The 57,041-nt window shown below is 58.8% G+C and carries 50 protein-coding genes and 4 pseudogenes (2 of these 54 running past the window's edge); 27 read left to right on the forward strand and 27 right to left on the reverse strand.

Going from position 1 to position 57,041, the window contains the following annotated elements; all coding sequences use genetic code 11:
* Together E8E91_RS26890 and E8E91_RS26895 are read right to left on the reverse strand one after the other, a co-directional pair.
* A protein-coding gene (locus E8E91_RS26890; RefSeq protein ID WP_280380126.1) for an AAA family ATPase crosses the window boundary here: on the reverse strand, positions 1-906 show its 5' portion. Its footprint begins 879 nt before the window's first position; the window shows 906 of its 1,785 coding nt (coding positions 1-906); its start codon is at positions 904-906; its stop codon lies beyond the left edge, outside the window.
* 330 nt (positions 907-1,236) lie between these two features.
* Positions 1,237-3,216, reverse strand: coding sequence for an ATP-binding protein (locus E8E91_RS26895; RefSeq protein WP_280380128.1), 1,980 nt, complete (start codon positions 3,214-3,216; stop codon positions 1,237-1,239).
* A 184-nt stretch (positions 3,217-3,400) separates the two neighbouring features.
* Between E8E91_RS26895 and E8E91_RS26900 the strand changes: the two genes are divergently transcribed.
* The 7 genes from E8E91_RS26900 to E8E91_RS26930 all read left to right on the forward strand — a co-directional run bounded on the left by E8E91_RS26900 (position 3,401) and on the right by E8E91_RS26930 (position 9,300).
* Entirely contained in the window at positions 3,401-3,724 is a 324-nt protein-coding gene (locus tag E8E91_RS26900; RefSeq protein ID WP_280380130.1) for a Dabb family protein, read from the forward strand.
* Between the two features lie 170 nt (positions 3,725-3,894).
* A complete protein-coding gene (locus E8E91_RS26905; RefSeq protein WP_280380131.1) occupies positions 3,895-4,347 on the forward strand; it encodes a nuclear transport factor 2 family protein in 453 nt (150 codons plus the stop codon).
* A gap of 10 nt (positions 4,348-4,357) precedes the next feature.
* Positions 4,358-5,236 carry an MBL fold metallo-hydrolase gene (locus E8E91_RS26910; RefSeq protein WP_280380133.1) on the forward strand — a complete coding sequence of 293 codons (879 nt, stop codon included), beginning with the start codon at positions 4,358-4,360 and terminating at the stop codon, positions 5,234-5,236.
* A 33-nt stretch (positions 5,237-5,269) separates the two neighbouring features.
* Positions 5,270-5,686: a nuclear transport factor 2 family protein gene (locus E8E91_RS26915; RefSeq protein ID WP_280380135.1), complete on the forward strand. Its 417-nt coding sequence runs from the start codon at positions 5,270-5,272 to the stop codon at positions 5,684-5,686.
* Positions 5,683-6,438: an SDR family oxidoreductase gene (locus tag E8E91_RS26920; protein WP_280380137.1), complete on the forward strand. Its 756-nt coding sequence runs from the start codon at positions 5,683-5,685 to the stop codon at positions 6,436-6,438. The genes E8E91_RS26915 and E8E91_RS26920 overlap by 4 nt, the downstream gene beginning before the upstream one ends.
* Positions 6,439-6,456: 18 nt before the next feature.
* Complete coding sequence (locus E8E91_RS26925; protein ID WP_280380138.1) at positions 6,457-7,626, forward strand: serine hydrolase domain-containing protein; 1,170 nt, start codon at positions 6,457-6,459, stop codon at positions 7,624-7,626.
* A gap of 9 nt (positions 7,627-7,635) precedes the next feature.
* The gene (locus E8E91_RS26930) at positions 7,636-9,300 is read left to right on the forward strand and encodes a GMC family oxidoreductase N-terminal domain-containing protein (RefSeq protein ID WP_280380140.1); all 1,665 of its coding nucleotides are present in this window, start codon (positions 7,636-7,638) and stop codon (positions 9,298-9,300) included.
* A gap of 198 nt (positions 9,301-9,498) precedes the next feature.
* Here E8E91_RS26930 and E8E91_RS26935 read toward each other — a convergent pair whose 3' ends face one another.
* The 17 genes from E8E91_RS26935 to E8E91_RS27015 form a co-directional block, all read right to left on the reverse strand.
* On the reverse strand, positions 9,499-10,794 hold the full coding sequence (locus E8E91_RS26935; RefSeq protein WP_280380142.1) for an NAD(P)/FAD-dependent oxidoreductase: 1,296 nt from the start codon (positions 10,792-10,794) through the stop codon (positions 9,499-9,501).
* 56 nt (positions 10,795-10,850) lie between these two features.
* The gene (locus E8E91_RS26940; protein WP_280380143.1) at positions 10,851-11,228 is read right to left on the reverse strand and encodes a nuclear transport factor 2 family protein; all 378 of its coding nucleotides are present in this window, start codon (positions 11,226-11,228) and stop codon (positions 10,851-10,853) included.
* Positions 11,229-11,239: 11 nt separating this feature from the next.
* Positions 11,240-11,443: a hypothetical protein gene (locus tag E8E91_RS26945; protein ID WP_280380145.1), complete on the reverse strand. Its 204-nt coding sequence runs from the start codon at positions 11,441-11,443 to the stop codon at positions 11,240-11,242.
* Positions 11,444-11,447: 4 nt separating this feature from the next.
* Positions 11,448-13,034, reverse strand: a complete 1,587-nt coding sequence (locus E8E91_RS26950; RefSeq protein WP_280380148.1) for an NAD(P)/FAD-dependent oxidoreductase — start codon at positions 13,032-13,034, stop codon at positions 11,448-11,450.
* 133 nt (positions 13,035-13,167) lie between these two features.
* Positions 13,168-15,930 (reverse strand): LuxR C-terminal-related transcriptional regulator, encoded by a 2,763-nt coding sequence (locus E8E91_RS26955; RefSeq protein WP_280380149.1) that lies wholly within the window; start codon positions 15,928-15,930, stop codon positions 13,168-13,170.
* A gap of 110 nt (positions 15,931-16,040) precedes the next feature.
* Complete coding sequence (locus E8E91_RS26960; RefSeq protein WP_280380151.1) at positions 16,041-16,847, reverse strand: N-acyl homoserine lactonase family protein; 807 nt, start codon at positions 16,845-16,847, stop codon at positions 16,041-16,043.
* 51 nt (positions 16,848-16,898) lie between these two features.
* Positions 16,899-17,285, reverse strand: a complete 387-nt coding sequence (locus tag E8E91_RS26965) for a carboxymuconolactone decarboxylase family protein (protein WP_280380153.1) — start codon at positions 17,283-17,285, stop codon at positions 16,899-16,901.
* Between the two features lie 12 nt (positions 17,286-17,297).
* The gene (locus E8E91_RS26970; protein WP_280380155.1) at positions 17,298-18,209 is read right to left on the reverse strand and encodes an NAD(P)-dependent oxidoreductase; all 912 of its coding nucleotides are present in this window, start codon (positions 18,207-18,209) and stop codon (positions 17,298-17,300) included.
* A 43-nt stretch (positions 18,210-18,252) separates the two neighbouring features.
* The gene (locus E8E91_RS26975; protein ID WP_280380157.1) at positions 18,253-18,897 is read right to left on the reverse strand and encodes a dienelactone hydrolase family protein; all 645 of its coding nucleotides are present in this window, start codon (positions 18,895-18,897) and stop codon (positions 18,253-18,255) included.
* Positions 18,898-18,905: 8 nt separating this feature from the next.
* The gene (locus E8E91_RS26980) at positions 18,906-19,862 is read right to left on the reverse strand and encodes a VOC family protein (RefSeq protein ID WP_280380159.1); all 957 of its coding nucleotides are present in this window, start codon (positions 19,860-19,862) and stop codon (positions 18,906-18,908) included.
* Positions 19,863-19,903: 41 nt separating this feature from the next.
* On the reverse strand, positions 19,904-20,959 hold the full coding sequence (locus E8E91_RS26985) for a maleylacetate reductase (protein ID WP_280380160.1): 1,056 nt from the start codon (positions 20,957-20,959) through the stop codon (positions 19,904-19,906).
* A 117-nt stretch (positions 20,960-21,076) separates the two neighbouring features.
* Positions 21,077-22,150, reverse strand: a complete 1,074-nt coding sequence (locus E8E91_RS26990; protein ID WP_280380161.1) for an alpha/beta hydrolase — start codon at positions 22,148-22,150, stop codon at positions 21,077-21,079.
* Positions 22,151-22,163: 13 nt separating this feature from the next.
* On the reverse strand, positions 22,164-22,613 hold the full coding sequence (gene azu / locus E8E91_RS26995) for an azurin (RefSeq protein WP_280380163.1): 450 nt from the start codon (positions 22,611-22,613) through the stop codon (positions 22,164-22,166).
* A gap of 14 nt (positions 22,614-22,627) precedes the next feature.
* Positions 22,628-22,966: a cytochrome c gene (locus E8E91_RS27000; protein ID WP_280380165.1), complete on the reverse strand. Its 339-nt coding sequence runs from the start codon at positions 22,964-22,966 to the stop codon at positions 22,628-22,630.
* A complete protein-coding gene (locus tag E8E91_RS27005; RefSeq protein WP_280380167.1) occupies positions 22,963-24,636 on the reverse strand; it encodes an FAD-binding oxidoreductase in 1,674 nt (557 codons plus the stop codon). The genes E8E91_RS27000 and E8E91_RS27005 overlap by 4 nt, the downstream gene beginning before the upstream one ends.
* Before the next feature lie 44 nt (positions 24,637-24,680).
* Entirely contained in the window at positions 24,681-25,271 is a 591-nt protein-coding gene (locus tag E8E91_RS27010) for a hypothetical protein (RefSeq protein WP_280380168.1), read from the reverse strand.
* A gap of 155 nt (positions 25,272-25,426) precedes the next feature.
* Positions 25,427-26,407 carry an AraC family transcriptional regulator gene (locus E8E91_RS27015; protein WP_280380170.1) on the reverse strand — a complete coding sequence of 327 codons (981 nt, stop codon included), beginning with the start codon at positions 26,405-26,407 and terminating at the stop codon, positions 25,427-25,429.
* A gap of 84 nt (positions 26,408-26,491) precedes the next feature.
* On the opposite strand from E8E91_RS27015, the gene E8E91_RS27020 reads away from it, so the two are divergent.
* Positions 26,492-27,610: an aromatic ring-hydroxylating dioxygenase subunit alpha gene (locus E8E91_RS27020; RefSeq protein WP_280380172.1), complete on the forward strand. Its 1,119-nt coding sequence runs from the start codon at positions 26,492-26,494 to the stop codon at positions 27,608-27,610.
* 111 nt (positions 27,611-27,721) lie between these two features.
* Here the strand turns inward: E8E91_RS27020 and E8E91_RS27025 are convergent, their stop codons facing one another.
* Entirely contained in the window at positions 27,722-28,135 is a 414-nt protein-coding gene (locus tag E8E91_RS27025) for a nuclear transport factor 2 family protein (RefSeq protein WP_280380173.1), read from the reverse strand.
* Positions 28,136-28,368: 233 nt separating this feature from the next.
* Between E8E91_RS27025 and E8E91_RS27030 the strand changes: the two genes are divergently transcribed.
* The 4 genes from E8E91_RS27030 to E8E91_RS27045 all read left to right on the forward strand — a co-directional run bounded on the left by E8E91_RS27030 (position 28,369) and on the right by E8E91_RS27045 (position 34,504).
* Positions 28,369-29,955, forward strand: coding sequence for a DUF1302 family protein (locus E8E91_RS27030; RefSeq protein WP_280380175.1), 1,587 nt, complete (start codon positions 28,369-28,371; stop codon positions 29,953-29,955).
* A 167-nt stretch (positions 29,956-30,122) separates the two neighbouring features.
* Positions 30,123-31,397, forward strand: coding sequence for an aminomethyl transferase family protein (locus E8E91_RS27035; RefSeq protein ID WP_280380177.1), 1,275 nt, complete (start codon positions 30,123-30,125; stop codon positions 31,395-31,397).
* A gap of 70 nt (positions 31,398-31,467) precedes the next feature.
* Positions 31,468-32,637 (forward strand): MFS transporter, encoded by a 1,170-nt coding sequence (locus E8E91_RS27040; protein WP_280380179.1) that lies wholly within the window; start codon positions 31,468-31,470, stop codon positions 32,635-32,637.
* Positions 32,638-32,938: 301 nt separating this feature from the next.
* Positions 32,939-34,504 carry a methyl-accepting chemotaxis protein gene (locus E8E91_RS27045; protein ID WP_280380181.1) on the forward strand — a complete coding sequence of 522 codons (1,566 nt, stop codon included), beginning with the start codon at positions 32,939-32,941 and terminating at the stop codon, positions 34,502-34,504.
* Positions 34,505-34,791: 287 nt separating this feature from the next.
* On the opposite strand, the gene E8E91_RS27050 is transcribed toward E8E91_RS27045, so the two are convergent.
* On the reverse strand, positions 34,792-35,688 hold the full coding sequence (locus E8E91_RS27050; RefSeq protein ID WP_280380183.1) for a dioxygenase: 897 nt from the start codon (positions 35,686-35,688) through the stop codon (positions 34,792-34,794).
* A 399-nt stretch (positions 35,689-36,087) separates the two neighbouring features.
* Between E8E91_RS27050 and E8E91_RS27055 the strand changes: the two genes are divergently transcribed.
* The 8 genes from E8E91_RS27055 to folD all read left to right on the forward strand — a co-directional run bounded on the left by E8E91_RS27055 (position 36,088) and on the right by folD (position 46,287).
* Entirely contained in the window at positions 36,088-37,431 is a 1,344-nt protein-coding gene (locus E8E91_RS27055; RefSeq protein ID WP_280380185.1) for a DUF1329 domain-containing protein, read from the forward strand.
* Positions 37,432-37,502: 71 nt separating this feature from the next.
* Entirely contained in the window at positions 37,503-38,591 is a 1,089-nt protein-coding gene (locus E8E91_RS27060) for a YCF48-related protein (protein ID WP_280380186.1), read from the forward strand.
* Positions 38,588-41,017 carry an MMPL family transporter gene (locus tag E8E91_RS27065; RefSeq protein WP_280380188.1) on the forward strand — a complete coding sequence of 810 codons (2,430 nt, stop codon included), beginning with the start codon at positions 38,588-38,590 and terminating at the stop codon, positions 41,015-41,017. The genes E8E91_RS27060 and E8E91_RS27065 overlap by 4 nt, the downstream gene beginning before the upstream one ends.
* Complete coding sequence (locus E8E91_RS27070; RefSeq protein ID WP_280380190.1) at positions 41,014-41,772, forward strand: glucose 1-dehydrogenase; 759 nt, start codon at positions 41,014-41,016, stop codon at positions 41,770-41,772. The genes E8E91_RS27065 and E8E91_RS27070 overlap by 4 nt, the downstream gene beginning before the upstream one ends.
* A gap of 54 nt (positions 41,773-41,826) precedes the next feature.
* Positions 41,827-42,573, forward strand: a complete 747-nt coding sequence (locus E8E91_RS27075; RefSeq protein WP_280380191.1) for a hypothetical protein — start codon at positions 41,827-41,829, stop codon at positions 42,571-42,573.
* Between the two features lie 595 nt (positions 42,574-43,168).
* The gene (gene purU / locus E8E91_RS27080) at positions 43,169-44,038 is read left to right on the forward strand and encodes a formyltetrahydrofolate deformylase (RefSeq protein WP_280380193.1); all 870 of its coding nucleotides are present in this window, start codon (positions 43,169-43,171) and stop codon (positions 44,036-44,038) included.
* Positions 44,039-44,076: 38 nt separating this feature from the next.
* Complete coding sequence (locus E8E91_RS27085) at positions 44,077-45,336, forward strand: aminomethyl transferase family protein (RefSeq protein ID WP_280380195.1); 1,260 nt, start codon at positions 44,077-44,079, stop codon at positions 45,334-45,336.
* Between the two features lie 42 nt (positions 45,337-45,378).
* Positions 45,379-46,287, forward strand: coding sequence for a bifunctional methylenetetrahydrofolate dehydrogenase/methenyltetrahydrofolate cyclohydrolase FolD (gene folD, locus E8E91_RS27090; protein ID WP_280380196.1), 909 nt, complete (start codon positions 45,379-45,381; stop codon positions 46,285-46,287).
* A gap of 99 nt (positions 46,288-46,386) precedes the next feature.
* On the opposite strand, the gene E8E91_RS27095 is transcribed toward folD, so the two are convergent.
* Both E8E91_RS27095 and E8E91_RS27100 read right to left on the reverse strand, forming a co-directional pair.
* Positions 46,387-47,337, reverse strand: a complete 951-nt coding sequence (locus tag E8E91_RS27095; RefSeq protein WP_280380198.1) for a PDR/VanB family oxidoreductase — start codon at positions 47,335-47,337, stop codon at positions 46,387-46,389.
* Positions 47,337-48,398 carry an aromatic ring-hydroxylating dioxygenase subunit alpha gene (locus E8E91_RS27100; protein WP_280380200.1) on the reverse strand — a complete coding sequence of 354 codons (1,062 nt, stop codon included), beginning with the start codon at positions 48,396-48,398 and terminating at the stop codon, positions 47,337-47,339. Before E8E91_RS27100 ends, E8E91_RS27095 begins: the two co-directional genes overlap by 1 nt.
* Positions 48,399-48,608: 210 nt before the next feature.
* Between E8E91_RS27100 and E8E91_RS27105 the strand changes: the two genes are divergently transcribed.
* A complete protein-coding gene (locus E8E91_RS27105) occupies positions 48,609-49,310 on the forward strand; it encodes a GntR family transcriptional regulator (protein ID WP_280380201.1) in 702 nt (233 codons plus the stop codon).
* 126 nt (positions 49,311-49,436) lie between these two features.
* Positions 49,437-49,685: pseudogene (locus E8E91_RS27110) on the forward strand (IS5/IS1182 family transposase); the annotation flags it as partial.
* 413 nt (positions 49,686-50,098) lie between these two features.
* On the opposite strand, the pseudogene E8E91_RS27115 reads toward E8E91_RS27110, so the two are convergent.
* Both E8E91_RS27115 and E8E91_RS27120 read right to left on the reverse strand, forming a co-directional pair.
* Positions 50,099-50,254, reverse strand: a pseudogene (locus E8E91_RS27115) (inositol monophosphatase); the annotation flags it as partial.
* A 577-nt stretch (positions 50,255-50,831) separates the two neighbouring features.
* Entirely contained in the window at positions 50,832-51,278 is a 447-nt protein-coding gene (locus E8E91_RS27120) for a hypothetical protein (protein WP_280380203.1), read from the reverse strand.
* Between the two features lie 83 nt (positions 51,279-51,361).
* Between E8E91_RS27120 and E8E91_RS27125 the strand changes: the two genes are divergently transcribed.
* Both E8E91_RS27125 and E8E91_RS27130 read left to right on the forward strand, forming a co-directional pair.
* On the forward strand, positions 51,362-51,643 hold the full coding sequence (locus tag E8E91_RS27125) for a helix-turn-helix transcriptional regulator (protein WP_280380204.1): 282 nt from the start codon (positions 51,362-51,364) through the stop codon (positions 51,641-51,643).
* A gap of 78 nt (positions 51,644-51,721) precedes the next feature.
* Positions 51,722-52,002: pseudogene (locus E8E91_RS27130) on the forward strand (ATP-dependent helicase HrpB); the annotation flags it as partial.
* 733 nt (positions 52,003-52,735) lie between these two features.
* Here the strand turns inward: E8E91_RS27130 and E8E91_RS27135 are convergent.
* Positions 52,736-53,092, reverse strand: coding sequence for a histone-like nucleoid-structuring protein, MvaT/MvaU family (locus tag E8E91_RS27135; RefSeq protein WP_280380206.1), 357 nt, complete (start codon positions 53,090-53,092; stop codon positions 52,736-52,738).
* A gap of 372 nt (positions 53,093-53,464) precedes the next feature.
* Positions 53,465-53,862, reverse strand: a pseudogene (locus E8E91_RS27145) (CmpA/NrtA family ABC transporter substrate-binding protein); the annotation flags it as partial.
* Positions 53,863-54,080: 218 nt separating this feature from the next.
* Between E8E91_RS27145 and E8E91_RS27150 the strand changes: the two are divergent.
* From E8E91_RS27150 to E8E91_RS27160, 3 genes are all read left to right on the forward strand, one after another.
* On the forward strand, positions 54,081-55,028 hold the full coding sequence (locus E8E91_RS27150) for an alpha/beta hydrolase (RefSeq protein ID WP_280347766.1): 948 nt from the start codon (positions 54,081-54,083) through the stop codon (positions 55,026-55,028).
* A gap of 161 nt (positions 55,029-55,189) precedes the next feature.
* Positions 55,190-56,917: a DUF1302 family protein gene (locus E8E91_RS27155; RefSeq protein ID WP_280347768.1), complete on the forward strand. Its 1,728-nt coding sequence runs from the start codon at positions 55,190-55,192 to the stop codon at positions 56,915-56,917.
* Positions 56,918-56,948: 31 nt separating this feature from the next.
* On the forward strand, positions 56,949-57,041 hold the 5' portion of the coding sequence (locus tag E8E91_RS27160) for a DUF1329 domain-containing protein (protein WP_280347770.1). 1,248 nt of this gene lie beyond the right edge of the window; only the first 93 of its 1,341 coding nucleotides appear in the window; its start codon is at positions 56,949-56,951; the stop codon falls past the right edge of the window.

A 57,041-nucleotide genomic window follows, 5' to 3' on the forward strand; every position in this document is an offset into this window, starting at 1 on the left:
ATGGAGGTGCGCCTCAGGTTCCTCAATGCAAAGCAGCGAATAGTTGCGCTCATTTTTTGCGCGCCGCCAGGCAAACTCGGCCAGCTTCAGTGCGATCAGCGCAACGTTCGCGGAGCCCAAGCTTGCTTCCGCGATGCCACGCTTTCCGTCGTCTATGAACATGGCGATAGAGCGGATAAGCCGAAGCGGGTCGGCGGGTGCGAAACGTAGCCGTGCGTTGAGATCATGCGCGCTGCCGGCCAAATCAAGAATGCCAGTGCGTAGCGCACCCTCCAGCGTTTTGACGGATGGGAAGCTCTCCATCTTTGCCGTCGCCGCCTCAAGGTCAGTTGCGACGCTCTCCAGTTCGGCCCGACTGACTGAACCAAACGCATCCTCGAGCAAAGGCCGAAGTGGGGAGTGTCGCCAGGATGCAAGCTGCCCTTCGGCGTCGCGCAAGGCATCAAGCATGTCTATCGCGATACGACGGCGTACGCGGCTGGGAATGCTGCGGGATTCATCCCCACCACCATAGACGATGAACTCACAATCCTCACTGGACTGTGGTGTGCCGGTGACATCGGTTTTTTTGCGATAGGCATAGCTAAGCCGTGCAACCGTTGGATTGGCAGCTGTGCGGAAGTCAGTGAGCAAAGCAACCAGCATGTCGTCGCTATCGAAGTCAGCAAAGTCCAGGTGAACTTCGATTTGAGGGTTCGTTGTCAGATCGCAGCCGTCCCAAAAATCTGACAGTTTCAGCTGTCGCATTGAATCAGGCAGGGTGGGGTCGAGCACCAGGCGAATGGCAAACAGCAGGTTGCTTTTGCCGACACGATTCTCGCCCAGCAACACGATGTTGCCGGCGAGTGGGATATCGACTGATACAAAGTTTCGGAAGTTGCGAATGCTCAAGCTTGCTAGGCGCATGAAATTCCCTCTTGCACGCGGATCTCGTATTTCCGCTTTTACGGGCGTCCTGTCGAATCACCTACCGACGTTCGAGCAAGGAGATTCAGGGCGGATAACCAGTGCGTCTTGGCTGCAATGAATGCACGGTAGCCATTGGCCTCCATCGTAATCGCATCGGCTGCCTCCCGTCTGCTTGAATAGACCTTGAATTCGTAGATGATCAATGGCCGCTCCGCAGCCGATTGCTGCCATTCGCGACAGGCTACTTCCGGCCAAAAGCGAACGCTTAGGGCATAGTAAATTTCCCATTCGGTTGGCTGCTGCCCCTTAGCAATCGATACCGCAGATTTAGTCCACCTGAATGGCGGGCTCTACGTGAGATGTTTGCTTCGGAGCGGTGAGATCGAAAACGGCCTGCTCTTGAGCGGCTAAAACCTTGGCGACCAGTTGGTCGGTCGGCAATTGGTCGTACCGCTCCTTGAGTACCTCACGCAGCCGTATCAACCGCATGTTCGCCGTATCCACCAATGCATCAAAGGTAGTCGCCCTGACGAGGCCATAGTCACGGCCGTTTTCAGAGAGCTTCTTCTCTCTTCCCACGCCCGGAGCGATGGACTGTCCGACGACCCACGCAGCGATATGTGGGGCGCCTTCCATGAGTCCACACGAAGCAATGTCTTGAACGTACCCATCCGCCTGGAAAACTTCATCTCGCGTAAGCTTGAACCCACCTTTTTTAAGCTCAATCAACAGAATGTTCCGCAGTTGAATGACGGCCGTGTCGAAGGGGTCGAACGACTCAATACCGGTCAGTTGGACTGTGCTGCGGTCGGGAAGCACAACAATGTCAGGACGGTTCTTCTCGTTGATGAACTGCGCGTTCTTCCGATGGAACAGTTGCAAGGCAACGGTCTTCAACGTCGCATTCGAGCAATACTCCTGTGATTCGTACTCTGGCCCAAACAGCCAACGTGAGCGCAGGATGAGCGGATGCAGGGTATGAAGCTCGTCGACATTGGGATCACTGGCGAGACGACGAATCGTCTCGATTACGCTCAGGCGATCGTCGATCTCATCCAACACGCGCAGGGCGTCCTTGATCGACCACTCCGTGAGCAGGCGATCAAGCCCATCAACGTCATCAGTTTCCAGTTCAGAAAGCTTTAGAAGCAGGGCAACGCCGCTCTTGGATTTCTCTAGGTTGATCACAGCCTTCACGGCAGTGGCGAGGAAGTCGGGAGGGATCGTGGGATGGGCCTGCGCTACGGCTTTGGTGAACTCCGCGACTTCTATCCGAGCCCCTTGGCCCAGCGACTTCAACTCGCTTCGGTTCTGAAGTAAAGCGTCCGCTGACGTTGCTTCAATCACCTCATTTGCCAGCTCTAATGCTACGTTGCTGACGTGCTCGGCTGTGGCCTTATACAAGTCACCAACAGCTGGTGTTGTGTGGAACCCCGTCCAGTCTGCCAGCACGTGCGGCTCGAAACCTTCTGTGTCGACGATGATCTTGTAGCGTCTTGCAAACCTGGTTCGGCCATCAAAGTTTGCTACTTGACCTATAGCCCAAGATGGATTGCCGACGAGTCTCCGTCCAACCCAGAACGCAATACCTTGGTGGATCGACGAGTGATTCTGTTTGGTCGAGTCAATCACAATCACGGTCGCCTTACGGCCTTCGCCAAGAACCAGTGTTTGCTCGCTCACGCGGCCATCAATCACTGCGAAGGAGAGCAGGTTGCCGTTGAGCCGAATCTGAAACTCCGGGTCATGAATGAAACGCGCAGCAAGAACCGTCTGGATTTCTTCTAGGTCCGGAAAGTGGCGAGAAACTGACACCGTGAGCTTCGTCCCAGTCCCCTGACGCTCTCCAAAGGCTTCGCTTCGCAGTACGAAGGGACTAGGTCCGGATTCTGTACCTACCACAAAGGTGCTCAATTGACCGTCTCGCCACGTATCTACTTGATACTCGTCTGCAAAGCAGAGCAAACCGTGGCGGCCCACGCCGTTACGTCCATATGCCTTTCTGGGCCGATGTTCACGGCCAACTGGAAACTCAACATTGGGGCCCTGGTGCTTGAGTCGGTCATAGCGGAGGGTCATCCAGCGACGTTTAAAGTTCTCCGGGTTCATCCCATGGCCATCATCGGTAATGGTCAGGGTGCCTTCACGCTCTGTCGGCAGGACAATGTCGACCTTCGTCGCGCCTGCGTCCCACGCATTGGCAACAAGCTCGGTCAGCGCGACTTGGGGAACATGCGCCACAGGGCCCAGTTCACGGAGTAGGTAGTCCTCTTCAAAGAGGGACGAATGAAGTGGCTGGTCAGACATCGATCCTCTCCCTTGGATCAATCAGTGCCGACTATCTTGCGGTAGCGCAATGGAAATACCAACAGCCGGTAGTGACCTGCCCCGGAACTGGTGAACATGTAGTTTAGAACTATCCAATGACAGGTGCGTGCCTTCGCCCAATCGCGCCCAATGCCTCGAGAATTCTCACTATCGAGGCTAGAAAATGATCAAGCACATTGTCATGTGGAAGGTGGCCGGCGCTAACGATGCAGAGCGCAGTGCCGCTGCTCAGCGGGTGAAGAAGCTATTCGAGGAGCTGCGCGGGCGTATCCCCGGCATGACTTACCTGGAGATCGGTATCGACTTCTGCGGCCTCGACCATGCCTGCGACGTAGTGCTCTATTCGGAGTTCGAATCCCAAGCTGCCCTCGAGGCCTACGCGACCCACCCCGAGCACCTACGGGTGCGTGATGCACTGACTGGGGTGCGCATCAGTCGTCACCAGGTCGACTACGTGAGTGACCAGATCGAGCAGGTTGTCCATTAATCAGAGACTTCGCAGCGCAGGGGAGCTGCTGAATACGGTTGTTCCTACTCTCCGCGCTTGACCAGAGAGATACCCCGAAAGCAGCCCGACCTAGCTGCCTATCTTTGGACAGGCGATTAGCTGGCAACGATGACAGGAACATGGGATCGCCATAATAAAAGGAGAGTCCCATGTCGACCTGTTCCTCCCAAACCGCTGCCCTGAGTGAGCGCATCGCCACCGAATGGGCGTGCGAACGACTCGTCAAACAGTTCGCGCAACTGAACGATTACCAGGATCACGACGGCATCGCTGCGCTGTTTGTCGAGGATGCGCGCTTCTCGCGCCCCCTGGCTCCTGACGATTATTTCCAGGGTCGTGAAGCCATTCGTGCCATGTTCCGCGACCGGCCAAAGCGCCTGGCTCGGCACATCATGACCACCATCGTGATCGAGCAGACGTCTCCGACTACCGCCCGTGGCCGGAGCTACCTCACCTACGTATCCAATGGAAATGCTGAGGCCCCGCAACCTGCGCCGCTCGAGGGTGTGCCGATGTATGGCCAGTTCGACGACGAGTTCGTTCTCACCGATGCAGGTTGGCGTTTCGCCTTGCGTCGCGGCAGCGTGATCATCACGGGTTGAGGTCTTTCTCATGTTGGATCAAGACTTCCGCCGCTGGCAGGTTGGCCAGGTACGCATCACTCGAATAGTCGAAACAGCGCCGGTTGTCTCACCGGTGACGCTGATGTTTCCCGACGAAAGCGATGCCCTGATCACACCCCATCATGGCTGGCTGAAACCTCATTTCCTCTCGCCTGAAGGGGAAATGCTGGTCGCCTGGCAATGCTTCATCGTTGAAACGCCGGATCGCCGAATCCTGGTCGATACCTGCATCGGCAACGATCGCAAGCGCTACTTCGACATCTTCAACGACATGCACAACCCCTTCCTGGAGGACCTGCGTCGGGCAGGGTACCCGCCGGAAAGCATCGACACAGTTCTGTGCACCCACCTGCACTACGACCACGTCGGCTGGAACACTCACTTCGTTGATGGTCGTTGGATCCCCACCTTCCCCAATGCCCGTTACCTGTTCGGTCGCGTCGAGTGGGACTACATGATCGGTCTGGCCGAGTCGGGTGACTGGCAGCACGCCGGGCATGTGCCGGATTCGCTGCAACCCATCATGGATGCTGGCTTGGCTGATCTGATCGATGTGGACTTCCAGGTGTGCGAAGAGATTCGGCTCTTCCCGACCCCGGGCCATACCCCCGGGCACGTGAGCGTGCACATCGAGTCGCAAGGCGATGTGGCCGTCATTACCGGGGACATCATGCATCACCCGCTGCAGATGGCCATCCCCGACAAGCCCTGCGCCTTCGACCATGACAAGGAACAGGCCTGCTGCACACGTCGCAGCTTCTTGACCCGCTACCAGGACAGCAACGCCCTGGTGATCGGAAGTCATTTCCCCGAGCCCACCGCCGGCCACGTACGCAGCGATCAGAGCGCTTGGCGCTTCGACACCTAACCCGCTGGACAACAACAATCTGGAGATCCCAGCATGACCCAAGCTACCAATGCCAACGAGCAGCTCGTGCTCGACTTCTTCACCACCCTGAGCAGTGGTGATCTGAATGCCCTCCGTGAGTACATCGATCCGGATACCACTTGGACGCCGATGATCGAGAACGTCCCGGGTGCCGGTACTCACACCGGTGCAGCCATTTGCGATGAGTTCCTGGCTCCGGTACGTGGGCTCTTTGTCGACGGTGACCCCAAGGTTCACGTCGACAGCCTGGTCTCCAGCGGCGACAAGGTCATGTGCGAGACCCGCGGCATTGGCATGCTCCGTAATGGCCGCGAGTACAACAACCTCTACGCTTGGGCATTTATCATCCGTGGCGGTCGTATCAAGACCATTCGCGAGTACATGGATAGCCACTACGTGATGGTTAACATCATGGGTGCCCAGTCATGAGCCATGACTTTCGCGGCTACACGGTCCTGATTTCCGGCGCAGGCCGTGGGCTAGGTCGCTCAACTGCTCAGCACCTGGCCAGCCTCGGTGCCATCGTCGGCGTAAGTGACATCGATTCGAACAATTGCGACGAAACGGTGCGGCTCATTCGAGCAGCAGGCGGAATTGCGCATGGCTATGTTGCTGACCTCGCCTCGCGGGAATCCTTCCTCAAAGTCGCGGCAAGATTCGCTGACCAGGCCGGCCCGCTCGACGCAGTGCTCAACAACGCCTCGGTGCTGCGTTACGAGCCCATCGAGGCCATCAGCGAGTCGACGTTGGACCTGATGATTGGCGCTGGCCTGAAGACCGTGTTCTGGGGCGCCCAGGCGCTACTGGCCAACATGGATCCCGAGCGTGGGGGCGTTCTTCTCAACTACGCCTCTCCCGTGTCCTATCACGGCTACGCGAACACCTCCGTCTACACCTCGGTGAAAGGGGCCGTTCTGGCGGTGACCCGCTCCATGGCCGCAGAACTGGGTCCGCGTGGCGTGCGAGTCAATGCCATCGCCCCCGGCTCGGTGCCAACGCCCGGTGCGGTGGCTTACGTATCGCAAGAAGAGTACGCAAAGCGCGCCGCGAGCATTCCGCTGCGCCGACTTGGCGAAGACGACGACATAGCTCGGGCCATCGCTTTTCTACTGAGCCCGGAAGCCAGTTTCGTACACGGCTCTGTCCTTTGTGTGGATGGCGGCATCGTTGCGGCCGGCTAATTCTTTCGTGAGGAACCCATGAGTACAGCTACCCTCAAACGCCGCTACTTTGCGGAAGAGCGCCTTCAGCATCTGCGTTCGGTGATCGAGCAGGACGTCGCCCGGGGCGACTACCACGGTGCCGTCATTCGCGTTTCGCTCGGCGATCAGATCGGCCTGGACTTGGCCATTGGCAGTGCCGATGCCGATCAAACCAAACCGCTGGCCCGCGATTCGGTCTTCAGCATCTTCTCGCTCACCAAGGCTCTTACCAACGTCCTCGCCTTGCGTGCGGTGGAGCTCGGTCGACTCGCATTGACCACGCGTGTTATCGACATCATTCCGGAGTTCAAAGGTACTCCCCGCGAGCATGTGACGCTCTACCACCTTCTGACCCATACCACCGGCATGCCTGGCGTGTGGATCCCCAAGGCCGACATGTATCAGGACCGCCTGGACGAACTGGTCCAGGCCGTCTGCGACAATGTGCATGGCACGGTGCCGCCTGGGCAGCGTTGTGACTACTCACCCGTGGCCAACCAAGTGCTAATCGGCGAGATGTTGCGTCGAACTGATCCTCAAGGCCGTAGCTTCAACGATCTGATCCGCGAAGATCTCTTTGAACCGCTCGGCATGCGCGACACCAACATGGGGGTACGGCCGGATCTTCGCTCTCGCAAGGTAGTACCGGACATGCGCGGGGTAATTCCCATTAAGTGTCTTGGGCGCACCCAACCGGGGCCTTTCAGTCTGTTCGAAGAAGAGGTATGCGAGGCTCCGCACGTAGGGGCGGTATCTACCACCGCGGATATGTGGCGATTCGCTGAGATGCTTCGCTGCGGCGGTGAGCTCGACGGCGTTCGTATCCTGTCGCCGCGGATGATTGAAGTGGCGCGGAAGAACCATACCGGTGATCTCTACAACGAGCTGTACCGTGGCGTAGCGCTGCGGGCCGGTTGGTACGATCCGCCGCCTGCCTACATTGGCCTGGGTTTCAGCGTGCGCGGTGAGCGCATCGTTCATCACCAGTTCGGCACCCTGACCTCGACCGAGACGTTCGGCAACTACGGTGCGGGCACGACCATGTTCTGGATCGACCCAAGCCTGGATCTGGTGTTCACCTGCCTGACCGCAGGCGTTATGACCCAGGCAGCCAACATCCAGCGCTTCCAGCGGCTGTCCGATCTCGCTGTCTCGGCTGTGGTGTGAGGAAAGGCCATGAACGAAATATTCGACTACGTAATCGTCGGCGGTGGCTCTGCCGGCTGTGTCCTGGCCAATCGCCTGTCGGCGAATGGCCGCAACTCGGTGGCACTCATCGAGGCGGGCCCGAAGGATGACCACTGGGTACTGACCATCCCGACCGGTGTAGCTGCGGCGCTGAGCAAGCCTCAGTTCAGCTGGGGTTACGAGAGTACGAACCAGGCCGGCCTTGGAAATCGGCCGTTTGTGACTCCTCGGGGCAAGGTCCTGGGAGGGTCGAGCTCGGTCAATGGCATGGTCTACTTCCGGGGGCATCCGGCAGACTTCGATGATTGGGCGGAGAAGGAAGGTGCCACTGGCTGGAGCTATCGTGAGGTGCTGCCGTACTTCATTCGCTCCGAGGACAATCCGCCCTTTGCGGGCTCGCCTTATCACGGTACTGGCGGTGAGATGCGCGTGGCTAACCCGCCGCGACCGAACCCGCTTGTGCACAGCTTCGTCAAAGCCAGTACCGGACTTGGGCTTCCGGCTTGCGATGACTTCAATGGTGCTGATCCGGAAGGCGTAGGCCTGCGACAGGCGACTATTCGCGATGGGCGCCGCGAGTCCATGTCGACGGCTTTCCTGCGCCCGGCGCGCGACCGCCAGAACCTCACGGTCATTACCGACGCGCTGGTTGAAAAGGTACTGATCGAAAACGGCCAGGCCGTTGGTGTCAGGTACCTGGTTGGTGATCAGCCGAAGGAGGTCCGGGCTCGCCTGGAGGTCATCTTGTCCGCGGGTGCCTATGGTTCTCCTGCGGTTCTGCTGCGTTCCGGTGTGGGTGATACCCAGGAACTGCAGCGGCTCGGTATTACAGTGAAGCACCATCTTCCGAGCGTAGGTGTCGGTCTCCGAGACCATCCAAGTGCAGCTGTCCAGGTATACACAGACAAGGACTACACCTCGTACGGTGTGTCGGCGCGCTCGATGCTGAGAAACATCGGTAATCTGGCCGAGTACCTGCTCTGGCGCCGTGGCCCGATCGGTGGAAACGTATTCGAAGCTACTGCATTCTTGCGGACTTCCCCTGAGGTCGAACGACCAGACCTGCAGCTCGTGTTCATGCCGGCGCATCGCGGGCCAAAGCCGACGCTACTTCCCATCGGTCATGGCTACGGAATCCTCTCCATCGCCGCTCGCCCGAAGAGCTACGGCCGTGTGAGCCTGGCGAGTGCCGACCCGGCGGCTAAACCGCTGATCGATCCTCGCTTCTATGAGGACGAGGACGATCTGGCGGTGGTTCGCCATGGTCTCAAGCTTGCTCGACGGATCCTCAATCAATCCGAGTTCAGCCCGTATGGTTCGAGAGAGATCCTGCCCGGCGCTGCTGTTCGGGATGAGGCAGCACTGGATGAGTACATTCGCCGAACCACGGTCACGGTCCACCATCCGGGCTGCAGTTGCCGTATGGGAAGTGACCCGGAGACCACGGTCGTGGATCCGCAACTAAAAGTCCGTGGGATTCGCGGTTTACGAGTGGTTGATGCTTCGGTTTTCCCGACGCTGATCGCCGGCAACACCAACGCAGCGGTGGTGATGATCGCTGAGAAGGCGGCCGACATGATCCTCGGCAATCGAGCGCCCGCACCCGTCGACGTACCCTACGCGGGGTCGGCGAGAGACCTGGCCACGGCGTGACGTCTGGAAAAAAAGAGGCCTGCGAATGCAGGCCTTTTTCTTTTGTCCCAGGCAGCGGATGTCAGTCGAGAGAAAGGTCGGTTGAGGCGAACTCGCGCACTGATTGACGTGTAGCCTTGGATTCTCTGGCACAAAGAAAAACGCTCCGTACATTGTCGGAGCGTTCCTCTTGTTCAGCAGGGCGTACTGCCCCTGGGCTTACTCGATCTCTTCGGTGTGTCGCAAGGTACTGGTCGTACCACCAACCAGCGACTTTGCCTTGTCGCTACCGCTGCGCTGCTGGTCTTCCGGGACCACCGACTCGCGCCAGCCCACTTGATACGGGCGGCTTTCGAGACCGAAGATCGACATCAATGCGACGCGCATGGTGTCGGTGTCTTCGACCAAGTGTAGGAAGTTCTGTTCGTCCTCGAGGCGCTTCTGCGGATCGGCCTCCTGGGTCCGACGCTTGAACTCGATGGCCGTCGGGTTCGCGATCTCCAGGAAGATCCGGCGACGCTCATAGGCGTACCAGTCCAGCACATCGTCACTGGTCTCACCATTGAGAACTTTAGCGAGCAGGTCGACCAGCGTCACTGCATCCTGAATGCCGGAGGTGAACCCCATGCCGCCAATGGGATTGGTTGCATGGGCCGCATCGCCCGCGAGCAGAACGCGGCCGGCACGATAGGAGGAGGCGGAGCGTTGATGCACGCGGTAAGAGTTCGCACGGACCAGACGATATTCAGCGCCTTCCGGCAGCCAATGGCGTAAGCGCTGGTCTACTCGATCCAGGCGCTCTTGTTCAGTCAACTCGCTGTCTTCGCCGTAAGCGACTCGCCAGAGGCCGCTGTTGTCGATCCGGGCAATCACCGCCCAGTTCACCGGGTCCGACACCATGTTGGAGTCGGCAAAGCCGTGCTTACCGAAGTCGAACTCGATGTTGGTGGCCATAAACGTGTCGGGCCAGGTGAAGCCATCGAAGGTGGCCCCGATCAGCTTGCGTACGGTACTGCGTGCGCCGTCTGCCCCGATCAGCCAATCTGCCGCGATCACATGCTGGCCAGTGGCGTCGCTCACGGTGGCGAGCACCTGGTCGTCTCGCTGCTCGATGGCTTCGAGCGTCGTTCCCCATTTCACCTCGGTACCCGGTAGCGCGAGCAAGCGCTCGAGCACCATGTTGGCCAGGACGTCCTGACCGAAATGCAGGATGAAGTGATAGGGCGTGAGGTCCTGGACCAGGCGATGGTCCATGCGTCCAACATTTCCGCTTTGGGCGAAGTAGCACTGGTAGTCGTAGCTCTCCGGGCCCAGCTTGCGGGCCTCGTCGAGCAGGCCAAGTTTATCGAGGGCCTTTACAGTAGATGGCAGATAGACCATGGCCCGGGGCGAGTCGATGACCTGGGTTTCGCGGTCGATCAGAGTGACTCGAGCCCCCTTGAGGGCCAGACCGTAGGCCGAGACGATGCCGGCAGGGCCCGTGCCAACGACAAGAACATGCTTTCCAGAACTCATTTGCTGTACCTCTTGTTATTTTTCGAACCGAAGGAGTGACGGAACACGGCGCCCTGTTACGGAGCGAATGCAGCCATGGCTGGGGCGGTGTCGGTGTACTCACGAACCTGGCGCAGTAGGCCGTCTTGAGCGATGAAGAGAAAGTGGTAGTGGTTGATGTAATTCCGGCCGTTCGACAGTTGGGCGTTGCCGCTGAGCTGAACCGCAACCCGTTCGCCTTGTTCGGTCACGCCCTCGATGGTGAAGCGCATAGTGCGAATGACCGGAATGACCTGGGCGAGGAAGGCGGCAAAACCGTCCTTGTTCATCTCGCCGGTATTCGGCAGCCAAAAGACCGCATCGTCACTTGTCAGGGATAGGGCGCCAGGCAGGTCTCCGGTCTCGATGCGTGCGAGATAGTCCAGGGCCAGCTGCTTGTTCAGGGAGTCACTCATAGCGTCCCCCCTCAGCGACGCAGCAGCATGCTGAGCAGGAAGACGACCAGCTTGGCATTGAGCAACTGGAAACCGCCCCGCAGTTCCTCAGGGCGCAGTTGGGCGCTGATGGGCATGGCGCCAAACGCAGTGCCTTTGAGAACCAGTCGGTTCCCATCGCGCTCCAGCTCCTCGATCTTCATCAGTTCGCTGCCGTCGGGTGAGTAGAGTTTCATCTGCTTATGCCTTGTTGAATTGGCTGAATTTCATCTTGAGGTCGTCGAAGACGCGCATCGCCGCAGCACGGCCAGCGCCGAATACACCGCCACCTGGATGCTGGAACGGGCCGACCAGGTATAGGCGGTCGACGCCTGGAACGGTGTTGCGGCCAAGGTCCGGAGTGGGGCGGTGGGCTCCGAACTGGTGTTGGTGACCGGCGATGCCATGCAGGTCGCCGCGCTGGAAACTGGGGGAGGTGCGCTGCATATCGAGGGGCGTATCGATGTGGCGGCCGATGATCAGGGCGCTGTCCAGGTTGTGGAAGTACGGCGCCATCCGGTCCAGCAATTGGTCTGCGTACTCTTCCTTGATGCTGTCCCAGTATTCGGCAGGATTTGCTCCGATTTCGAACGGGACATAGGCCCAGGCATGCATGGTGGCTTTACCGGCAGGCGCTCGGCTCGGATCGATATTCGTCGGTGACGCGAGGGCCAGCAGGGGGTCCTTGGGCAGCTGGCCGTAGCGCACGTCGTCGAACGAGCGGCGGAAGCGATCTTCACTGACAGGCAGCAGCTCGATGAAGGCGGCTTGGTCGACGTGATCGCCTGCGCGGAAACGCAGCTTCTCGTGCAGCGAGGCGTGGATTGTGATGCAGGCGCAGGGTGAGGTGGTGGTGCGTTCGGCGCGCTCGAAAACCTGGGGAGCAACGCCGGCGTCTTCCAAGTAGCCGCGCAGCAGGTGCGGGTGGATACCGCCGATGATGGCATCGCGTGCTTCGAAACGTCGGCCATCGTGTGTGCGAACACCGGTTGCCCGGCCGCCGCGCGTCTCGATTGCGGCAACGTCCACTTCCGAGATCACTTCACCGCCATGATCCTCGATGCAACGAATCAGCGCGGCCGTGAGCGCGCCACTTCCGCCAACAGGGATGCCGATGCCGTATTTTTCCATGAACGCGAGGAACATGAAGAGGCTGATACCGGAACCGAGCTCTTCAGGGCTGGCCAGGTTTTCACCTACCATGCGTGCGAAGTGCAGGCGGACCTTCTCATGCTCGAACCACTCGGTGATGATTTCCCAGCTGCTCTTCATCATGGTGGCGAACATTTCCCGGCCTTCCGGGCTCTGGTCCATCATGGCGAACTGGGCGCCCATGGGGACCGGCGCTGAGTACAGGGTTCCGATCAGCATCGGCAGGTAGTGGGCGGCGATCTCGGAGAAGCGGAGGTAGGCCTCGGCGTCCTTCTGGGAGAACTTCGCAAGCTCCTGGTAGTTGCGTTGGCGGTCCCGGTACAGGCTGAGCGTGGTGCCGTCGTCGAAGACGGAGATCAGTGGTACTTCCGGATAGATGTACTGGAGGCCGTACTTGCTCAGGAGGCCGAGTTCGTCATTGCGAATCAGCGGGTTGGCCTGGATGAAGATATGGCCAACGCTGTGTTGGTCATGGCGAAAGCCCGGGACCGTCAATTCGCGGGTGACAACGCCGCCGCCAAACCAGGGGTTTCGTTCCAGCACCAGGACTTTCTTGCCGGCAGCCGCCAGGTAGGCGGCTGCGACCAGACCATTGTGGCCTGAGCCAATGGCAACAATGTCGTAAACCGTGGACATGCTTGGTACCTCTTGTTTTTGTCAGATCGCGTGAATCAACGATGCGACATGCCAAAAGGCCAAGCACCTATCCATGGATAGCGGGAAAGGGGAGGGAACCAGCTGCAGGAAGGCTTCTTCTTGCAGCCGTTGATTAACGCAGGATACCTAGTTGACGGGCGCGGTCAGCTGCCTGGGAGCGGCGACGCACACCGATCTTGTCGTAGATCTGCTGCAGGTACCATTTGACCGATCCTTCCGTCATTCCAAGCTTGATCCCGATTTCTCGATTCAGAAGGCCCATGGCGACCATCTCGAGGATGTCCAGTTCGCGGCTGTTCAGGGCACCATAAATGGCTTCCCCTTGGGTCGGAGCCGGCGCAGCCGCGATCGTGCGACTTCCCTCCATGCTTTCCAGTAGTGAGCTGGCAAAGGCATCGGCAGGTTCACCATCAATGACCGCCGCTTGCAGCTGGTCACTGAGAAGACGGGCAAGCCATTCTCCTTCGTCCAGGAACACCCGCTTGAAGCCACAGGGTGCAGCTTGGAACAGGGCACGACGCAGGACTCGTTGCGCCGCCCTTTGATCCCCCGTTAGCACCGAAAGATGAGCAATGATGATGCCCCAGCGCAACATGCTTCGAACTGCATTAGCGCCTTCGAGGTGGCGGTGCCATAGCTTGGCCAGGCCAAGGGCCTCTGCCAGGCGGTCTTCGGCTTGTGCAACCCTTACCCACACCAGCGCACGTGCTTCGTCGAGGGTGGTGATATTCGCGTGGGGTGCGACGTCGCTGGCCGGGCCGCGCAGTTGGTTCTTGCGGCCCAGGCGAACAACCTCGTCAGTCTCACCTTGCCGGAGCAGCCACTTCAATCGCTCCGCAAGACTGAAGAGACGCAAACGCTCGAAGTCGTGCTCGGTAGCGAACACGTCCGCCTCGTCCAGCATCCGGAAGGCCGTTGCCTTGTCTCCGTCGAGCATGGAGATACGCGCGTGGGTAAGCCAGCCGGCGATTGCCTGGTCAACAAACCCCAGGTAGCAGGCTTGTTGCAAATGCGCATCGAGCAACTTGCGTGCTTGCGGGATTTCGTCCCGCTCATAGTGCACCTTGGCCAGATTCACTGCGATCATCGCAGCCAAAGGGGAACGATGCCCAGCCAATTGCGTGGCTGAGCGCAACGCAGTGCCCAGGCTCTGTATGGCTGCCTGGGTGCGACCGGCCATGAGCCTGGATGGGCCGACAATCGCACTATGGAACACTTGGGCCAGATCGTTGGGAAGGCGCTTGAAGTATTCGATGCAAATAGTGTTCAGGCGCTCCACTTCGTCGAGTTGGTAGGACTCGCGGCGAGCATAGATCTGGGTGGTGAATAGACTGCCGCGCACTAGCGGATGAGCGTCGGCATAGTTGTCGATGAGGAACTGAGTTTGAGCTTGCAGTGGCCTGACCTGGTCGGAAAGCAAGTTCAGCATGAGCTCTCTGTGCAGCAGTTCATTGCGCAACTTGGTAATGCGGTCCAGGGGAAGCAGATGGTCATGCTCAATCTGCTCTAGGCGTCCCCGGGCTTTCTCCAGTAGCGCCTTACAAGTCTCGAACTCCCAACGCATCTCCAACTGCCAGATCTGGCTGAGAATGATCGCTGGGAACCGAATGATGATGTCCTCCGGAAGTTTTTCCGCCAGCGCCCAGGCATTTTCGTGTGAGCTGAAAATGTCCTCGCCGTACGTGTCCATGATTTCTGCAGCTCGCAGGTAGTCCCTGGCTGCGATGGCCTGATTGTAGGCTTCCACATAATCGCCGGCCTGGACCAGCCAGTCGCTTGCAGCCATGTGCAGCCGTAGAGAAAGTCCCTCATCCTTCTTTTGCAGTTCGCGGCGAAGAAATTCGGCGAACAGGGGGTGGAATCGATACCAGCGCTGCTCCTCATCGATCGCTGTCAGGAACAACCCGAGACTTTCGCACTGATGCAGCATGTCCTGGCCGTCCTGGCGCCGGGTCAGCGTATTGCACAGGGATGCCTCCAGTCGATCAAGCACCGAGGTGTGAAGCAGGAAGTCGCGAATTTCCGCGGGCTGTCGCGAGAGTACGTCCTGCAGGAAGAAATCGGCGAACTGCCTCCGCTCGCCGGAGAAGTTGGCCAGGTTGTAAATCTGATCCGGATCGCGACGAAGCAGTAGCGCGACCAAGGTCAGACCGCCGGTCCATCCCTCCAGTCGTTCTTCCAACTGACATACCTGATCATCTGGAAGCGTACCGACGCCGTGGTGCTGAAGCAGTGCCACCGTTTCTTCGTGGTTCAGGCGAAGATCGCGAATGTTCAGGTCCGCGACCAGGCCATGCATTCGTTGGCGGGCCACCGACAGGCAGGGCTCTCCTCTGAATGTCAGTACGAAATGCAGATGGGCGGGGGCCCGCTCGATCAACATCGACAGGCAGCGAACCGCATCGCTGCCGGCCAGGTAGTGGACATCGTCGATGAACAGGTACAACGGCCGCTGATCGTCTTGCAGCAGTTCCAGCAGGCTGGTCAAGGCCCTGGTTAGACTGGTCTCTCCGACACGAGTCAGAACGCTGCTGGGGGGAATAGGTTGGTCGACCAGTTCGAGCGCGGCCTTCAGGTAGGCGCTGAATATTGCAAGGTCATTGTCTCCCTCATCCAGGGACAGCCAAGCGGTACGAGCGCCATTCTGGGCCAATTGGGCGTGGTACTGCCTGAGCAGTCCGGTTTTGCCGTACCCCGCTGGCGCCTGCACCAAGGTCAACGGTATGGCGGCCGCTTCTGTCAGGCGCTTGAGCAAGCGGGGCAACGGGGTAAGTCCCGTGCTGGCCGGAGAGGGGCTGAGCTTGGAGGCAAGTAGTGAAATCTGCAGTGGCGACTGCTGATGCTGTGGAATGGAGTGTTGATGGCTACTGCGCATTGCAGCGGTCTCCATGTTTCGGGTCGATTATTCAACCTCTTGTTAAATTCGGTAGCTCGTCTGCGCGGGCCATGGGCTTTCGGTTTTATCGCTGATGCCCAAATCTTTGTCTAGCACGCGGGTACGGGCGGTAGATGAAGTGCCATGATGTCATCGCGTGGGGCCCCGTGGAACGGATAAATCTCTCGAACTCGGGGGTCATGCCCGGGGATGAGGTGGTCTGACGAGTCAGCCAAGTCATGCAGCTTCCGGTAGCCGGCAAGCATGGCACCGACATCCAGGACTACCGGGAAGGGAGAGTCTTCCTCCATGTTCGCGTAGTAGTGACTGGCATCGGAAGCCAGCACCACCCACCCGCGAGCAGTGTGCACTCGCACGGCCTGAAGCCCGAGGGTATGCCCACCGACGTGGATGAGTTCAATTCCGGGGGCAAGTTGCACGTCTCCGTGGTGGAAGACTACGCGTTGCTGAAAGACACCTCGTACCAGATTGACTACGTCCTCGACATTGAAGGAATGGCGCAGTGGCCTGTACAGCATGTATCGCCCGGTGGCGAAGTGCATTTCCGACTCTTGCAAATGGAAGCGAGCGTTGGGCAGTAAATCGACGTTCCCCGCATGGTCGTAGTGCATGTGCGTAATGATCACCTCCTGTATGTCCGCAGGAGTGAGACCTAAACGCCCCAGGGCACCTATCGGGCAGCGAATCAGAGTCCGGCCGCGTGCATCGGCCGCCTGTTGATTGAACCCCGTGTCGACAAGGAATACTCGTTCCTCGCTCCGGATTAGCCAGATGAAGTAATCCATCGGCATGGGCAGGTCATGAGCGTCGAGGCTGTCGATGAAGTTATCGCGGCGGACTCGATCAACACGGGCGTATCGCAGCGCGAATACCTCGTATTCGGGGACGGCAGTCATGGCATCTCCTGGGCAGCAAAAGTCCGCCGGCGCAGGGCCGGCGGTAGTGTGTCAGGCGTGTTCAGCTTCCCAAGCCTTGATCGCCTCACTTGCGACACGGAAAGCGGCCAATGCCGCCGGTACGCCACAGTAAATGGCGCCCTGCATCAGCACTGCACGTATCTCGTCCCTGCTTACCCCGTTGGTCAGCGCTCCTTTAACATGCACGCCGAGCTCATGGTGCTGGTTCATCGCGGTGAGCATGGCCAGGTTGATGATGCTGCGGGTCTTGAAGGGGAGGGTCTCATCGCCCCACACGGCACCCCAGCAGTACTCGGTGACGAGCGCTTGCATGGGCTTGTTGAATTCATCGGCCGCTGACCAGGATTTCTCTACGTGGGCGGCACCCAGTACCGCCTTGCGGTTGGCGAAGCCCTTGTCGAACATTTCGTTGCTCATGGTGTGGATCCTTCAGTTGGATGGGCGTGGACGGGTCGGGACCTCAACGCCCGCCCACTGCTCGATGAGGCAGGTGATGCGCGTGAAGTCGGCGCTATCCCCGAAGGCAGCGCGAGTCATGTTGAGTACTTGGCGAACGCTACTGCCGACTGGCATGGGAACTCCCATGGCCTCTGCTTCGTCGAGGCACAGCCGGGTGTCCTTGAGGGACAGGGCAGTGGTGAATCCGAAGTCGAAGGTGCGCGGTAGCACCGCTCGCGGAAGCTTGTCTGCAGTTGCACTGTTGCGGGCACTGCCGGCGTTGAATACGTCCAGCATGACTTGGGGGTCCAGGCCCGCCTTGACACCCATCACTAGCGCTTCGCATGAGACTGCCAGGGCTGTGACGGAGACCAGGTTATTCACCAGTTTCATGGTCTGGCCAAGTCCGGGTTGTTCACCGCAGAACAGCGCTTTGCCCAGTGTATTCAGGATCGGGAGGAGTTCTGCGTAAGCAGCGTCGGGGCAGGCCACCATCAGGGCCAGCGTGCCTTTTTCGGCGCCTGCCGCTCCACCGCTGACTGGGCAGTCGACGGCGATGATGTTGCGCTCAGCCAGCGCGGACGCGACTTGCTTGGCGGTGCGAGGGCCGGTAGTGGAAAGGTCGACGAACAACCGAACTTGCTCACCGGCGATAATGCCCTGATCTCCGAGCGCTACTTTCTGCACGATCTCGGGGGTGGGCAGGCTGGCAAATACGATCTGCGCCTGGTTGGCGACCGCCCGCGGATCCGCAGCTCTGCTTGCACCCAGTGCTACCAGGCGCTCTACAGCGGCTTCATTGAGGTCGAAGACAGTCAGTGAATGACCGGCCTGAACCAGGCGACGGGCCATGGGCTCGCCCATGACACCGAGTCCGATAAAGCCAAGAGTGGGGGTGGACATTGCGTGGATGTCTCCTGTCTGGGACGCCGTAAGCGCCCGTTGGTCAGTGGGGAATTAGGCGGGCAAGTACCGCTCGAGCGCGCTCGACTTCGTCGTCGCTGACCTCGTGGGATCTGCCCGGGTAAATCTTCAGTTGCACATCACCCCCCATCCGCTCAAACACCTCGGCGCTCTGTTCGGTGCGCTTCCTCGGCACCCATTCGTCCTGGTCGCCGTTCGCGATCAGGACAGGTGTGCCGTCCAGCTGAAGTGACGTCGTCCAGGTCGTTTCTGCGGGACCAATGAGGCCGCCGGTGAATGCGATCAGGCCACCCCAACGTTGAGCGTTGCGGTAGACGAATTCGCTGGCCAGGCAAGCGCCCTGGGAAAATCCCAAGAGTGCGATGTTGGTTCGTTTGATACCGCGGCGTTCCAGATTTCGTATCAGCTGTTCAAGACGTTCCAGGGCGAAGTCGAGCCATGGTTGGTTCTCGCTCAACGGCGCCATGAAACGATTCGGATACCAGCTGGCCTGGGCCGCCTCAACAGCGATGAACGGCATGCCTTCGAGATCAAATCGCTCTGCCAGGGCGAGCATGTCTGCGGGGCCCTGGTTCCTGCCGTGAATCAGCACCGTTGCAACGCCGACGTCTTCGGCGCGTGGCCCGAGTGTCCGGACCAGCGTGTCGAGATGAGGGTTTCGGTCCATGGGGCGCCTCAGTACTTCAACGGTTCGAGGTAGGCCGCTATTTCTTGCGCCCGAGCACCCAACTGCGGAGGAATCTGGATGGTTTTACCCAGCTCTTCGAAGGGTTCGTCGACGAGAAAACCTTGAGGTTTGGAAACAGAGGCCTCGAAGAGCGCGCCTCCGGGAGTGCGGACGTAGACCGAGTCGAAGTAGCCGCGATCCTTGCGATCCGATACGTCGGTGTATCCCATGCCTTCCAGATGCAACTTGACGCTGCGCTGTACGTCGAGGTCCGTCACTTCGAAAGCGCAGTGGTGAACGGTGCCTTCGCCGTATGCCCACGAGCCCTGGGGCAAATCTGGTTCCAGTTGGAAGTCGATGATGGTGCCGGAGCCGCCGTTGCCCACTTCGTACCGGCTGAAGGCACCATCGGTATTGAGCAGCTTGCCTGTCCAGCCGTAATGCATGAACTCGGCCGAGTTCTCCAGATCACGCACTGAGACGGTAATGCCGTGGGTACCGCGGATGCCAAACTCAGAAGGCACCACCCCGTTCGAATAAGGCTTTCGATTGTCGTCGTCGATCCCGACCAGCTCGTACTCGATGCCACACGGGTGGGTGAAATGCAGGAGCTTCTCGCCGAAGCGTTCCAGCAGGACCGGTTTGAAACCGTGGTTGGTCAGGTGGCTGGCCCAGAAGCTCAGGGACGAGACTGGAACCGAAAGAGCCAGCGTCTTGACCTGACCACTACCGCGGCGAGCCTTGCGGCCAGACTGACGCATGGGGAAGCAGGTGATCAGCGTGCTCTCTTCGCCGATGTCGTTCCCGTAGTAGAAGTGGTAAATCGGCTCGGTACCGTCGTACAGGCCGGTCTTCTTGACGCTTTTGAGACCCAGTACCTTGGTGTGGAAGTCGTAGTCTTCCTGGGCGCCACCGACGTTCAAGGTGATGTGGTGGTGACGCAGGATGTGCGGGTTTATCTCCATTATTATTCTCCAGTAGCACGCATTGTTTGAAACGCCTGGTGTCAGGGGCGTTTTCCGGCGAAGGCGTTGGCAAGCAGATGACCGATGGCTTCGGCTTCAATAGGGCGTGGATTCCAGTACGGGGATGCACAGGCGATTTCCACCGCGCGTGGAAGGTCGTCCTGGCGCATGCCAATCTGTTCCAGTCGGGTGGGAGCCCCAAGGCTGGCTGCCAAGTCGTACAGGCCTTGAGGTGCGTCGGTTACCCCGAGCGCGCGGGCGACCCTTGCCATGGCCTCTGGGGTAGCCGAGGCGTTGTAGGCAGCCGCATGGGGGAGTACGACGGTGTGGGTTTCGGCATGGGGCAGGTTGAAGCTGCCTCCGAGCGTGTGGCAGAGCTTGTGGTGAATCGACATACCCACCGCCCCCAGGCAGACACCGCAAGCCCATGCGCCGAAGAGGGCATCTGAGCGTGCCTCGCGATCTTCAGGATCAAAGACAATTCGGGGAAGCGCCCTGGCAAGTGCTGCGATGCCCTGCTCTGCCAGTTGGGAGATGAGCGGATTGGCGTCTTTGGCGTAAAGGGCCTCCACCGCATGGGCAATCGCATTCAATCCACTGGTCACGCTGATCTGCGGCGGGAGACTGAACGTCAGGTCCACGTCGTAGAGAATTACTTCCGGGAGAACCTTGAGGGCGCGCTGAGTGGTTTTCAGGCCGTTCTCCGTCTGCCCGATGATCGGCGTTGCTTCCGATCCGGCATAGGTAGTCGGTATCACGATCTGCGGCAGGTCGGTGTTCAACGCGATCGCTTTGCCCAGTCCGATGGTGGAGCCACCACCGAGCGCTACAACGCAGTCCGCTTTGCTCTTCGCCACCACGTCCAGGGCTTCACGAGTTACCTCCACTGGAGTGTGCATGGTGGCGTTGGCGTACAGCCCCACGGACTTATCGCCGAGCTGTTTGACCAGACGTTCGCCGGCATCTCGTTGCTGAGAGGTGGTCAGTACCAGCGCTCGAGAGCAACCCAGGTTGGTGATTTCTTGCTCCAGCTGCGACAGGGTTCCGGAACCAAAAATGACGCGTCCGGGCAGGGCGTTGTAGATGAACGGCTGCATGTACTCTCCAAGCGTATTGAGACTTCGATATGCGTGGAGTTTTGCTATGGATATGGGGCTTGGACACCTGTCGAAAGATAGTGCCGCGGACTTACCGCGACACCGTTCTTCAGCGTGTTAGCTCAGGAAATCCAGAAGGGCTTGGCGCGCCTCGTTGGACTCGTCGAGCGGTAGGTGACCAACGTTGGTGAACATCCTCAGTTGTGCGCCTGGTATCGCCTGTTGCCAGTACTCGGCCTGGCCGGCGGGTATCAGGCGATCCTCACTACCCCAGATCAGGAGGGTGGGCGATTTGATAGTCGCGAGCAGTGAAGGCATTTCCGGGTTGTCCATGCTGCCATCGCGCAGGACCCGCATTACGGCGGTTCCTTCACGAACTCGCATCGCACCGAACTCCTCATCGGGACCGTTCGGTAGGTAGGGCAGGAGGACTTGAATGTCCTTTACCAGGAATGCCGGGAAGTTCTCTGGCGGGATGGTAGAGAGGTCGGGAAGCGGATGTTCTGGCACGCTCAAGCCAGCGGGGGCCGCTAGTACCAGCTTCTCGACCCGCTCGGGGTATCGCGCGGCAAATTCGGCCGCCAAACGCCCCCCAAACGAGCTGCCTACCAGGTGCACGCGGTCGAGTCCCAGGCTATCGAACAGCTCGCGGTAGTGCTCCACGTATCCAGCGGTTGAGTCTATCCGAGGGTTTTCACAAGACATGCCGAAGCCAGGGTGATGTGGCAGGAATGCTTCAAATTGCTCTGGCCAGCCATCGGAGAACGCGAGGCCAGTCCAGGTACCGCCCCCGTGCAAGTACACAAGGGGGAAGCCACTGCCTGCGCGATGCACGACGGTGATGGTGCCGTCGATCTGGAAAAGCTGGCGTTGCCAGTTGGAAAAGTCGACGCGGCGGTCTCCGCTGGGAAGCAGACTCATAGGAACCTTCTTGTTTTTCGGGTGTGCGTGGGGGCCACGCGGCCGCTGGCGCGGCGTCGTGGAGTCGGTGTACGTGGTTATGCCAAGCAGGGCTGCGCGCAGTTCCGTCGCAGCTTCAGGCTTGAAACGCACCTGCATGCGGCGATTGCTCACTGCCCTATGACGCCCCGGGAATTCCACCAATAGGTCTTCCGTTGATGGCTCGATTCGAATTTCAAGCGGGGCGTCGACCACAGCCAGTTGAAAGACCATGTCCTGCGTGTCTTGCATGGCCGGCTCCCACTTAATCGATCAGTTCCAGCGTGCCCTTCATCGCGGCCCAATGGCCGGGGAAGGAGCAGAAGTAGGCGTAACTCTCTCCGGGCGTGAGATTGCCCACCTCGAAGCTCACACTCGTGCTTTCTCCGCCGCCAATTAGCTTGGTGTGCGCAATCACGCGCTCATCACCGGGCTTCAGGTAGCCACCGGAGGCCCTCGCGTTGATGCCATCAGTGGCAATGGCCTGCACGTCGGAGGCCTTGGCAAGCACCCAGTTATGACCCATTACGGCCACTGGCATGCGACCGTGATGAGTGAGCGTGAGGGTGATCTGTTTGCACTCACGACTGATGCTGATGCGCTCCTGGGTGAAGGTCATCTGGTCAGTTGAGCCGATGTCGATCTGGCACTCCGCCCCCAGCGCGAAAGCGCTGGGTAGCGATAGCAGAGCGGTCAGGAGTACTGGGCGTAGCATCTGCTTCCCGCTCATCATTTGGCGCTCGGCGTCTTGGCCAGGAAATTGGCCAATGCGTCCAGCTCGGCATCACTGATTTCCGTCTTGCGGAAGAACGGCATGACAGAGATGCCGTTGCGCACGTAATACTTGATCAACTCCGGATTTAAATCACGTCGTTCCACCAAGGTATCCGGCACTGCGCCGCGGTATTTGGCGCGCAACGCCAGCGTACCGGGATATGCATCGCCAGCTGCATGGCAGGCCGCACACCACTTGTTGTAGATCTGCTCTCCCTGAGTATTCGGAGTGTCTTCCGCTGCGGCACCTCCTGCCATCGAGATGAGCAGGGAGGCAATCAATGCGCTTTTCATGCCGAGGTCTCCCCGTTGTAGCGGTGCTGCTTACGAAGATGTTTCGGCCAGATACCGTAACGCCCGGGCGAGAGGATGCCCTTTGGATCGACGGCGTCTTTGAGTACTTCGTGGAAGCGCAGCAGAGCATGGTTGCCGAACGAGTAGGTATCCATCACATCAGCTTGGAACGCAGGAGCTGTACGGTATTCGCCCCAGCCGTGCTTGGCGGCAACTTTGATGATCTGTCGGAAGGCCTGGCGATTCTTGCGGTTCTGTTCTGGGTCCTTGCTCATGAAGAACGGGATGATGAAGGTGAAGCTGCGCTCCCAGGACGGTACCGGAACGATCATTGCGAAGATCATCGGCATGCCCAGTCGCTTGGCCTCGGCACCGAGTACTTCATTGATCTTCAGGATCTCCGCGCCGTCGCGTGGAATTACCGGAGAGAACCAGGCATGACCGTCTGACGGGGGAGCCGGATTCCAGGTCGAGCGTGCACCAATCGCAAAGGTGCGCAGGTTCGGAATACCGAACTGGGCCGGGTACTCCACCTTTTCTGCCTGCTCGGGAGTCAGGGGTAGGTTGTAAAACTCGCGATCTTCGAAACGTGAATCGGCGATGAGTGCTTTGAAGCGTTCTTGGACGTATTCCCACTGCGCCCGAATTACTTTCTCCGGCCCGTAGAAAGTCAGTGCACAACTCCAGAAGGGGATGTTGTTCTTCTTTCCGTAGCCTTCATACTCCTCCGGCTTGGCGCCGCGCCCCAGGAGTTGCATGAACTCCGGATCAGGGTTTTTCGGGCCGTGAGCCAGGAAATCGTGCAGCCCAGCTAGGCTCGGAGTGCCGAGCACGGGGCTGTTGATGTCGGGATAGCCGGTGAAGATCTTGGCGTTCTCGAGCTCGGTCATGAGGTCGACGAGAGGCGCAAGGTCGGCGTAACGAGTCAGATGAATGGCACCTTTGAGGAAGGCCTCTGGCTCGGGCATCAGCCAGAAGCCCATCTTGGTCACGACGCCGAAGTTGGACTGGCTGAAGATGCCGTCGATTGCTGGGCCGAACCCGGTCTTGTACATCGCCCAGGTCTTGTTACCCGGCATTGCACCCATGCCCGTACGCATCAGGTCGCCGTTGGCCAGGACCACTTCCATGCCGCAATGGGCATCGAAGTGGTTCCTGAACTGGGCACTGGTGTAGCCCGCGCCGCGGTCAATGGCATTGCCCAGCATACTTCCCCAGCCCGGATCGGGTACGTCGATCCACAGCTTGATCTTGTTCTCCTGCAGGTAGCGATACATGTCGAAGTAGCTGACGCCGGGCTCGACGATGCAGTAGGCCTGTTTCTCGTTGACCTCGATGATGCGGTTCATGCGTTTGAGGTCCAGGACGACGCTGCCGCTGTAGGCTGGTGCAGAACCGCCGTAGCCGAGGTTCTTGCCGGTGGAGATGGTGTACAGCGGAATGCCGTGGCGGTTGGCGATGCGCACGACCTCCTGGACTTGCTCGGTGGAGTCCGGTGCCACGGCTGCGGATGCGAGGCGTTCTTCCGGCTCACCCCAGTAGGGTGAGTAGGCATCGCGGTAGAGCTTGAGGTCTTCCTCGCTGGAAAAGACCCACTCCTTGCCGACGACTGCGGCGAACTCGGTGAGTGCCTTGGCGAATGTTTGCGAATCAATGCCTGGGGGTAACATGCCTTCTCTCCTGGCCAGGTTTTTTTCTTGTAGTTGGTTTGGGGTCAGGCGCGCGCCGTTGCGGGCGCGATAACCCAGGTCACCAGCGACTCGTCCAGCTGTCCTCTGCTGCGAAACTCTCTGGGCGTGCACTTGCCGTTCAGCTCGGGGGGCGAGCAGTTGGCAAGGAGACTCGCCAGCGCAGCACTCCATTGCCCATCGGTTGCAATCGCCTTGGCGGTCTGTGCCGAGAGGAGGTCGGGGGCTTCGATCTGGTGCGTGAGAACACCGCTGCCGTTGTCGTGGTGCTCGGTACGCGCGAGCACACGCAGGCCGCGATCCCAAGCCAGGCGTTCAAGGCAGAACAGGTGTTCGCGGGTGGTAAGTCCCGTTACGGCTGCCTGGTGTTTCCGCCACAGCGGATCCAGCTCTTTGAACCACAGTGCGGTGATATCGCCTTGGCTGGTGTAGTGGGCCATTCCAAGTGCTGCGGCTTGTGCACCAAAGCTTCGGCTGTCCGCAAAGCGACTGTCCGAGACCACCGCTTGAATCACAGTGCTGGATTTGAAGCCGAGGGCATTGGCAACTGAAGAGTTGGTGAGCAGCGGCAGAAAACTGCTGGCGATTCCTGCCTGGAGAAAGCTGCGCCGCTTCATGACTGGGCAGCCTTCGGGCCGAAGGTCGGACGGGAGGGGTGTGGCATGGCGACGGTCTCCAGCGATCTTGTTGTTATCGCCATCGCCTTTCCGGCGATGTTCGTTGCCGGAATGTTTGCGCAGGGGGGTTTTCCCAAGCACCTACCCAAAGATAGTTAGCCCCCCCCTTGCTCGTTCTCCTCCTCTTGCTGCTTCGCGTAGCTGCGCGGCGACATTCCGAAGTGTTTCTTGAACAGCTCGCGGAAGGCCCGTTCTGATTGATAGCCAACCCGCTCCGCGATGAGCGCAATACTGACGCGTCCCTCCAAAAGCAATTCGGCAGCTAACTGCATTCGGCATTCGATCAGGTAGTCGATGGGGGATTGGCCTGTTCGCTTGGCGAAAAGGCGTCCGAAACTGAATCGCGACATGCCTGCGAGCTTTGCCAGTTTCTCGACTGTCCAGGCTTCCGCGGGACGGCTGTGCATTGCGACCAGTGCCTGGCTGATGCGTGGGTCTCGCAGGCCGCTGAGCCAATTGCGCTGTTGACCTGCGGTGCTGAGTGAGTGGGCACGAATGAAACTGGTGAAGATCAGTTCTGCAAGTCGAGATGCTGTGGCGGTGTACCCAGGAGTGGCCGAGGTTTGCTCCGCGGCGAGAAATTCGAGCAGCGATGGCAGCCAGGGGAACAGCCCGCTGGCGCTTCCTCGAAGTGCAATGAGGTCAGGCAAGGCTCGCAGCAAGTGATTGTCAGTGGCGCCAGCGATGATCAATCCCATTGTCAGCACTCGCGCATCGTAGGGCGACTCGCCAAGTCGAAGCCCCCGCAGTGGTGCTCCTTGCCTGGATCCCGGGGTGAGTCTGGGGAGGTTATTTCGCTCCCAGTAGTCAGCCAGAGGGATGCAACTGGCATCCCTCGACGAAGCAAAGGAAAACGCTCGTCCATGGAGGATCAGGGCGGCGTCGCCGGGATGAAGGCACTGTGGCTGCTGTCCGTCGAGCATGAGCCAGAAGGGTTTATCAATCGCGCAAAAGGTATAGGCGTTGGCCGATGTTGTAGCCGGAACAGCCATACCCCAAGGCTCTCCGCAGTTGAAGATCCCGACGGAGTTGGCCTCGATTTTCAATGACAGGAGCACTTCACCTAGCAGGTCCATAGCTCACCGGATATGTCGGATACAGCCGAAATATCGCTCATTTCGGCGTAGTTGGTTGAGGGGGGTTTGGATACTTTTTGCCGCATGAACGGTTTGCACAAAAAACAACAAAACCTGAGAGGTGGCTTCATGTTTATTCGCAACTGCTGGTATGTCGCAGGTTGGGACGATGTGCTGAAGGGCCAGGAGCTGTTCGCCTGCGTCATCGCCAACGAGCCAATCGTCATTTATCGCAAGGTCGATGGTGGCTTGGTCGCACTGCAGGATCGTTGCTGCCATCGCGCGGCTCCTCTTTCGATCGGGCGCCGCGAGGGGGATCATCTGCGTTGCCTGTATCACGGGTTGCGCTTTGACGAATCCGGCCAGTGTGTAGATATCCCCGGTCAGGATCGAATTCCTCCGCAAGCACGGGTGCGCAGCTTCCCTGTGATCGAACGCGGTAATTACTTGTGGGTCTGGATGGGAGATGCGGAAGCGGCTGATCCTGCGCTGATTCCCCCCACGGTGGCGTTGGATGATCCGAATTGGATCTTCCGGCACGGCTACATGGACTACGACGCCAACTATCAGTTGGTGCATGACAACCTTCTGGACTTTTCCCACCTGACCTATGTGCATCCGGACAGTTTTGGTGTCGGCGAGGATTGGGCGCTGACCCGACCCAAGGTCACGCGTATGGAGCGAAGCGTGCGAGTCGAGCGGTGGTTGCCTGACCAGCCGGTGCCGAACCACATCAAGAGCGAAGTCGAAACCGAAACGCTTGATATGTGGATGTATTACGACTTCTACGTGCCGGGCGTGATGATCATGTATTCCCAGGGGTATCCAGGTGGCACCGCGGCTCGCTGCAATGGGGAGGCACCAGTCGGTATCGAGCCGATTACCAGTGATGTCACCAACCAGTCCATCACGCCGATCAGTGCCCAGCGCTCGCGTTACTGCTTCTCTTGGGCTCCCCGCGTCAAGGGCGGGAGTCCCGAGTTGGCCGACGGCATGATTGCGATTGCGCGAATGGCCTTTGGTGAGGACCGTGACATCATCGAGGCCCAGCAGCGTGCGCTGAACCTGGCTCCCGATGCCAAGCTGGTACCCACGACGTCCGATACGGCTCTGGGTCAGTTCCGATGGATCATTGATCGCATGCTCAAGGCCGAAGAAGAGTCGAAAGTGAATCCAGTAGTGCAGGTGGCTGCTCAAGGCTGATAACCCCGCCATGATCTGAGCCTGGCTGTTTGGCGGGTCTGGGTTGATCCTTCATCAGCCAGGTTTGCCTTCTCTTTCGCTTGCCCCCTAGAGAAAGGGGCAGGCTCCCTTTCAGACTGACGAGCGTGGATTGGGCGATTGCGGATCTATGGATTGCAGTACGTCCCAATGCTCTGCGATACGTCCGTTCTCGATTCGGAATATATCCACAAGCGCTGCACCAGGATCGTCGGCATTCGTGCGGACGTGCGCATGCACAAAGGCCAGGTCGTCGCTGCTGGCAGCTCGCTTCACCTCATAGCTCAATGCTGGAAACTGGGCCTGAAATCCTTCGAGAAATGACAGGCTCGCTGCTGCCCCGTCGGTGGGGACATGTGGATTGTGTTGCACATAGTCAGGGGCCACGAATCGTTCGAATGCCGCACGTGGCTGCTTCTCGCAAAAGGCCAGCTGAACGAAGTCGAGCACTAGCTGTAACGAGCGGTTGGTGGCGTTCTGGGCATTCAATTTTGGCTGATTGAGCATGGGCTAACTCCAATGCGTTGAGGGGGAGGCCGATGCTCGAATGGCGCAAAGAATTAGGCACCTATCCTAGGATAGAGGCGGTGCTATCGCTCTATCTTTGGATAGGTGTTCCGCTATCTGGGCCCCTCTAGTTTTCACTCAACGGATCCATCAATGGTCCGCTGTCCTGGCCGTCGAATCGCGCGATGTATGCGCTTCGTACAGGTCTCCACGAAGACCGGAGAACAACAATAATGAAGTCAGTTCTGCTAACTCCTCCCTGCGTCGCACGTCATCTGCTCGCAACTCCCGTGCTCGCAGCGGCTATCACACTGGCTTCCGCCAGCGTGGCAAATGCATACGAATTCAAGGTTGGTGAGGTTGAAGCCAGTTGGAGCAACACGCTGAAGTACTCCCTTGGTTCTCGCATCAGCAGCCCAAGCGACACCAACCTGGCCAACGTCAACGCCGACGATCCCGAGCACAACTTCGATCGCGGCTCGTTGATGATGAACCGCGTAGACTGGTTGACGGAGTTGAACGCGCGCTACCGGAATTTCGGTCTCAGCCTGAGTGCGGCGGCCTGGTATGACGATGTCTACAACCGTCACAACGACAACGATTCTCCGGCTACTGCCAACTCCTTCTCCGTGGACAATGACGAGTTCACCGACCAGACCCGCAAATGGGCTGGTAGCAAAGTCGAGTTGCTGAATGCGTTCGTCTCTGGTCAGTTCACGCCGTTCGATGTCCCCGTCAGTGTGCGCCTGGGGCAGCACACACTTCTGTGGGGCGAGAGCCTGTTCTTCACCGACAACGGTATTGCTGCAGCGATGGCTCCGGTTGATGCCTACAAGGCGCTTACAGTACCGAACACCAAAGCTCAGGAGCTTTTCCTGCCCACCAAGCAGCTGTCCATGAGCGCACTGTTCGACGGCGGCTGGACCCTTGAAGGCTTCTACCAGTTCCAGTGGGAGAAGACTCGTATTCCTCCGGCCGGTAGCTTCATGTCCTCTGTTGATATCCTTGATGAAGGTGGTGAGCGCATCATCGCAGCACCTGGAGCCTTCTTCTATCGTGGGTCGGATGATGAGCCGGATGCAGCCCAATATGGTGTATCGCTGCGCTGGCGGCCGGAGGCTCTCAACCTCGACCTGGGGCTCTATGCCATTCGCTACAACGACAAGACGCCGCAGGTCGAGATCGTTCCCTCCGGCGGCTTCGACCCGACCAATGGGTCGATCGGTGAGTACTTCCTGCGCTACCAGGAGAAGATCAAGCTTTACGGTATCAGTGCCAATACCTCGATCGGTCAGCTGAACCTCGGTGGCGAGGTTTCCTATCGGCAGGATGTCGCTTTGCGTGCGAAGAGCGATGTGATCGACCCAGAGGTTTTGGGCGACACCGTACATGCTCAGATCAGCGCCATCTACGTGGGCAACGCTGGAGCTCTGTGGGATGGTTACTCGCTGGCCGGTGAACTCGCTGCCCATCGTCTGGTGAAAGTGACCGAGCACAAAGAACAGCGCGACGATCTGCTGAATGACACCGTCTACGGTGTGCGTGGCCTGGCCACCTTCGACTACTACCAGGTCATCCCAGGCCTCGATGTCCAGCTTCCCATCGGCCTTGGCTACAACTTTAAGGGCCAGTCGCCAATCTCTGCGGCGTTCAACAACTACGGCTCCCATGAAGGTGGTGATGTAACCGTGGGCGTCGTAGGAACCTACCAGCAAGACTGGAAGCTGCGTCTCGATGTCACTCACTTCTTCGGCAGCGAAGACAACAACTATTACAGCGGCCGTGACTTCGTCATGGCGTCTCTGACCCGCACCTTCTAACTCGGTCCCCCAAGGTACCGCGCACGACGCGCGGCGCCTTGGGGCGCGCTTCGCCCGCAGAAAGCTCCTATTGGAGGTTTTCTGCGAGAAGCCACGACCGCGCCAGTGGTCGAGACCAGGTCACGACGAAGGTTGCTTCAATACCCACCTGTTCACAGGGTTCTGTCATGTCCAAGGAAATCATCAACTACCTGCGTCAATCGGCTCCCGCCCACCACCCAGGCTGGGGCGGTCCCGAATACTCTTCCTGGCAGGATGAGCAGCTCTCATGGAAAAACAGTTGCTACGTCGGCGACTGGTCCTTCCTTTGGGATGTCGAGTTTCAAGGGCCACAGGCACTCGAGCTTTTCCGCAATACCGGAGTGAACAGTGTCGAGAACTTTGCCATCGGTCAGGCCAAGCATCTGGTTCAGTGCGACCGGAATGGAAAGGTAGTTGCAGAAGGCATTCTCATGCGCCTTGGTGAGGACCATTTCTCAAGCCAGGGCGGTACCGCATTCTGGTCGGCATTCCGGGCCGATAAAGACGGCTACAACCTTGTCTGGACGGAGCAGCAGACTTTCCAGCTCCAGGTCTCCGGCCCCACAGCGCTGGCCGTTTGCCAAGCGGTAACCGGTGAGGAGCTGCTGGACATCAAATTCATGCATTTCCGCGAAGTCACCATCGCCGGAAGGAAAGTGAGAGCGCTGCGCCAGGGCATGGCTGGTGAGATCGGTTTCGAATTCCATGGCGCCGCTGCTGACAAGGATGTAGTGAATGCCGCCATCCTGAAGGCTGGCCAGGCACATGGCATCCGTCGCCTGGGACGTCGCACCGCGATGATCAACCACCTCGAAGCCGCGTTCCCGACCAGCCTGTGGCACTTCCTGCCCTCCAGCTTCGGTCCGGATAGCGAGGGATACCTCGAGTTCATCTACGCAAACTTCGATCTCAAGGGCATCGTTCCCGTCCTGCGCGGCAGCTTCGAGGGCAACAGCATCGACGACTACCTCTTCAGCCCCTATGAACTGGGCTGGGGGCGTAGCGTCAAGTTCGATCACGAATTCACTGGGCGCGACGCCTTGGAGCGTGAAGCGGAGAATCCACGTCGTGCTCGCGTCACCCTGGAGTTCGACAACGAAGATGTCGTGGCCATCTACGCATCGCTGTTCGGTGCAGACGAGCCTTTCGACTACCTCGACATGCCGCACCCACACCGCTGGGTGAACTGGGCCGATGCGGTATCGAAGGACGGCCGTCCGGCCGGTATTTCGAGCACGCCTGGCTACAGCCTGTACTTCCGCAAAGTGCTGGCGCTGGCATTCATCGATGTTGAGCTGAGTGCTCCCGGCACGCGGGTCGAGGTGCTGTGGGGTAGCCCCGGTACGCGGCAAACCGTCATCCGCGCAACCGTTGCTCCGGCCCCTTACAAGCAGGATAACCGCCGCGCAGAACTGCGTTGAATCCCAATCGTTGCCTACGGCGATGCCTGTAAGGGCGTCGCCACGACACGTACTTCCGGAAAGCCTCGTCATGAACAATAAAAGCTGGTTTCCGATCTTCCTGATTTACGCCTGCGGACTCGCGGGAACTTCGGCCCTGGGGATGATGGGGCCGTTGGCCGTGGATATCGGCGGCTTCTTCAATGTACCAGCCGCCACGGTCGGCCTGGCGATTGCCGGCCAGCTATTGCCGCTGGCATTTGCTGGCCTGGTGATGGGTTGGCTGATCGATCGACTCGGGCCCCGCCCGCTGCTGTTGCTGGGACTGTTCACCATGGGTGGTTGCAGCCTGGCTAACGCCTGGCTGGACAGCTTTGCTCTGCTGCGTGGCACGTTATTGCTGCAAGGCATCGCGCTCGTCGCGATGATGACCTCAGGGCAGGGACTATTGATGATGTTCACCGCCGGGCGTCAGCAGGTTCAGGCCATGACACTCTGGTCCACCGTCACGCCAGTAGGTTATGCCTTGGGTCTGCTCGCTGCCTCTCCCTTTGCCGGGAGTGAAGACTGGCAGCGTGCGTTCACCTGGCATTCGGGCATCACTCTGGCATTGTTGGTCACTGCTCCCTGGCTTCCGGCACTGCGTGCTGGCTCCAGCGGAGGCGGGCTTTGGACGGTGGTCCGCAATAGTCGGGTCGTTCGATTTGGTATGAGCCTGAGCCTGTCCGCATTGGCTGGTATCGGTAGCAGCGCCGTGGGAGCGCTGTACTTCAATCGCGTGCATGGCCTGGAGCTTGGTACCAGTGCTCAGGTGATGGCCGTGGCCAGTGTCTGTGGCGTTGTTGGAAGCATCGTGATCGGGGTGTTGCTGAATCGCGGATGGCCTGGTAATCGGCTGGCCATGTTGATCTTGCTCACCGCCACGCTAGGTGCGGCGGCCTTCTACTGGCCGAGCGATGTGCTGGCCTTGGCCGTGGCCGGCGCGGTTCTGCAACAACTCTGTGTCGGCGGTTTTATCGCTCTTGTTTACTCGCTGCTTCCCCGCGCGCTGCCTGAACCCGGTATGGCTGGCTTCGCTGCTGGTCTGGTTGGACAAATCACGGGGATCGGCGCAGCGTTCTCCGCGCCGTTGTACTTTGGTGTCCTGGACATGAACCAGTGGCATTACTTCGTAGTCATTTCCGTCGTTGCATGGGGCTGCGGATACCTGCTGCTGCCGTCGGAGAGAGACGCTTCTGCCGTGGCGGCCTCCAATCACTGATCAGCAACGTTCCCTCTATCGAACTATTGCGTTTGGAGAATCCCCTCGCCATGGCGAGCAACAAGAAAGCAAACGAAACCAAGAGTGAGCGTTCCCAGTGGGCTGCGCATACCGTCTTCAATGACCCTACAAGCAATTCCGATGCTGCGCCGTGGGTCAGCCAGAACGCACGGTTCATTGCGTTCTTTTGATCTTTGGTTTTGCAGATTCAGCTCAAGCGGTCACCAGGCTGGTCGGATCCCGGGAAAGGACAGCCTTCCCGGTGCCCGCGCTAGGCCATCAGAGGTATGGGGATGTTGGTATGGGACATGTTCTGGACAATCTGTCCGTAGGGCGAAAGCTCCTGATAGCTTTCGGACTGGTCGTGATTCTGTCGTTGGGCGTCGCAGGGGCTGGTCTCTACAGTGTCCTGGCCTTGTTCTCGCGAGGGGACCTGATGACCGGAGTCGCGGAGAGTCAGATCCATCTGCTGCGTGCCGAGGTCGCCCAGCAGAACTATCGGCTGGATGGTTCACTGGATGCTGCGCAGCGTGCCACGGAGTCTCTCGACGCAGTCCGGGCACGGCTCGACGCATTGCTGCAGGCGCATCCGGACAGCAAACAACGCTCGGCCCTGGATGAGATGCGGCAGGCTGCCGGTGAGTACTATTCGCTTTTCGAGCGCATGCGACAGCGTCAGGAGGTCGAAGCGGCCAGCCCGGCAGAAGTCTTGGCGCTTGAGCAGCAGGCCGAGAAGCTGCTGAAGCAGGGCGATGCCGCGTACATTGCGCAGGGCAATGAGATGGTTGCAGTTAGCCAGCGTGTCCTGGCTCTGCTTGGCAGTGCTAGCTTGCTGCTCCTCGTCTTTGCAATCGTCGCAGCGACAGTGCTGCATCGTCAGATCGTCCTGCCGTTGCGTCGCTCCGTCGCTGCCTTGCGCTCGATCGCTGAAGGTGATCTGCGTGCGGAGTTCGATAGCCAGCGCCGAGACGAGCCAGGCCAACTGTTGTCGTCCATGCAGAACATGACCCGCGGTTTACGCGGCTTGATCGAGCGGATTGACGGAGGTGTAGAGCAACTGGCGACTATCGCGACGGGCTTCGCAGATGTAAGCGCTGATGCCGGGGTTACTGCACAAAGGCAAAGTCAGGAGTCGGAGCAGAGCGCTTCGGCGATGGTGCAGATGGCCGCCAGCGTGCATGAGGTAGCGGGACACACCCGGCAGGCGTCCGAGGCCGCGCGGCAGGCGGAGCAACAGGCGCACGTTGGGGCGAGATTGGTCGCGGAAGCAGTCACCCGAATCGATCAACTGGCCGAAGGCGTGCAATCAACTCGGGCGAGCATGGTGGATCTCAGTCGAGAGAGCGAACGCATCGGCGGCATTCTCGATGTGATTCGAACAGTCGCTGAGCAGACCAATCTTCTGGCGCTGAATGCCGCAATCGAGGCCGCCAGAGCCGGAGACCAGGGGCGGGGTTTTGCCGTGGTCGCCGATGAAGTCCGGGCGCTGGCCCTGCGCAGCCAGCATGCAACGACCGAGATCGCCACAACGATCGACGCCCTGCAATCTCTGACCCGTCAGGCCATGGCCCATAGTGAGTCGAGTCTTGGTCAGGCTCGTCAGGCGGTCGAGCAGACCGGGATGGCCAATGATGCACTGCAGGCCATTACTCATTCAGTGACGCTGATTGAACAGATGAATCAGCAGATCGCTGCGGCCGCAATACAGCAGAGCGCCGTTGCCGAGCAGGTGAGTCAAAGCGTGGTCCGCGTTCGTGACGAAGCGGAAGTCAGTCTGACCAATGCCAGGGAAAGCGGTCGTTACAGCGATACCTTGCAGAACCTGAGCAGCGAACTGCGCCAGTGGGTCAGCCGCTTTAAGCATTGATACTCCGTCTCTCTTTGGATGAGCCCGGTGACAGTTCCATGTCGCCGGGCTTTTTTATTCATTCCGAATCTGGGGAGGCACGCGTTGTGGGAACTGCAGAGTTAGGGTGAGAGGCTGGGCGCGCCGGAGTACCACGGTCTTTGTACGACCATCCGGAGGTGTTAGTACCGATTCCTGCATTCCCGTTCTGCTCCTGCAACGCTTGAAGCTGAGGAGCAGGCAATAAAAAAGGGCACCACGAGTGGTGCCCATACCTCCCGAACCAGCCTCGGGAGCAAGCGTGGTAATCAGCCTAGGTTGATCTTCGATACGTCCGCGCCAACGCGCCCCGATTCTGCGGACCCACGTGCCAGGCGGAAGTCGTAACGAATGGCTGGGAGTTCGCGGATCGGGGCTGCCTCGTCCTGCTTTGGCGCTACGACCAACTCGGCGGAGGTCACGCCGAACACGGTGTCCGACTCGAGGTAGGGGTCACCTTCCAGGTACAACGCGGTAACCAGTTCCTTATGGCCCTCGGCGCTGATCAGGAAGTGGATGTGTGCCGGGCGATAGCCGTGCCTTTCCTGGGCGTCGAGCATGCGCCTGACCGGGCCGTCGGCGGGTAGTGGATAGCTCTTGGGGAGCACGCTGCGGGCCAGGTACCAGCCGTTCTCATCGCAGGTGAAGTTGCCTCGCATATCCACCAGCTCCTGGTCATGGAGCTGGATGTCATACCAACCGTCTGCGTCGGTTTGCCAGATCTGTACCTGGGCCCCAGGTAGCGGGCGGCCTTGGACATCCGTTACCCGGCCGTAGTACTGCACCGCTGTGCCACCCTGGGCGATCCTCGCGATCGAGTCGCCTGCTGCCAAGCGAGGGGCAGTTTCCCGGTAAAAGGGACCAAGTACGCTGCTCTCCGTCGCTTGCTCGAGCCCGCCGCAGTCATGCAGTAGGTTTACGAGGCTGGAAAGACCCAAGGTGTCCGAGAGGAGAATGAACTCCTGCCGGTCGGCACTGCACATCTGCCCCGTTGCCGTGAAGAAGGCGATTCCGGCCAGCCATTCTTCAGGAGTGAGTTCGACTTCCTCGGCGAAGGCATGCAGGTGTCTTACTGCGCTCTGCATGATCTGTCGCAGGCGGGGAGCGGGCGTACGCCCCATTTGTTCCAGGACACTCCTGGTCAAAGCATCGATGTTGGCGTTCATGGGGCTTCCTCAGGCAGGCACTCGTGCCCAATCGTCTCGATTTGACTGGTGCCGATTGTGCAAGCCGCAGGCGTGTCCGACTCCTACCGAAAGATAGCGATCGGGTGTGGGCGGAGGGGGTAGGTAGCAGGGCTATCTTTCGATAGGTGTACGTGTGGAGGGGCGGCAATAGGTTTGGACCATCGACCTTGTACAAGCTTGGTCGACCATCGGAGTTAGGAGTCGTCCAGTCACTTTCTGCTTGAGCGGTCGCTTCGCCTGCGACCTGTTCGGGATAACCGGCCGGGCTGGTAGAAGTTCAATTCTGCCCTGTCCGACAGGGCTGGCAGCCCCCGCAGAACAGAACTTATGACGGCACCAGCTACCAGCTTCTGCACATACAACAAGAGAACCATGCGCATGAACAAGAACAAGATGGCTTTGCTGCTTCTGTTCCCTCTCTGTCTGGCGACCAGTGTCCAGGCTGCCGTGAGTGCTGACGAGGCGAAGCAACTGGGAGCCTCGCTGACCCCGCTGGGGGCCGAGAAAGCGGCCAATGCCGACGGTACCATTCCGGAGTGGACAGGTGGTTTTGGCGCGCAGAAACCGTCCGGTTACCAGCCTGGCAGTTTTGCTCCGATTCCCTTCTCCGATGATAAGTCGACGCTGCAGATCACGGCCGCAAACGCCGATCAGTACAAATCCAAACTCTCTGAAAGCGTGTACTACATGCTGAAGAACTATCCGGATTATCGAATCAACGTTTATCAGACCCGCAGAACCGCGTCGGCGCCGCAGTGGTTTTATGACTATGCCGCAAAGAACGCCTTGAATGCCAAGTCCACCAAGGACGGGTTGGCGGTCGAGGGCGCCTACGGTGGTACACCATTCCCGATTCCCAAGACAGGTAGCGAAGTGCTGTGGAACCACCTGTTGTCCTGGAAGGGCACCGCCGTTGATTCTCTCTATCGGATGTACATGGTGGACGGTAGCGGCCGGCGCTCCCTGACCTCGGTCATCGATATGCATGAGTTCTACCGCTACGCACAAGAAGGTGGTGAAAAGGACTTCGATGGCTGGTGGTGGTGGCACCGTGCGATGACTACCGCGCCGGGTCGCAGTGCCGGTGAGGCTCTGGTTGGTCTCTTCCCGACGGACTATGACGCCCGGCAACCTGGCTCCTGGCAATACATGCCGGGCCAACGCCGCGTGCGCAAACTCCCGAACGTACAGTTCGACACGCCCAACTTCTACGTTTCCGGTCTTTCCCAGTTCGACGAAGCCTACGGTTTCTTCGGTTCGCCCGAGCAGTACAACTGGAAGCTGATTGGCAAGAAGGAGATGTACATCCCCTACAACACCAACGCTCTGTTGGCGGCTGATCCGGAGAAGGCCCTGGGCGAGCAATTCATCGATCCGTCACTGGTGCGTTGGGAACTACACCGTGTGTGGGAGGTTGAAGGTACCCTCAAGGATGGCAAGCGTAATGCCGCACCGAAGCGCAAGGTCTACATGGATGAGGACAGCTGGAACATCGCAATGTCCGATCTGTGGGATGCACAAGGAAAGCTCTGGCGCGGTGGTATTGCATACACCAGCCTGAGCTACGACTTGCCCGGTGTGGTGGCTCTGCCCTATCAGAGCCTGGACTTCCAGCAACGTGCGTACACCATCGCTGGCTACTTAAAGAACTACACCCCGGTAGATCCTCGGCCCCGCTCTTACTTCACCGCGGAAGCGCTTACTCAGGACGCCCTGCGTTAAGCAACTCGGTTGATCTTCACGGCGGTGCACTGCACCGCCGTTCGCGGTTGGTTCTTCGAGCGGTGACGAGTATGACCAAGATAAAAATCGGCTGCTGTGGCCTGGCATTGCTGTTGGGTGGCTTGACCTGCGTGGTGAATGCAGACCAGAAGCCCCTGCCTGATGTGCTCACTCAGTCGAGCGTGCCTGCGACTAATCCCGAACAGGGTTTCCTCCTCAGTATCACGAGTGCTGGCGACCGCCTGGTCGCCGTCGGCGACAGTGGCCGTGTGATTCTTTCCGATGATCACGGCAACAGCTGGCGGCAAGCCGTAGTTCCCGTGAATGTCCTCCTGACCCAGGTTCGATTCGCTTCCGTCAATGAAGGTTGGGCGATAGGCCATCTTGGTGTGGTTCTACACAGCAAGGACGGCGGTGAGACCTGGCAGCGTCAACTCGATGGTGCCTTGGCGGCGCAGCTTGTGCTGGCCCAGGCGCAGGTTGAGGCCGCCCTCGAGGGGGGCGACGTGGAGCAGGCAGACCGGGCCGTTCGCCAGGCGCAGTACTTGCTGGAGGATGGTCCTGACAAGCCATTCTTGACCATGCAAGTGGAAGACGCTCAGCGCGTCACTGTGTTTGGCGCTTTCGGTCTGGCATTGCGTACTACCGATGGTGGTAAGAGCTGGTCGCCGCTGAATACCGGGTACTTCAATCCTGGCTCGCTGCACTACTACGGCAGTGCAAACGACCATGAGAAGGCTCTGGTGGTCGGGGAGCAAGGCTTGCTGCTTCGCGGCCAGGGCGACTCCTTCGAATCGGTCGAGCAGCCCTACGCGGGCACCCTGTTCGGTGTTGTGGCAACCGGCAACGTTTCGGTTGCCTACGGCCTGCGCGGCAATGCGGTGCGCTCCCTGGATGACGGGAAGCACTGGCAGGTTGTGGACACTGGAGTTTCCGCGTCCCTGCAGGGCGGATTGGCCTTGCGGGATGGCCGCATTCTACTGCTCGCGGAGAATGGCCAGGTCGCCCTGAGTGATAGATATGCAGAGCGCTTCCATGTGCTCGAAAAAACCATCCGACCCGCCATCGAAGCCGTTCAGGTTGGTGATGATCAACTGGTTCTGGTAGGTCCCATGGGGGTTCAGGCCCTCAGCCTGGCGGTAGGGGAGTCCGTGCAATGAAAGTCGAGATCCAAGGTTCCAACGAGCCCTTCGATCCCACGGCAGGCACCATGCTGGAGCGTGTGCTGTTCAGCCATCGTGGCTTGATCGTACTGCTGTGCCTCCTGGTGACGCTGGGGCTGGCGTATCAGACCCGTCATCTGGAGCTGAATGCCAGTTTCAAGGCAGTGATCCCTAACGATCACCCCTACATCCAGAATTACCTGGCCCACGAGGGCGATCTGAAAGGTCTGGGTAACAGCTTGCGGGTGATAGTCGCCACCGATGGCGACTCCATTCTCGAGCCTCGCTACCTGAAGGTGCTGCAGCAAATCAACGACGAACTGCTGCTGCTGCCGGGTGTCGAGCGCTCCTATATGCAATCGCTTTGGACTCGCAGCGTGCGCTGGATGGCCGTCACGGAGGAAGGCATCGATGGCGGGCCAGTGATGCCGGACGCCTACGATGGCTCGGCTCAGAGTCTGGAAGAACTCCAGCAGAACATCATGCGTTCAGGTGAGGTCGGGCGCCTCGTTGCATCCGATTTCCGCTCAAGCGCGATTATTGTGCCGCTGCTCGACTACGATGCCCAGGCGCAGCAGGCATTGGACTACGGTCTGCTGTCGAAGCGGTTGGAAGCGATTCGCGCCAAGTATCAACAGGATGGCATCAGCATTCACATTGTGGGCTTTGCCAAGGTCATGGGTGACCTTATCGATGGGCTTGGCCAGATCCTGCTGTTCTTCGCCATCGCGGTGGTCATCGCCACCGTGATGGTGCAGTGGTTCACACGCTGCCTGCGTAGCACTTCCCTGGTGGTTGCCTGCTCCCTGATCGCCGTGGTCTGGCAGTTGGGTCTGCTTCCGTTGATTGGCTTCCGTCTGGACCCCTACTCGATTCTGGTGCCTTTCCTGATCTTCGCCATCGGCATGAGCCACGGCGCACAGAAGATGAATGGGGTCATGCAGGATATCGGTCGCGGCATGCACCGGATCGATGCTGCGCGCAACACCTTCCGCCGTCTGTTCATGGCGGGCTTCACGGCCCTGGTTTGCGACGCTGTCGGCTTTGCCGTGCTGATGCTGGTGAACATCGAGGCCATTCGGCAACTGGCGATCACCGCCAGTATCGGTGTCGCGATCCTCATCTTCACTAATCTGATCCTGTTGCCGATTCTACTGACCTACACCGGCGTGAATCCGCGCGCAGCGGCTCGTGCCCTGGAGCAGGAGAAGGCTGCGCTGGGCGCACCAAAAGGCTTCTGGCGTTTCCTCGATCATTTCACCCGCCGGCGCTGGGCGGCAGGTGCGATCGGGGTAGCGGTCATGCTGGCCGTCGGCGGGGCAGTCGTGGCAACGCATCTGCAAATCGGCGATCTCGACGCCGGCGCTCCGGAGTTGCGCGCCGACTCGACCTACAACTTGGACAATGCCTACCTGACCGCCCGCTACGCTACCAGTAGCGACTTGCTGGCCGTAATGATTACCACGCCCACCGACCAGTGTGCGGATTACGGGACTCTGGTGAAGATGCGAAGCCTGCAGCAACGCTTGGGCCAGTTGCCGGGTGTCGTGCTCAGCAATTCCTTCGCCGACCTGGCGCGACAGCTGGGCTCGGCGTTCAACGAAGGCAGCTTCAAGTGGGCAGAGCTGGTGCCAAATCAGCGGGTGCTCAATTCCATCGTGACCCAGGCACCGCGCGGCTTGTTCAACGAAGACTGCAACCTGCTCTCGTTGTATGTGTACCTCGCCGACCACAAGGCGGCCACGCTCCAGGCCGTCGTGACCGAAGTCGAACGCTTCGCCGCCGAGAACGATACCGACGAGGTGAAGTTCCTTCTGGCTGCCGGCAGCGCCGGCATCGAAGCTGCTACCAATCAGGTGGTCAAGCACAACAACTACCTGATGCTCTTCGGCGTCTACGCCGCGGTCATCCTGCTCAGCCTGGTCGCGTTTCGCTCCTGGCGCGCCGTTCTGGTCGCCGTGCTGCCGCTACTGCTCACCAGCATCTTGGCTGAGGCACTGATGGTACTGCTGGGTATCGGCCTGAAGGTGGCAACGCTGCCGGTGACGGCCCTGGGTGTCGGCATCGGAATCGATTACGCGCTGTACATCCTCAGTGTGACCCTGGCTTGCCAGCGTGCTGGCGCCGACCTCTCGGAGGCGTACGCGCGTTCGCTGCTGTTCGTGGGGCGCGTAGTCATGCTCACCGGCCTGACCCTGGCGGCCGGTGTGGCAACGTGGATCTTCTCGCCGATCAAGTTTCAGGCGGACATGGGCCTGCTCCTGGCCTTCATGTTCCTGGTCAACATGTTCGGTGCACTTATCCTCCTGCCAAGCCTTGCCACCTTCCTCCTGCCGGGAGCGCCCAGTCGAGAGCAGCTGCCTATTGCCTCCAGTGACGCGATGCAGAGATCCGCTTTGAAAGCAGTGGAGGAGGGCGTATGAGCAGCCTCGGATATGACTTCACCGGCAAGAGCGTCCTGGTGGTCGGCGGTACCTCAGGCATCGGGCTGGCCGCCGCCGCGTTGTTCGGGGCAGCGGGCGCCCGGGTCACGGTGGCTGGCCCTGACGAAGGGCAGGGACACGCGGCTCTCGCCAGCAGTGATGGCGACCTGCACTTCGAGCGTGTGGATGTGCGCGACGAGCAAGCGATGAGCGACCTGGTCGACGCCGTGGTCGTTCGTACCGGCAGATTGGATATCGCGATCAACAATGCCGGTATCGAGGGGCCTTTCGGACCCGTTGAGCAACTGGCCGCGGATGACTATCAGCGCATCATGGATATTAACCTCAAGGGGATCTGGCATGGCATGAAGTACCAGATTCCCCAGATGCGCGCACAAGGCGGTGGAGTGATCATCAACACTGGGTCCAGTGCCAGCCTGCGTGCAATTCCCCACGTGGCCATGTACAGCGCAAGCAAACATGCAATCGCGGGGTTGACCAAGGCTTCCGCCCTCGAACAGGCGCGACACAGCATCCGCATCAACGCCATCGCCCCGGGGCCGGTCAGGACCGGGCTGCTGGAGCGTATGGTCGACGGCAACATCGAACTGGACGATATCGCCGCCTTGGTTCCGATGGGGCGCATCGCCGATCCGAACGAGATTGCCGCAGCCATCGCGTGGCTGGCGTCCGACGGCGCCTCATTCGTCACTGGTCACGTCCTGGCCGTCGATGGTGGCCTGACGGTGGGGTAGAGCACCTCAGGCCATTGAAAACCCACATCCTCAAACAACAAGAAGAGGCGACTTATGCGCCGATGGATGCTGCTCGTCCTTGTGCTGCTGACCGGTAACGTTCTGGCTAGTCCGCCAGCTGAGATTTCCGCTAACGCTCAGTCCTTACATCAACTGCGCAGCGCTGGCTTCGCTCTCAGCGCGAACCTGCTGGTGTACTTCAACTTCGAGTATGGCCGCGCACAGGAAGCCTCTAACCACGAACAGTATCGCGAGGCCCTCAGGGTCCTGCGCGAAGGTGCCGCCTCGCTTGGCGGGGCTGAGCGGCACAAGGTAGGCCAGATCGAGGCTTGGGTCGCGGACCTCGAAGAGCACGCAGGCGAACCGACCTATCCTTTTTCCATCAGCCTGAATCGCATTCTCGAAGCGCACAGCCAACTGGACGGGCTTTTGGGTGAGCGCTATCGGGCGTCTGCAGGCAGCATCTCCAGATCGCAGTCCGAACTCAATGCACTGAGCCTGGATGCAAGTCGAATGCAACTGCTTTACCTGACGTTCACCTTCCGCACCTTGATCGTCTACATCATGGACTCCGATGATGGGACGGTCGCAGCGCTGAATCAACGCATCGAGGATGGGTTCAGTCGGTTGGCGCTGGAGAGCCCGGAGGCGGTCACCCAGGTCCAGAAAGCGCGGATGAGCTATGTATTCGTGCGTGAGCGAATGGAGCAATTGGACAAGTCCTGGCTCCCGAATTCGGTTGAGTACTACATGCGGCGCGTCGTTCGCCTTCTCGATCAGGCCGCCGTATCGGTCGGCTGAGCGTGCGTGGGCAATCGGTATTGGGCCCTGCGGCCAGAGCCGCTTCGCGGTGGGCTGGTCGTTACTCCTAGGCCGGCTGGAGCACAAGCCGATTCGATAGTGCCGGCCTTTCGAAAGATAGGTTCATTTGCGGCCTGGGAGGGATCAAATGAAATCTCTACGTCTCCCTGAGTGGACCTATGAAATGAAAATAAAAACAACGTTTTTCATCTTGCTCGGTGTCGCCATCTTCGTTGCTGTGTCCATCGGACTTCTACCAGCAAGATCGGCGAATCTCCAAGGTGCGACGGCAATTTCTTGCCCCTATCCGAATTACCCATGCGGAAACCTGCCTGCCGGCTTCACCGGTTGGCCTCGTCTGCCGTAACGAGAACCTCGATGGGCTTCGCTGAGAGTCCATTGAAAGCTGCTGAGTGGGGAGCTGGCTGACGTATCGATCGAAACGGTGTTGATCGGTACCGCCGACCTGCCTCCCTTCTCGCAATAGCACGAAGTTTCATTTCCACAACCCTGCACAGGGTTGCACGTCTCCCTTGGTCGCCAAAGGGGCGGCGCGCCCTTGTGCTGCCTGAAAAATACAACCCGGAGACGCAACATGCCGAGCAACAAGTACATCCTTCTCTTGTCCTGCCCAAACAAGGCTGGGATCGTGGCGGCTGTATCCAACTACCTGTACGAGCAGGGCAGCAACATCCTGGACGCCCAGCAGTTCGATGACTTGGATACCAACCGGTTTTTCATGCGCGTGGTATTCGATGCCATCGACGCACAGGCGTCGCTTCAGATCGACCTGATCAAAGAAGGTTTCGCCGGCATCGCGGACAAATACCAGATGGATTGGTCGTTGCGGGCGCAGACCGAGCGAAAGCGTGTGATGCTGCTGGTGTCCGGCTTCGATCATTGCCTGCGTGACCTGCTCTATCGCAGCCGCATTGGCGAGCTGCCGATGGACATCACCGCCGTAGTGGCCAACCATCCCCAGGAACGCTATGCGGCAGTCGACCTGCAGGGTATCGCGTTCCATTACCTCCCCATGACTCCGCAGACCAAGCAGGAGCAGGAGGACAAGCTGTTCGCTCTGGTGCAGTCCACCAGGACTGACCTCGTGGTGCTCGCACGCTACATGCAGATCCTGTCCGATGACCTTTCCCGCAAGCTGGAGGGTCGTTGCATCAACATCCACCACAGCTTCCTTCCCGGCTTCAAGGGCGCACGTCCCTATCACCAGGCCCACGAGCGCGGCGTGAAGCTCATCGGTGCCACTTCCCACTTCGTGACTTCCGACCTGGACGAGGGGCCGATCATTGAGCAGGACGTGGAACGCATTTCTCACCGTGACAGTGCCGACGATCTAGTGCGCAAAGGTCGCGACATCGAGCGCCGAGTTCTTGCTCGTGCCGTTCGCGCTTACCTGGAGGACCGCGTCGTCCCCAACGGTCGCAAGACCATCATCTTTGAAGGCTGAGCCAGCTGATCAGAAGCACATAAGCGAGGAAAGCAAACATGTTGCCGAAGAATTTCAGAAAGACCCCCGAGGGTTACTTCACCTCCCGCTGGGGCCTGCCGGAATACACCGACTGGCTCGATGAAAGCATGTCCTGGAAGAACACCTGCTACATCGGCGACTGGTCCTTTCTGTGGCAGCGCCGGTATCGTGGGCCGGACGTGCTCAAGCTGTTCTCGGACACGTCGATCAACAGCTTCGCCAAGTTCGACATCCTCCAGTCCAAGCACGTGACCCACTGCAACAAGGACGGCAAGGTGATACATGAAGGCATTCTCAGCCGGTGGGGCGAGGATGACTATATGCTCTTTGGGCGTGGTGGTTTCCTGGTCGACTATTACCTACGCAAGGGGGATTACCGCGTTACCTCCGAGGTGGTCGAGGGGTTCAACTTCCAGGTTGCTGGGCCCCACGCCGCCGCGTTGATCGAGCAGCTCACAGGCGTTTCTCTGCACGACATTAAGTTCATGCATTCGCGCGTCGTGAAGATCGCGGGTCATGATGTCTACGCCTTGCGCCAGGGTATGTCGGGCGAGCCAGGTGTCGAGTTGCAGGGCCCGGCCGAGCACGCCGCCGAGGTGTACGACGCGGTGCTGCGAGCTGGCCAGGAGTATGGCATTCGCAAGCTTGGTGGGCGCGCGGCGTTCATCAACCACCTGGAGGCTTGCTTCCCGACCATCGTCACCGATTACCTGCCGGCGATCTTCAGCGAGGATATGGCTGAATACCGCGCAGAATTCGAGGCCGGCCTGCCGGCGTTCGCTTCCACCTTCAACGTGGCTGGCAGTTTCGAGGCCGATGACGTCAGCGCTTGGTACCGCAGCCCGGTCGAGCTCGGTTGGGGCAAGAACATCAAGTTCGACCATGACTTCATCGGTCGTGCCGCCCTGGAAGCCGAGGTAGCCAATCCGCGCCGTCTCATCCGTACCTTGGTCTGGAATCCGGACGACGTGCTCCAGGTGTTCGCGTCGCTGTTCAAGAAAGGGGAACACTACGCCTTCATGGAACTGCCGCGTGACCAACGTGGCTTCATGTATGCCGACAAGGTGCTGGTCGATGGTCGCGAAGTAGGGGTTTCCACCTCCCGCGGCTACAGCTACTTCTTCCGGGAAATGCTGTCGCTGTGCACCCTGGATGTGACCGTCGCCGAGCCAGGCACTGAGGTGACCGTGATCTGGGGCAACCCTGGTGAGCCGCAGCTTCCCATTCGGGCCACCGTTGCTTCTGCCCCCTACAAGACCGACAACCGCCGAACCTGAACGGGAACCGGCCTGGTCCGCTCCGGGTCGGTTACTTGAAACTTGGGAGTACTGATGTCTGCACAATTGATTGATGGCAAAGCCGCTGCAGCGCGGCTTCGTGAGCAAGTGGCCGCTGGCGTGCAGGATTTCGCTGCACGGTATGACCGTGTTCCGGGCCTGGCCGTGATTCTGGTGGGAAGGGATCCCGCCAGCGATGTCTATGTGCGCAACAAGGTGCGCGAGACGGAAGCGGTGGGTATGCGCTCGTTCGAGTATCGCCTGCCGGCCGATGTCGGCGAGCGCGAGGTCCTCGATCGGATCGACGCGCTGAATGCCGATGGCGCTGTGCACGGCATCCTCGTGCAGTTGCCGCTGCCCAAGGGAATCGACGTCAACCGTGTTATCGAACGTATCGACCCGAGCAAGGACGTTGACGGTTTCACCGTAACCAACACGGGCCGCCTGGCTGCTGGTCTGGATGCCCTGGTGCCCTGTACACCGGCTGGTGTGATGATCCTGATTAAGAGCGTTCGGGAGCAGTTGGCTGGACTGAATGCATTGGTGGTCGGCGCGTCCAATATCGTGGGCAAGCCGATGGCGCGACTTCTGCTTCGTGAGCGTTGCACCGTCACCATAGCCCATAGCAAAACGACCGATCTGGAGCAGCGCTGCCGTGCTGCCGACATCCTGGTGGTTGCAACGGGTGTTCCAGAAATGGTTCGCGGTGAGTGGGTTAAACCCGGGGCGACGGTCATCGATGTTGGAATCTCGCGCGTGCCTCGAGGTGATGGCACGACGAAACTCGTGGGGGACGTCGACTTTGAAGGCGCCCTGCAGAATGCGGGCGCCATTACTCCAGTTCCGGGTGGTGTCGGTCCCATGACCATCGCCTGTCTCTTGGCAAATACCCTGACTGCGGCTGAGCGACTGGTAAACCCTGTGGCAGCTGTATCGGAGCTTGGTGAGTAGGCGAGGATTGTCCTACGTTTCAACATGTAGAGGGGCTCTTGAGCCCCTTTTTTGTCTGCGCGGGGACAGATCGTGCTGCCTACCCTCGTCCCACATGACTTAGAGGTCCAGGACCAAACAGGCACTCTTTGCTCGTGAGCAGCAAGGAGTGAATTGGTCATTCTTGGCCTGTTCAGCCGGAGTCAGGAAGTAGTCGCGGTGATCGGGTTCGCCGTCAATGACTCGAGTGACACAGGTTCCGCAGATACCCTGTTCGCAGGAAACCGGAACCATGATCCCAGCAGCATCCAAGACCTGAACAACGGTCTTGTCCGCAGGAATCTGAAGCACCTGGCCGCTGCTTTGAATACGGACTTCGAAGCTGCCGTCATCAGCTTTCATTGCCGGAACGGCGGCGAAGTACTCCCGATGCAACCGCTCCTCCTGCCAGTCCGCGGTGCGCGCGCTACCCAGGACGTAGTCCATGAAGCCGGTGGGGCCGCATACGTAGAGGTGGGTATGTTCCCCTTCCTTCTCCAGGATCGAGGCAAGATCCAGCTTCTGGTCGGCAGCTCCGTCATCGAAATGGAAATGTACCTGCTGGGCGAACGCGCTCTGCTCCAGTCGCTTCACGAAGGCTGCCCGTTCGGCGGCCCGGGAGGAGTAGTGCAACTCGAAGTTCTTGCCTTGTTGTGCGAGCCGTTGGGCCATGCAGAGAATTGGAGTGATTCCAATGCCACCCGCGAACAGCAGGCTTCGGGAAGCACCTTCATCCAGCTTGAACAGATTTCGCGGTTCGCTGATACGCACAATCTGGCCCACCCGGAGGTCCTCATGGACTGCTCGAGAGCCCCCCCGCGAGGCCGGGTCCTTGAGCACGCCAATGCAGTAGCGGCTGCGCTCCTCAGGGCTGTTCCAAAGGGAGTATTGGCGGATCAGACCGTTCGGAAGATGCACGTCGATATGGGACCCTGCTTCGAATGCAGGCAACGCTTCGCCAGTTGCACTGACCAGCTCAAGGCTGACGATGTCCTTCGCAGCCAGGCGCATGGCGCTGATGATGACTTCCATTAGGATGCACTCCTGGCAATGAGGGTGGAGTCGGACTCGCTCTCGGCCGCAATGATGCGATCGATGATGCGGCGGGATTGGACGCCGCCTGCGTCGATATTGAGTTTGAGGAGATTGCGTTCGGGGTAGGCGAGCAGGTTGCGCTGTTGCTGCTCCAGCATCTCGAGGTCTTCAGCGAAGATCTTGCCCTGACCTACTCGGATGGTTTCCGTCAGCTCCTGGTCTTCTGGCTTGAAGTTGCGAGCCATGCCCCAGAAGTACCAGATCGAGGTATCGGTCTCGGGGGTAATAAAATCAACGACGATGCTGCTTGCCTTGTGCTCGGGGCTGGCCTCGTATCCACCCTTGCCAGCGTGAGCCACACCAACCTCAATCAACACGTGGCTTGGTGGGGTGAACCGGCAGATTTGCCAGCGATCCACTGGCACGTCGTCCGCCAGGCCATTACCGCGAAGTGCTGCACGCCAGAACGGCGGAGCCATGACGCCGTCCATGAACCGGCTGGTAATCACCTTTTCCCCGTCAACGCGGGTGTTTACTGGTGCCTCATCGATTTCCTTCTGGCCGATGCTGGAAGCGTGCACATAGGTTTCGTGCGTCAGGTCCATCAGGTTGTCGACCATCAGTCGGTAATCACAGGCGATGTGATACAGACCACCACCGTACGCCCACTCCGGATTCTCGGCCCATTCGAGGTGATGGATCAGCGCAGGATCGGCTTTTGCCGGGTCGCCAGGCCACACCCAGATGAATCCATAGCGTTCCTCGACCGGGAAGCTTCGAATGCTTGGGAAGCCCTGGACTCGCTGGTTCGGCATAGAGGCAGTCTTGCCATCACATTCCATGACCAGCCCGTGATAGCCGCAGACCAGCTTTCCGTCTTGGACGAAACCCAGGGAGAGAGGCGCACCCCGATGGGGACAGAAATCCTCTACGGCAGCGACTCGGCCTTCGTGGCCACGGTAGAAGACGATGCTTTCGTTACAGATCTTTCTCCCCAGTGGCTTCTCGGCGATTTCATCAGGGGTGCAGGCGACGTACCAGGCGTTTTTCGGAAACATGGCGACCACTCAGTGTTTTTGTTCTGATGGATCCAATTTTTCACTTGAGTGACGAAAAATCGCTAGCAAAAATGGCTGAATGGATCCACTTGGTGTGCGGTGATCGAACGGAATGGCAGTGCTTGTGCGGATCTAAGGGCGCTGGCGGTCTGAGGCTTGCAGAGAGTACATTGAGCGCAATGGCAATAATTGGATCCAACTGAGGTTTGTATGAGTGGTTCTGGGCAGCGCGTATTGAACCTGTTGCGCAAGATGATCGTGGATGGCGAGTTCCCTGCGGGGGAGCGAATAGCGGAGATTCCCACTGCTGATCGCTTGGGTGTGTCCCGGATGCCTGTTCGAATCGCCTTCCGCGCATTGGAGCAGGAGGGGCTGCTCATTCGGCAGGGCGCTCGTGGCTACGCCGTAAGGCAAATGACCTCGGATGATCTTGCGGGCGCTGTCGAAGTGCGTGGCGTTCTAGAGGGGCTAGCGGCTCGCCAAGCCGCTGAAAGGGGCATTTCCACCGACGTGCGCGAGACCCTGCTGGCATGCCTGGAACAAGGGGATCGGCTGTTCGAGAAGGGGTACGTCAGCGAGGAAGATCTCGCGGAATACCACGACATCAACAAGCGCTTTCATCAGGTAATCGTCGAGGCGAGCGGCAACATGGCCATCGCCGAAGCACTGGCTCGTAATGAGCACTTGCCGTTCGCATCCGTAGGCTCGCTGGCTGTGGATCGCAACAACCTTGCCCAGGAATTCCGGCGATTCAACTTCGCCCATATGCAGCACCACACAGTCGTCGACGCTTTGCTGAGCGGGCAGGGTGCGAGGGCGGAGTCGATCATGCGTGAACATGCGAATGCCACGCTGCGGTATGCACATCTCTTCGGCGGGCAACGGGGAGAGGGGCTGAAGATCATTCAGTGAAGGATTCCTGCTGTCTTGGGCTGGAAGTAGCCCATTGTTAACGGCAGCTTTCGGCCCAGGCTGTGTAATATCGTTGGCATCGACCTTGCCGTGATTTGATGGATTCGAGATCAGTGGGGGCGGCCAATGAAGCGCTTTATCCAGGGAGAGCATCGAGGCCAAAGCACGCTACTTCCCGAGAGCCTTGATGACTACGTCGCGGAGACCAACCCGGTGCGTGGGGTCGATGTGTTCGTCGATGAACTCGACCTCGGCGGGCTGAGTTTCGACGGTGTCGTCCCGGCGGAAACCGGCAGACCTGCTTACCATACTGTCGATTTCCAGAAGGCCAACATCTACGGCTATCTCAATCGCATCCAATCCAGTCGCCGGCTTGTCGCCTCACGGTGCGTTCCTAATAGGCGAAGGGCAGGCGCTTCAACCGGAGCGGGCCAGCAAGGCCATGGCGGTGATGGATGAGATCAATGCGCTGTGGGGAACAGGGACAGTCCGGCCGGGCGGGGTGACCGTGACGATTCGTGGTTCTCTTCAGGGAGAGATCGACCAAATGTGCGCGTTTCAGGCTGAATAAGTACGCCATCGATACCAGGAATTCCAGCATTGCCTAACCATTCCAGCAGATCAATCGCGGCCCTGATGATGCCTGCCCCGGTGCTGAACCCAGGGAGGCTCAGGCCTCCTTCGCTTCCGACTGGCGAGATAGTTCTCGTGCCGTTATTGAAGCGGTTGGAGGAAGCGGGACAAGGCGCTTGCCGGTTGAGTCTGCTAAGTGCTCCGTTGGGTTATGGTAACTCCCTGCGCAGCGCCACCTCGATCTCGACATCGACCTCGGCTTTGTCTCCACTGCCTCGCGGGCCGTCGGGACGCTCCCACTCTGCGGCCAACAGCTTCCCGGCCGACAGCACCTGTTCGATCACCGGCTCCAGCACGTCCATACAGTTCATATCTCTTTCACCAAGCGGGAAAACGGCGCACGGAATCACCTCATATGACTAGTACATGATAAGCAGATGCGAGTCGAAATTTGCCCGCTCAAGTTGCCGGTCCTGAACGGAGGCTGCTACTCAATTGAGGTGGCCTCGGCAAGAAGTTGCCGACGATGGGATTGGGGATGCATCAGCCTAGCTCTGTTCGATAGAAGACAGTGAGAGGGCGTTACATCACCTATGGCTGATGATGGTCGTAGTGCGCGGCAGCAACGCGAGGATCTTATCGTCGCCACGATCATGAAGGCGGCCCGGGAGTGGAGGGGGCAGGGTGTCGAGTGTTCCGCATGCCATCTCACCAACCCACCTGGTACTCGCTTCTGTCTGTACTGCGCGTCCGACGACAGCGAAATGACCGACGTGACCGTACCCGCGGACGTAGCCAAAACGATCCATCACCGTATGCGAAGTTCAGTAAAACCAGATCGGTCTGTCCGCTCCGTCCCTACGTTGATCGTTACGCCCGAGCTCTAAAGCAGCGGCCCCATCTGGATGTGATGCACTCGGCTCATCCATGAGCAGAGAGTGGAGATTCTTACTCTGTGGAGCCAGCGAGCATTGAGCTACTGAATAGCGTTTCCCGTCGTGCACTCCGCAGTGTTGGGATTTCCGCGTCCCCATAGATATAGGTTTTATCGCCTTGGACTTGGTAGGCGTACGCAACACCCTCGGCAGACTCAAATCGCTCGATTGATTCCAGTGGCTCCATCATCCAGCGGCCTGAGTGGTTCATATGGTCAGGAGTGACCAGCAGCACACCTTCCATCCGGAGCCTATGTGCGTGACCGTCCAAGAGTGACTGAAGAAGACGTTCGTTGCTGAGCATCAGCATCGGGTGCAAAGCAAAGTCGTCTGTAACCTCTGTAGTGGCGACGTAGAACCAGGGGCGGTGGATATTGTGTTCCACGAATGTCCATGCCGTGGTGTCATCTCCAAACAGGCCCGATTTGTCGATTCTCGCGTGCTGGTGGGTCAGAAACATAATCGGGTCTCTAAATATACTATTCATAGTATAGAACAAAGCGCATCGAGACGGCTTCATCGTTCCTTTTGCGAGCTGTTGAAATGCGATCGGAACTCAAGCGTGCACTTGGTGCTGCGATCAAGTCGTATCGGCTGGAACGGAACATTTCTCAAGAGAGCATGGGGCCGAGCCAGCCCTACATCAGTAATCTCGAATCAGGCCGATGGAGTGCATCGCTAGACAAAATCGAGCAGATGTCGGCGGTGCTTGGCGTGCATCCCGTAAGCGTCATTCTCGCCGGCTATCTTGCGACTGAAGAGGATGCAAATCCTGACGAGCTGCTGGCGAGGATCCGCAGTGAGTTGCGAGAGATTGGCGTGTAGTCTGCTGCCGGAGGGCTGGATTTAACGCTATCTGGCGAGGGATCCCTTCATGCTGCTTCGTCAGAATGGAAGGCCCCCATGAAGCAGCTTCATTCGTTGCTGTCTTACTTGCGCTCCATGTGGGCTGAACGTGATGAAGCTGTTCTTGAAGCCCCGGCGCGGGAAAGCCTGCCAGCATTTCCCTTGCTCTACTTATTGAGTCATGGCTTGGCGATCTGGCCAATCCCATGCTCGAGCCACTTCGCCTTGTTGCACGTGCAGTGGCTGAGCGCTCGGCAAGCGAACTGGAAACGTAAGTTTGGAGAGACTGTTCACTACCGCGTCAGGTTGGACAGCAAGGTCGGCCCCGTGCGCGAGTTTAAGTCGTCACGGAAGGGATTCTGTCTCGCGGTCTAAAAGGTGATCCCGCCACTGCGCGCCCCATGATCCTAAATACTCTCTAGAACCTGGCGCCAGCGTCAGCTCCATGCTGCTCGGCAGCTAGCTCAAGAATGAACTGAAAAGACGCACGCCTGGCTACCGCATAGAAAAGCTCGAGGCAGGGCTTTACAGGTTTTCCCAAGATCTAACACTTAGCCGGCCCCCGATCATACCGCGTTCTACCGTTTCATCTCGGAAGTGCTTGAACTGCACGATAGGGGGGAACGTCTGCTGATGCGCAAGACGCGGGCATGGGCCTATTGGACGGTCCGACTAACCATAGCTCCGCTTGAAGACATTCCGCGTATATGGCGGTGTATCAAACGTGCCAAGGCCTTAGCGCAGCGTAGTGGTAGGGTACGAGTACACGAATAAGTTTCGGTCCGCACAGTAGCCGCGTGCCCATGGTCTCGACGAGATCTTCGCACCCTTTATGCAACCGGCGGTCACAGGTTGAGGCCCTTGCTGCGCAAGGTGAAGAACCAGTGGCAGCTGAACTTGGCGACTCACAATGTTAACCTTCGGGTAAACGCCGATACCGACCTCGTGTATGCCCTGGAGGTCGTGAAAGCCTACGGTAGCGTCACGTGGCGAAGCTGTGCGGGGCGCGGAGCAAACTAACTCAAACCAGGATCGTAAGGTCGGGCGTGGCCGACCTTACACCGAGCAGCTTTACTGGATCCAAGATTTTACTGCTGCGGCACCATATTCAGCCTGCCAAGCGTTCAGCACCTTCTTATTGCCGCCCTTCGTCTCGACCACTTCATTGGTGTGCGGATTCTTGTAGACCTTGACGGTGCGCTCGCGCCTTTGAGTTTTCCGAGCCGGCAGCGGAGTGCTTGCGCGACCTGGATCAAGGATGTTGATTACTGCCTTTAGCCCAAGGCCATATTCATCGAGAAGCGCTCTGAGTTTGGTTTCAAACTCAATTTCGCGCTTGAGTTCTGCGTCGTTCTTGAGGCTGTTCAGCGCGGCAAGTTGTTCCGCGAGCTGTGCTTCCAGGCGTTTAAATTCGGCCAGTTTGCTCATTGCATTCTCCTTAGCGTGATGCAAATAGACACCGCAGTTGACCGATTTCGCGTGAAATTACTCTGGCGCTGGGCATTGCCCTTGGTCAATTTGCAAGGAACGCGTTGTTCGAGGCCATCAGTCCAAATTCTCAGCTATGTACCTGACTAGCTTGAGAGGTTCGGTGCTGTCGATGATGGAGAACATCAAGTCCCGTTTGCTGCGGGGAAGACGTTGAGCGCAGCGTTTCGCAGTAGCCTTGATGGCTCTATCCGAACAGTGAATCTGCGCGGCGAGCAAGAGGGCAATGGTGGCGTCCAATAAAGTCAAACTGCGATGCCTTGTGTCAGTTAGTAAGCCAGTATTCGCCAACTTGTAGGTCACTTCAAGTTAGAGGATGCGCTGTTCGATGACGTCCGCCGGGGCGTTGACGTAGGCCTTGCCGGCGATGAGTTTGGCAGTGGCCTACTTGTTCTCATCGTTGGCGTTGATTATGCGGCTGGCGTCGAGCAGAGCCATTACCAGGGCCCGCGCGGTAACGGGGTTCTGCTCGACGAAGTCGCGCGAGCAACTCAGCACTTTCTCCGGATGGTCCGCCCAGATCTGATGGGTGGTGGTGGTGAAACCGATCTTGTCGAAGATCGCCGATGCACCACAGGACTCGCCGACGCAGAAGCCGTCCATGTTGCCGACGTGCAGGTTGGCGGCCATCTGCGGCGGCGGCACGGTGATGTCTTCACATCGGCTATCGAGTTGATGCCGTGGCTGGCCAGACAGTAGTAGAGCCACATGGTGTCCTGGGCATGCGCGTCGGCCCCTGGGAAACTGAAATTCCATAGACCTACTGGCCATAGCACGTACCTCTGTGTCCCCCGTCAGGGGGGCAGACACTCATGCCGGCATGCTGGAACCTAACCCAAAGAAGCTTTCGGGCGGCGCTCTGCCAAGGACGTTCAATTCGGCATGCAGCGCCTTCTTTTGTCGCAAATTGCTCTTGGGAGAGATTCGGATGTCGCTTGATCCAGAGGTCACGGCACTGCTGAGTTTGATTGAGGAGCACCTACCTGCGCTTGGCAGTGTGCCAATCGATGTGTATCGCGGCATTAATGGCAGCTTGGTCTCCGCTATGCCCCCGGGGCCTGAGTTACATCAGGTGAAAGACATGGACTTCGCTGGACCTGGTGGCAACCTACGGCTACGACTGTACGTGCCGCAGGCCGTTAATCCTGAACTAGTGATCTTGTATTTCCATGGTGGTGGTTGGACCGTTGGGGATCTGGACAGCCATGACGCGGCGCTACGAATGCTGGCAAAGGACACTGGAGCAGCATTGGTGTCAGTCGATTATCGATTGGCGCCGGAGCATCCTTTCCCGGCGGCTATTGACGATGCCTACGCCGCGCTGACCTGGGTAAGTGATGCCTTACCGCACTGGTTTGGCTCCCCGCTCCCGCTGGTGGTAGCTGGAGACAGCGCGGGGGGGAATCTGTCTGCGGTGGTTTCTATTATGGCCCGCGATCGTCAGGGGCCATCGATCACTGCTCAGCTGCTTCTCTATCCCAGCACTGCCGGCTGTGAGTTTATCAATTCACCGCATCTATCTGGTGAAGAGCCACCATTTCTCCGGCTGTCGGACATCAATTGGTTCTTTGATCAATACGTGCCTGACAGTGCCACTCGCCGCGATCCTCGTTTTGCACCACTGCTCATGGACGACCTTCGTGGTCTGCCGCCAACACTGGTATTGACTGCTCAGTACGACCTATTGACAGCGGAGGGCAAGACTTATTCGCGGCGTCTCAATGATGCGGGAACCCCATGTGAATTCTTGTGTTACGACGGCACGGTACATGGGTTCTTCTCACTGGCGCCTGCTCAACGTCAGGCTGTTCAAGCACGTAAGGATATAAGCGCATTTCTGAAAAGAGTGGTGGGGAGCACACCCGTAAAGTCGTAAGAAACTTTTCATCCATATTTGTGGGTGAGAAGAATTGCAAGAAGTTCAACCCTTGCCAATGGCGTCGAGTGCGCGGCTCGCTGTAAAATAATTGCAGTTAAGGGCCGACTGCATCAGATTCCGATTATAAAAACAAAACTAAAGTCGGGAGTATTGTAACTGTGAACGTTCAGAAAAGTAGTAATGATCACCTGGCCATTCCAGCGCGAATCGGCGCAAAAATATCTGTGGGTTCCAGCGTTCTGTTGCTGGCTGCTTCAGCCCACGGTATTGAGTTGGGATCAAACCCCGATTTACAAATAAAATGGGATAACACTCTTGCGTACACTATCGGTGCCCGCGTAAAGGATGCTGATAGACGCATTGCTACTAACGTCAATTTCGACGAATCTGACAACCTCTTTTCTGACGCTGGTGACGTGGTCACCAACCGAATTTCAGTTCTTAGCGAGTTCGATACCGTCTACAAGGAAAACTACGGTTTCCGAGTGAGTGCTTCTGCCTGGAAGGACTTCGCGTACGACAACTCATCCTCCACCGCCTCGGGTGATTTTATACCAGGGGTGCCTTACCGCGAACTGGCAAGCTATGACAATCGGCGATACTCCTCTTACACGAAGCGTAACTATGTGCAAGGCGCTGAAATATTGGATGCCTTCGTGTTTGGCGGTTTTGATTTGGGCGATCACCGAGTGGACCTTAAGCTCGGCCAGCTAATGCAATACTGGGGTAACTCGATTTTCCAAGGTTTTCACAGTATTTCCTATTCACAATCTCCTCTTGATCTGGGTAAGGCCTTGGCTAACCCGGGTGCTCGATTGAATGAACTGTTCCTGCCTCGGGAGCAGATCGCCGGTCAAATTCAGTTGACCCCGGACCTTAGTCTGGCGGCCCAGTATTTTTTTGGCTGGGATCACGATCGACTACCTGAAGGTGGCACCTACTTGGGCTTTGCCGACTTCTTGTTTAACGGGCCTGACAAGGCATTTTTGGGCCAGTTCGATCCCGTCACGGGAGCGCCGGTATTGGTACGGCGAAGCAGTGCCTTCGAGCCGGACGATAACAACGGGAATTTTGGCTTGGCCCTGCGCTGGTCGCCTGAGTTCCTACGGGGAACTGTTGGGGCTTACTACCGGCATTTTGATGAAACACAGCCTTGGGCTCCTTTGCTGGGAGTGGACCCATCCACCGGTGGTCTGAATTATCACTTGGCATACGCCAAGGGCGTCGACATGTTTGCGCTGAGCCTCGACAAGCAGATTGGCGATTACAGCTTCGGCTTTGAGCTGTCTCACCGCAGAAACACAGCTCTGATGTCCACGACCGGCCCGTTACCCAGCGATCTTTCTGGGAAAGAAGGTGCACGAGGCAACACAGTGCATGCAATCGCCAACGTGGCCATAGGCCTGACACCGACCCGGTTCTACGACACTGGCACTGCGCTTGTTGAGTTGAGTTGGGGTCACCTGCTGAGTGTCACTGAGAATAAGGAGCTCTATAACGGTGAAGGTACTGCTGCGTGCCGTCGCAAGTGGGACGGCTGTTCTACCGATGACGTGGTGAATTTGGCGTTCCAATTTGAACCACAATGGCTGCAGCCTATCGCTGGAGTGGACCTGTCGTTACCGATCAGCGGAACGTACGGGGTATATGGCAATGGCGCGACCCTATCCAGTGGATATCAGGGTTCGATGAACTATTCAGTTGGACTGAGTGCCGATATCCAGCGGCAGTACAAAGTCAAACTGGCCTACAACGGCTACTACTACCGCCCAGGCTCGCAGGCGTCCTATACGCCCGGTGGTCCTGAGCATTACGAGTCCGGCAATGGCTATTACTGGCTCAACGACCGTGACTGGGTGTCGCTGACATTCCAGGCGACTTTCTGACCATCGACCTTCACGCGAGCGAGGATTAACCATGAACCGAGGCCGTATTTACTCATTTCTTTGCATGACTCTGATTTTCAAGGCGAGCACAATTTATGCCGCTGAAGATCTGACACCATGGGGC

Source organism: Pseudomonas sp. BN515 (genome assembly GCF_029873155.1).
Lineage (GTDB): Bacteria > Pseudomonadota > Gammaproteobacteria > Pseudomonadales > Pseudomonadaceae > Metapseudomonas.

What these genes read in the sequence shown, in the direction of transcription:
- E8E91_RS27060 (WP_280380186.1), top strand. Translation starts at nt 37,503, where the DNA reads ATGACCAAGATAAAAATCGGCTGCTGTGGCCTGGCATTGCTGTTGGGT.
- E8E91_RS26960 (WP_280380151.1), bottom strand. Translation starts at nt 16,847, where the DNA reads ATGACTGCCGTCCCCGAATACGAGGTATTCGCGCTGCGATACGCCCGT.
- E8E91_RS27045 (WP_280380181.1), top strand. Translation starts at nt 32,939, where the DNA reads ATGGGACATGTTCTGGACAATCTGTCCGTAGGGCGAAAGCTCCTGATA.
- E8E91_RS27040 (WP_280380179.1), top strand. Translation starts at nt 31,468, where the DNA reads ATGAACAATAAAAGCTGGTTTCCGATCTTCCTGATTTACGCCTGCGGA.
- E8E91_RS27030 (WP_280380175.1), top strand. Translation starts at nt 28,369, where the DNA reads ATGAAGTCAGTTCTGCTAACTCCTCCCTGCGTCGCACGTCATCTGCTC.
- E8E91_RS26915 (WP_280380135.1), top strand. Translation starts at nt 5,270, where the DNA reads ATGACCCAAGCTACCAATGCCAACGAGCAGCTCGTGCTCGACTTCTTC.
- E8E91_RS26920 (WP_280380137.1), top strand. Translation starts at nt 5,683, where the DNA reads ATGAGCCATGACTTTCGCGGCTACACGGTCCTGATTTCCGGCGCAGGC.
- E8E91_RS26910 (WP_280380133.1), top strand. Translation starts at nt 4,358, where the DNA reads ATGTTGGATCAAGACTTCCGCCGCTGGCAGGTTGGCCAGGTACGCATC.
- azu (WP_280380163.1), bottom strand. Translation starts at nt 22,613, where the DNA reads ATGCTACGCCCAGTACTCCTGACCGCTCTGCTATCGCTACCCAGCGCT.
- E8E91_RS27035 (WP_280380177.1), top strand. Translation starts at nt 30,123, where the DNA reads ATGTCCAAGGAAATCATCAACTACCTGCGTCAATCGGCTCCCGCCCAC.
- E8E91_RS27085 (WP_280380195.1), top strand. Translation starts at nt 44,077, where the DNA reads ATGTTGCCGAAGAATTTCAGAAAGACCCCCGAGGGTTACTTCACCTCC.
- E8E91_RS27125 (WP_280380204.1), top strand. Translation starts at nt 51,362, where the DNA reads ATGCGATCGGAACTCAAGCGTGCACTTGGTGCTGCGATCAAGTCGTAT.
- E8E91_RS27070 (WP_280380190.1), top strand. Translation starts at nt 41,014, where the DNA reads ATGAGCAGCCTCGGATATGACTTCACCGGCAAGAGCGTCCTGGTGGTC.
- E8E91_RS27095 (WP_280380198.1), bottom strand. Translation starts at nt 47,337, where the DNA reads ATGGAAGTCATCATCAGCGCCATGCGCCTGGCTGCGAAGGACATCGTC.
- E8E91_RS27050 (WP_280380183.1), bottom strand. Translation starts at nt 35,688, where the DNA reads ATGAACGCCAACATCGATGCTTTGACCAGGAGTGTCCTGGAACAAATG.
- E8E91_RS27100 (WP_280380200.1), bottom strand. Translation starts at nt 48,398, where the DNA reads ATGTTTCCGAAAAACGCCTGGTACGTCGCCTGCACCCCTGATGAAATC.
- E8E91_RS27105 (WP_280380201.1), top strand. Translation starts at nt 48,609, where the DNA reads ATGAGTGGTTCTGGGCAGCGCGTATTGAACCTGTTGCGCAAGATGATC.
- E8E91_RS27150 (WP_280347766.1), top strand. Translation starts at nt 54,081, where the DNA reads ATGTCGCTTGATCCAGAGGTCACGGCACTGCTGAGTTTGATTGAGGAG.
- E8E91_RS27135 (WP_280380206.1), bottom strand. Translation starts at nt 53,092, where the DNA reads ATGAGCAAACTGGCCGAATTTAAACGCCTGGAAGCACAGCTCGCGGAA.
- E8E91_RS27075 (WP_280380191.1), top strand. Translation starts at nt 41,827, where the DNA reads ATGCGCCGATGGATGCTGCTCGTCCTTGTGCTGCTGACCGGTAACGTT.
- E8E91_RS26965 (WP_280380153.1), bottom strand. Translation starts at nt 17,285, where the DNA reads ATGAGCAACGAAATGTTCGACAAGGGCTTCGCCAACCGCAAGGCGGTA.
- E8E91_RS26935 (WP_280380142.1), bottom strand. Translation starts at nt 10,794, where the DNA reads ATGAGTTCTGGAAAGCATGTTCTTGTCGTTGGCACGGGCCCTGCCGGC.
- E8E91_RS26950 (WP_280380148.1), bottom strand. Translation starts at nt 13,034, where the DNA reads ATGTCCACGGTTTACGACATTGTTGCCATTGGCTCAGGCCACAATGGT.
- E8E91_RS27120 (WP_280380203.1), bottom strand. Translation starts at nt 51,278, where the DNA reads ATGTTTCTGACCCACCAGCACGCGAGAATCGACAAATCGGGCCTGTTT.
- E8E91_RS26990 (WP_280380161.1), bottom strand. Translation starts at nt 22,150, where the DNA reads ATGCAAGACACGCAGGACATGGTCTTTCAACTGGCTGTGGTCGACGCC.
- E8E91_RS27000 (WP_280380165.1), bottom strand. Translation starts at nt 22,966, where the DNA reads ATGAAAAGCGCATTGATTGCCTCCCTGCTCATCTCGATGGCAGGAGGT.
- E8E91_RS26905 (WP_280380131.1), top strand. Translation starts at nt 3,895, where the DNA reads ATGTCGACCTGTTCCTCCCAAACCGCTGCCCTGAGTGAGCGCATCGCC.
- E8E91_RS27025 (WP_280380173.1), bottom strand. Translation starts at nt 28,135, where the DNA reads ATGCTCAATCAGCCAAAATTGAATGCCCAGAACGCCACCAACCGCTCG.
- E8E91_RS26925 (WP_280380138.1), top strand. Translation starts at nt 6,457, where the DNA reads ATGAGTACAGCTACCCTCAAACGCCGCTACTTTGCGGAAGAGCGCCTT.
- E8E91_RS26980 (WP_280380159.1), bottom strand. Translation starts at nt 19,862, where the DNA reads ATGGAGATAAACCCGCACATCCTGCGTCACCACCACATCACCTTGAAC.
- purU (WP_280380193.1), top strand. Translation starts at nt 43,169, where the DNA reads ATGCCGAGCAACAAGTACATCCTTCTCTTGTCCTGCCCAAACAAGGCT.
- E8E91_RS26900 (WP_280380130.1), top strand. Translation starts at nt 3,401, where the DNA reads ATGATCAAGCACATTGTCATGTGGAAGGTGGCCGGCGCTAACGATGCA.
- E8E91_RS27015 (WP_280380170.1), bottom strand. Translation starts at nt 26,407, where the DNA reads ATGGACCTGCTAGGTGAAGTGCTCCTGTCATTGAAAATCGAGGCCAAC.
- E8E91_RS27020 (WP_280380172.1), top strand. Translation starts at nt 26,492, where the DNA reads ATGAACGGTTTGCACAAAAAACAACAAAACCTGAGAGGTGGCTTCATG.
- E8E91_RS26945 (WP_280380145.1), bottom strand. Translation starts at nt 11,443, where the DNA reads ATGAAACTCTACTCACCCGACGGCAGCGAACTGATGAAGATCGAGGAG.
- E8E91_RS26985 (WP_280380160.1), bottom strand. Translation starts at nt 20,959, where the DNA reads ATGCAGCCGTTCATCTACAACGCCCTGCCCGGACGCGTCATTTTTGGT.
- E8E91_RS26940 (WP_280380143.1), bottom strand. Translation starts at nt 11,228, where the DNA reads ATGAGTGACTCCCTGAACAAGCAGCTGGCCCTGGACTATCTCGCACGC.
- E8E91_RS26975 (WP_280380157.1), bottom strand. Translation starts at nt 18,897, where the DNA reads ATGGACCGAAACCCTCATCTCGACACGCTGGTCCGGACACTCGGGCCA.
- E8E91_RS26930 (WP_280380140.1), top strand. Translation starts at nt 7,636, where the DNA reads ATGAACGAAATATTCGACTACGTAATCGTCGGCGGTGGCTCTGCCGGC.
- E8E91_RS27010 (WP_280380168.1), bottom strand. Translation starts at nt 25,271, where the DNA reads ATGAAGCGGCGCAGCTTTCTCCAGGCAGGAATCGCCAGCAGTTTTCTG.
- E8E91_RS27055 (WP_280380185.1), top strand. Translation starts at nt 36,088, where the DNA reads ATGAACAAGAACAAGATGGCTTTGCTGCTTCTGTTCCCTCTCTGTCTG.
- E8E91_RS26970 (WP_280380155.1), bottom strand. Translation starts at nt 18,209, where the DNA reads ATGTCCACCCCCACTCTTGGCTTTATCGGACTCGGTGTCATGGGCGAG.
- E8E91_RS26955 (WP_280380149.1), bottom strand. Translation starts at nt 15,930, where the DNA reads ATGCGCAGTAGCCATCAACACTCCATTCCACAGCATCAGCAGTCGCCA.
- E8E91_RS27005 (WP_280380167.1), bottom strand. Translation starts at nt 24,636, where the DNA reads ATGTTACCCCCAGGCATTGATTCGCAAACATTCGCCAAGGCACTCACC.
- E8E91_RS26895 (WP_280380128.1), bottom strand. Translation starts at nt 3,216, where the DNA reads ATGTCTGACCAGCCACTTCATTCGTCCCTCTTTGAAGAGGACTACCTA.
- E8E91_RS27065 (WP_280380188.1), top strand. Translation starts at nt 38,588, where the DNA reads ATGAAAGTCGAGATCCAAGGTTCCAACGAGCCCTTCGATCCCACGGCA.